Genomic DNA, 57,671 nt, shown 5'->3' on the forward strand with positions numbered 1-57,671 from the left:
ATTTATTATAATTTATTGATTGATAAATCCGAAGATATCAGTGCATGTCAAGAAATAACTTATAGAAAAGCGAAACAACGAACGTTTAGGATCGGATAAAAGAGAAGGGCTATGCTTAATTTGGCGCACTATCGATTATTTTGGCGCTGAATCAATTTTTGGTCTTGCTTTAGGGGCGATATTTTTAGTTTTTGGCACCCTTCGTTGCGGCCACCGGGAAGGAGCCACCTTGTTTGGATTTATATTTTAAAATCAAGCTTGAATAAGCGGCAAGCTCGGTCATTATTAAGACGGATCGGACGTAAGAGTAGGGCAGGTGTCCGTCCAGTCCCAATTGTCGGCCAAACCAGCGCCCGTTAGATTTATTAGGGTAAAAACCCTACTGTATCTCGAATGCTTATTGGATTACCATCTGGATCAACACACTTGATTTTGGTCCCCCAATCATTCTCCAGTAACCTGGCATTTGGATCGTGAGACAAGACGGTTGAAAAAGCACTTTGTGCGTCATTAACGTTAAAACGTAAGATGGTCGGACATTGAGAAACGTCTTTTTCTGAAGGCGAGGTTACACTATCAGTTTCGATCATAAAATAGCCAGTGCCGAATTCAAGACAAGTTAATCTAAAGTCGCCATCGACTTTTGAATACTTTTCCTTTAGTTCAAAAAGTGATTTATAGAAATGTCGCATTCATCAAAGTTGCTGACATTTAAAATCACACGATATTTGTCTATGTCCAAAGCAACCTCCGTGCAAATTAGTGGTGAAGCCTAAGGCCTCTAGAATCGGGCGCAGTTTTCTTGGCCCGCTTGCTTACTAGTTAGACTCTCTATTGACCCGCTGGATTTTATTATCGCCCTGCAGGAGGCTCCCATTGCTCTACCTTATTCCCCTCTGGATCAATGACCCAGCCGAATTTGCCAAATTCTGAATCCTCAGTCTTTTCTATAACCTCACAACCTTCCTGGAGCAAAGCTTCTATAAGACTTTAAAGATTTTCAACCCGATAGTTGATCATAAAAGAGGCATTGCTCGGAGCAAACTGATCACTGTCTGCAGGAGCGATAGACCATATCGTAGAACCACCAACGGGAACGCCCTGGTCATCAGACCATGTAAAAGCGGCACCTCCCCAAACTTGAACATCAACGCCCAAATGCTTTTGATACCAGGTACGAAGAATCTCAGTCTCCTTCGCCTTAAAGAAAATCCCGCCTATACCTGTTGCTCGCTTCATCTTTGTCTCCCTAAAATGTTTCGATGTTGTCTTCTAGCCTTACGTCTGTCTAAGGGCTACTGAAGGAATTCCTATTGCCGCTTTTGGTTAGGCATTCTTTGTCTCCGCTAAAAATGATCCTGTAGACGATCTGTGATGGGGTAGGGCACCGACAAATCTAGCCCGTAGAGTTCGAGATTATTCATGGCCTTGTTGAACCAAGCCGCTGCGCGGCAAAGTCATTAAATCCCAAAAATAAAGATAATTCCTCTACGTGCAAGCCCGCACGACGACTAGAGGAATATCTTTATGAACAAAGCACAGCAGAAACGATACGAGTCACTGTACCGCAAACATCTTAGCGCGCTTAAACGTCAGGGGAAAGCCGAGTCTACCATTGATGTCTACAGCCGCGCGATTCGCCGCCTCAGTGACTATTTCGACTGCCCTCCTGATGTACTCAGCAAAGAGCAACTCGAAGCCTATTTCGAGTCCCTAATCTCTACGCACTCCTGGTCTACCGTCAAGGTCGATCGTAATGGCATTCAGTTTTTCTACAAACATGTCCTAAAACAAGAGTGGGATTGGCTCTCTATTGTTAAGCCCCCGCAACCCAAAACCCTGCCCGATGTGCTGACCTTGAATGAGATTCAACGGCTACTCAATGGCACTCGGGAGCGGCGCTATCAAACGTTTATCTTGGTGTGCTTCAGTATGGGCCTGCGCTTAGCAGAAACCTTATCGATCCAAGTTCGCGACATCGATGCCGAGCAGAATCTGCTGCACGTCCGCCAGGCCAAAGGCCTAAAGGATCGGTACGTGATTTTACCCGAGTTAACGCTGCAAGCCCTGCGCGCCTACTGGATTACCCATCGTAATCCAATTTGGCTATTCCCTCGCGGCAAAACCCGTGATGAGCGCTTTGCTGCCGATACGCACATGGATCGTGGCGGCACACAAAAGTCCTTCAAGACGATTGTCGCCGATGTCGGTATCCACAAAGAGGTCAGTATTCACACGCTACGCCACTGCTACGGCACTTTGCTCACCGATGCAGGGGTTGGGTTACGCTCCATCCAACAACAGATGGGCCACGAATGCCCCAAAACCACAGCTCTGTATACACAATTATCGCGTGTGACCCAAACCGATACCGATCGGCGCATTAATGGCCTGATGGCGAAACTGCGCATTCAGTGGGGCGAGTAACATGACCCTCCAAGAGATTATTCACCGTCACAAAGACCGTTTTCTCGCCCAATATGGACACACTCTTACCACGGATCAGTGGTCGGCACTGAATGCCATCGACGGTTGCCGACAAGGCCCCTATGGCGAGGTGGATTGGCAATGTGGCAGCTGCCATCATCAACAATCGTCACTCAATTCCTGCGGGCACCGCAGTTGCAATCAATGTCAAAACACGAGCACTCAACATTGGCTAGCTCGCCAAGAACAAAAGCTACTCCCCGTGACCTATTTTATGGTTACCTTTACCTTGCCCAGTGAATTGCGTTCCTTGGCCAAAGCCCAAGCCAAGCAGGTTTACTCGTTACTGATGGCAGTCGCTGCCGACACCTTAAAAACCTTCGCCAGTAACGATACCTCGCTGAACGGCGATCCTGGCTTTTGCTCGGTGTTGCACACCCACACCCGCCGCTTGGATTATCATCCCCATGTGCATGTGGTGGTACCGGGCGGAGCAATTAACGCCCGACGGCGTGAATGGCGAAAAACCAAAAGAAAATACTTATTTAACGGCAATGCACTGGCCCAAGTGTTCCGTGCCAAATTCTTAAAAGCACTGACCGCCGTCGGACTACAACCACCACGCACACCCAAGCAATGGGTGGTGCAATGCAAAAATGTTGGTCGCGGCCGCTCGGCCTTGCGATATTTATCCCGCTATTTGTATCGGGGCGTGATCAGTAACAACAACATTTTAGAAGACGATGGCACCAATATCACCTTCCGCTTTCGCGACAGCGAGAGCCATCAATTTAAAACTCGTACCGTGAGTGCAGAACATTTTATTTACCTGGTGCTGCAGCACACCTTACCGAAAGGCTTTCGGCGGGCTCGCGATTACGGCTTTTTACACGGCAACGCCAAACACCAGTTGCGCGTTGTGCAATGGATATTCCGCGTTGCTTTACCCAGCACTGAAACCAGAAAACCACCGGCAAAACCAAGCTGCCCTCAATGCCAATCAGTCATGCGTTTTGTTGTATTTAGGCCGGCCATTTACGCGTCGGGGTAACCGCTTGGGCAGCAATCACAACCCTAAACTCACTCATTGATAGGAGGAGAAAAACGCACCATTAGCCATTTTTTCTAAATCACCCTGACGGGTGAGTCCTGCGCTCGCCTGCAAAAAAATGTCGATGCGAAAAGCATCCTGACAGGTCAATCCTTCGAGTTATTTATTTCCTATTAATAGAAACTTCCGCGCGCGCTTGGGCTGGTTCAACAATGGGATATGTCGCGGCTGCGCGCGACATATCCTTATTTGTTATACATTCTGTATAATCTTATCTATTTTAAAGCCCTCAATTGGCTCGGGTGCCACAAAATATTTTGTAACCGCTTCGAAGACCTCAACTGTATCTGTTGCTGCTCTTTCCGGTTTTTCTTTGCGCCTTTTGGCAATCTGCTCAAGGCAAATATTGTTCGAAACTTCAATATATATCAGCAGGTGAGGCGCTTCGATTTCTGAAAAAATAGCCTTGAACCATTCGCGCTGAGAAACGGTATTGGCGGGAAAGTCCATGACAACATCTGTTCCCGTAAGTAAGATAGACTGTACTAACTTTTTCATTTGAGGCTTAATTAAATTTGAAAATTTAATATAGTCTTTTAATGACCTTACTTGATTTGGGTAAAGTGATTCCAGCCACTCATCCTCGGAAAGTAACACCGCATTCCTTTCATGAGCTATCGCGGCTGACTTGGTTGATTTTCCTGAGCCCATCTTTCCACAGAAAAATATTAACTCTCCTGTTTTCATCCCCGATCTCATTTTATGTTTAACAGTAGTCGATGAAGCGTGCCCGTATTATCTATGGCTTCACTCTTACAATAGCTAGCTTATTCTTGAGCATTATAATAGTCGGTTGCCCTTGAATGACTTGTTTAGGCACTCGCAGAATGCCCTGTGAACGAAAATTTTAACCTTAATGCCGCCAACAGCGAGGCTATCCAAGAGTGAAAAGTCAAAGTGACTGGACCGATTGGCTTTTTAGACTTTTTTCTCTGACCAATAACCAAGCCTGTTATTATTGGCAGATATTAGTAGCCCAGGCTCAATTAACGCAGATATAACGAAATGTGCAAAAATACACGGCGCTAAACTACGCTCACCAACCCAATAGATAATGCCTAATACTATCCCCAATAAAAACGTTGAAAGAACCGCGTTAATGCCTGCTTTTACATTTCTAATTCCCCAGATAGCGTGGGCAACCCCAAAAGCAATACCAGAGGCGAGTATTTGAGCAACTATAGAGAAATCACGATTATTCAAGTAATCCATTACCCATTTTCTGAAAATAATCTCTTCAACGACTCCAGCGCATATAGCTGCAACGATCGTTAGCAGTTTCAATCTGTCGAACATGAACATGTAGTGTTTCACATCCGAAATACTGGCAGCGCTCCAACAATAGAACAATATTGTCAAAGTGGCCAAAGCCCAGCTAACAAATGTTCCTTGATTTTCCCCTGCAAATCCCATGTAGGTAAGAAATCCGGAAAAATCGTTAACTACATTAACTACTATAAAGGAACCCATAAAAATAATGAGCATTCCTAGAATGATGTATATATTTTTATTTTCCATAAGGCCCGTGTGTACGATAGAAAGCGCGCATTGTGGTGCGGGGCAGGCAAAGCGCAGCTTTGTCTGTCCGTTGACTACCTTGTTGGTTGCTTTACAATGAATAAACCATAAACATAACGCTAAATGGTAGGTGGGGGAATTGCTTAGTACCGTTTTCTTTAAAACCCAACGTTAAATACCAATCTTTGAGGGCTGTGTACTCAGCGATAATTCCGATACTAATCGTTGAAATGCTGCGAGATTTTGCATGTTGCAGTACATGGTTTACAAAAGCCTCACCAATGCCTTGCCTTTGATGATCAGGTAAAACTGATAGCCTATTATGGTATCCAACATCCTTGTTAGCGTTTTAAAAGCTACACACCCTAAAGGAGTATCTCCCTTTTTAAAGATAAAATAAATTTCACCACGTTCGAAATCAGTACCTGCCCATTGCTCGGTGTAGAATGATGGATGCTTAGGGTTGTTTTCTTTATTGATATGAAACTGCTGGGCTACAGTCCAATTCGAATCTCTTATGATTTGAGAAAGAGTGAGAGAATCACTTTTTGATGCTTGAATAATAGTCATAGCTTCCTGCTAACATGACAGTTGACGCGGTAGACACTGGCTATAATAGAACGCCAGTATATTTTTGTCCAAAGCCCGCAAAGGAACGGGCAGGGTGGTTAATCCTGATACGTGCTTGTTACAAGCTCGTAGGTCAAAGCCGTATCTTTTTTTACGAAGCCATTTCTCTTAGAGTTCAAACGCACGATTCACCGAATTATTGGTAAAAATAGCGCTCTCTAGATTGCAAAATCATCCATTAAAAAAACCATAACAGTTGTCTATGAGGTATACGCGTTTTGTGCCGAAGCGAAGAATTCTGCTCAAATACCCTGAAAATTATAGTAAATATTGAAAGAGCAGATAGCAGTGCGATTTGATAAGTGCCAACTGGACTCGAGCAAGGATCGGTTGCACTCAGCTTTTGACCATACGAAGTAATACCTGACGTGACCTTGTCTCGATTTGCGATCCTCGACGCCAGGCTAGCCACGGCTCATGAAACTGTAACAAAAATGTAATGTCTATAGACGCAGTACCGGTAGAAAAGTAGTATACGTCTTGTAAGACTCCTGCCCCAAGTCTTCACACTGTAGAGTAGATCGAAGAATCAGAGGTATTTTCGATCTGATAGCTATTAGGCCTACCAGTACCTCCTAGGTATCGACGTGAAAAGGGGATTTTCCAACGGTGCAAGGATTACCGCATACTGTGCGCGCTTCAGGCAACGTGGTTTCTGTGCGCGACGAAGAGCATGGCCGCATCGCTCTAAAGGTTACTCCAGACGTTTTGGAGGCCTTCAACAAGCCACTGTCCATGGATGTAATATCCGCTTTATTGCGTGCAGCGGGATTGCCCTACCTAGATCAAAACATCAAAGCCGATCCATTTTACGACGGATATGCGTCCTTTCAGAAATCGGGTTATTTGGTCATTAATTTCACCGGTCCTGAGTGGGTAGGGATCATTCATCAACTCTTCCATGCACCCGCGATATTGGACGTCTATGGGTATGTCAACGAGGAGCACGGTCTCTCCGGTGAATTACTAGCCCGCAGCTCGATAGGGCACAGATTTGTCGGCTATATCGACGTCTTTGGTTCCGACCGTATCAATAAAGAACTCTCGAATCTGACCGTAGCAGAATGGTCAAATCATGTACCAGAGCCACTTAGAGAGCTCTTTCCGATGATTTCATTCAGAACTCAAAAACAGACTTTGAGCTGCCTGAAGATATCGATAAAGCGCTCAATCCTCTCTCGAAAAATCGTCATTAAGAGCAACCTGGAAACGTTGTCATTTCTAAAAGACTATTTGGATGAGGTATGGCGCTATTATAAATACAGCGGTTTTTGGCTATATTCCAAAAGCCTCTTCTGCTTAGCTGACCTGCCGACGTTACAAAAGTCGATAAATGACGCAGTGCTTTCCAAGAGTTCGTCCGTCGTCATCAGCAAATACGATTTGGTCATTCTACGAACCGCCCTGATGAAAGAGGGGATTCGTCAGCGTCTTTACGATCATCACGATCCGGAATTTTGTTCCCAATGTGACGAAAATACCATCGATAAGATCGCCAGCCTTTTGAAGGCCAACCACTCGAGTCCCAGGAGTAACATAAATACCACCGAGTCGACGTCTATCGATCGGTTGCAGCGGTCGCCAGAACTTAGTGATTATTTCTGGTACCTCATCGAAGCAAAAAATCGAAGTCATGACGCACGGGGCGCCATATCCAGCATAAATACCTTCCTGTGCTTCGATAACACTGCAGAAGAAATCGTCGTTAGAAGAGAACAATTGTGCTTGATTCCAATTCCTCTTGACTCAAAATCTTACATCTATTCCAAATGGAAGCTTGAGCTGAGCGAAAACGCGACTCTATATCAATATGTTCTCCTCATCGCCGTGAAAGCGTTGAAACGCGCCAATATCATGGATAACCAAATCTTTAATGCTGTTCACCAATATGGCTGCGATACCTTAGAGAATGAACTCTATGAACCCGAAGATTTATCTGAGGAGTAGGTTTGAGTCCTTCTCTAACCGTAATCATTGAAAATCGTAATTTCAGTTAGACAGATTAATCGATTCCGTTCGTACAGAGGATACCGATGATCCTGTTCCTCTCGATCACGGGGGTTTATCTTTTCAGTTTCAGCCTTGTTCCATGCCAAGTCCTTTCCTCTACCAACGCGTTTGCTCATTGGTGCTGTTTTTGTCCTGCTGTGATGGCAGGTTTTTTTGTTGTGCTTTTGACAGCGGTGTCTTTAATACTGGCGCCAAATGAGCAAACACGGTCTATTAATCAATCAAATCAAAACGATCAATAAAATTCTAGTAAGTAAGTATAAACCCCTAAGGGAAAGGGCTTATCCATTAGTCTAAAAATTAGACTAATGTCTAAAACTCGACTATCGACAGGTCTCTGTCGTTGCCCTAATTTTGGCGCAATCTAGGTCGCCTCCAAAAAAATAATTGCGTCGTTCAGCTTTAAAGCAGTTCGAAATAATCGAGCGCCTTTCAGAACTTCAATCACAATTATCAGACGAGGCTTACTATGGCACTGATTCAACGCAAGCATGGGGAAGAGCACCCCTATTGGCCCGCCGGGCCATTCAAAATCCGGCTACCTTTCATTCACTACCGCTGGGAAATAGCAGAAACCATTCAGGCGATGATCATGTTTGTCGTCGCTATGGCCATGATTCCGCTGTTGGAAAAATATCTCGGATTACCCTACGACGTGGCGCTGGCCTATGTGGTTGTTTGTGGTGTCGGCTTTATGCTACCGACGCTATTGGGAACGCCTTTCGTGCCAGGATGGATCACCCCGGCGATTCCTGTAGTGCTGTTGTTTATCGGCCAGTTTGAGCCGGGTCCCGATGCCATTCGGGCGCTGGTTGGACTGCAACTGGTGGTGACCTTTATCTTTTTCTTCCTCGGTATCACACGCCTTGGAACCAAGTTGGTAGATTTATTCCCCAGTTCCATGAAGGCGGGCATTCTACTGGGTGCCGGTATCGCCGCAATCACCGGGGAAATCTCCGAAGGTGGTCGTCTGGCGACAACGCCTTACGCGCTGAGCATTGGCTTTGCCGTCACCGCTTATACGCTGTTCTCACTGTCGTTTCGTGACCTGATCGAAAAGCATCGCTGGGCCAAAGTTATTTCCGGCTACGGTATGGTTCCGGGTACCCTGATTGCCATGGGCATTGGCTGGATCATCGGTGAATACCCGTTGCCTGATATACAGTTTGGTCTGACTACTCCTGCTTTTGGTGAAATGATCAATTACCTTCCTTTCACCGTTGGCTTTCCTGATTTTAGTATCTTCTGGATGGCGATTCCGACCGCTGTGATTGCCTATATCATCGCCTTCGGTGACATCATTGTGGGCAAGTCGTTGCTGGACCGTGTTGACCATCTGCGCCCCGACGAGAAGATCGAACTGAACGTTGACCGTGTGCATATCATCACCGGTATTCGTAATCTGATTCACTCCTTCTTTGCGCCTTATCCGGGTCTGGCTGGTCCGCTGTTCACCGGTGCTATGGCGACTATCGCTGAGCGCTATCGTTACGGTCGTTCCGCAATGGACACCATCTACAGTGGTGCCAGCGTTTTCTGGATTGTCGGTTTCATCGCGTTGTTCATGTTGCCGCTGGTGACACTGTTCAAGCCGGTATTGCCCATTGCTCTGTCTATCACTCTGCTGATTACCGGTTACCTGTGTATCAGCGTGGCGGTTGAGCAAGTGGATAACGCCACCTCTATGGGGGTTGCTGGCACCATGGGCGTGGTTCTGGCGGTCTACGGTGCTGCCTGGGGTCTGGCGGCGGGTGTTGTGCTTTATTTGCTGATCGAAAAACGCAGCAAAAAAGCACTACGCGAACATGCCGGAGAAGAACCGGAAGAGCCAATCCATATTGCAGAAAAAGCCGAGGATTACGGCAACGCCTGAGGCGTCTGACTGCTGATCGTTAGAAATGCAAAAGCCGATACTCGAAACGGTATCGGCTTTCTCGCACGAATTTATTCTATTGTTCTACAGGAGGCTCCCATAGCTCTACCTTATTCCCCTCTGGATCAATGACCCAGCCGAATTTGCCAAACTCCGAATCCTCAGTCTTTTCGAGCACGTTACAACCTTCCTGACGTAGAGCCTCTATAAGACCTTCAAGATTTTCAACGCGATAGTTGATCATAAAAGAGGCATTGCCCGGAGCAAACTGATCACTGTCTGCAGGAGCGATGGACCATATAGTAGAGCCGCCAATGGGAACGCCCCGGTCATCAGACCATGTAAAAGCGGCACCTCCCCAAACTTGAACGTCTATTCCCAAGTGCTTTTGATACCAGGCGCGAAGAATCTCAGGCTCCTTAGCTTTAAAGAAAATCCCGCCTATACCCGTTACTCGCTTCATCTTTATGTCCTTATAAAGTTTCGATGTTTTTTTCTAGCTTTACGCCTACCTAAGAGCTGTGGAACGTAAGTCTTATTGCGGATTTTGGTTAGGCATTCTTTGTTCCCGCTAGAAGTGACCCTGCAGCTATATAAAGGGAGCCAACAACGCCATTTTGATACCGATAGATGTTACGGGAAGAGAGCAATGCGCCCAGCTTGCTCGATAAAATTGCGTATGTCGAGTCCAACACGACAGCCATTAATAAGAAAATTGCCGAAAGAAACATGATTTGATAAGAATAAGGGTCGGCCGGTGTAACAAACTGTGGTAAAAACGCACTGAAGAATAGAATTGTCTTAGGGTTGGTCAAGGAAACCCAAAAGCCCCTTTGGAAAGAGCCGACGGCCGAAATGTGATCGGGCTGTCCGCCGCCATGAATGGCGTTTAGGATTTGCCTTATACCAAGAAAGATAAGATAGGCAGCACCGATCCATTTTAACCACAGAAAACCTTTCGTTAAGCTTGAAACAATAACTGTAGTTCCAAGCCCAGCAATTAATAGTTGGATGACCATTGCGGTACTTGTACCTGCGACAGTTTGCAAGCCACGAAGACGGCCATGAACAATACTGGTCGATATTATTACCAGAACATTTGGGCCAGGGACAATGATCACACCCGCAGAGACTAAAATGAAGAGCAGTAATTCCATAAACTGAACTCTCTAGGTTTTTGGAGGCTTAATGCCCCAACTATTGGCAGCCAGACGGAAGCGAAGCGCAATGTAGGATTCATACCATTTAAAGCGCCCGAATTCCTGAGCCAAGGAGTGTACTGACTCATTTTCTACTGCTTAGTTGTGACTCTTTTTTTACCAACAGAAAATTGATATTTCTAGATCTTCTTCTGTGGCTGCAATGAAAGCTAAACATCTGTATTTCTAAAAGATGCTCTCTCTCACCCAAGAAACTGTTTTAGCATATGCTTCGTCCTGGATGCTTGGTTTTGTGCGAAAGATTACATGGTGCTCAAAATTCCTTATTTAGGGTCGCAGTGATCTTCCCTGCCGAACTAGTCGAGCGGTAGCAGGGGGCAACCGATGCACTTTTCGTCCAGGTACTTGTGTCCGGGTTGTTAGATTATTCACTGCCTTTCATTTGCAAGCCTTAAACCTAATCCGATAAATATAAAACCCATGGCGTTTTTTAAATATTTTGAGATCCGACTTGTTTGCCGTAGGCGTTTAGTAACAGAATGAGAAAAAATGACTATAGCCAAGTTGATTGTCAGTGCTATCAGATTGACCGTTATGCCCAGCAACAAAAGTTGGCCAAGTGTATTGCCTTCTTCTGGTTGAATAAATTGTGGCAGTAAGGAAACAAAGAATATTGCAACCTTTGGGTTGAGTGCGTCACTAATAAAGCCCTGCCAAAATATTGTTTTGAGAGTACGGTAGTCTTTGTGATTTTCATTCAGTTTAAGCGTGGATTTTGATAAGATGGCCTGGAGCCCAATATAAATCAAGTAAGTCGCTCCACACCACTTGAGCAGCGTAAATGCAAAGGATGAAGTCGCAATAACTACCGAAATACCCAAGATAGCAGCTGTAAGATGAAAATAACCGCCAACATTCATTCCCACTGTAGCAGCAACACCAGCCTTTTTTCCCTGAGCAATCGTTCGAGATAATAGATAAATCATATCTGGGCCGGGCACAACACACAAAACGATGCATGCCACAATAAATATTAAGTAATTATCGATAGTCATCGACTACTCCGTTTAAAATCTGGCGAATTAGCCTCAGCAAGTATCGCTTGCTGAGATCCAGACCAGCCTTGATGGCAGATGGTGATACCGTTTACTATGTTTTTGAACCTACGCCAAAGCGCTGATAAAGCTAACCCCAGATATACAAAAGTGCAACATGCGAACTAACATAGTGATAGACGACAAGCTTATGTCTGACGCCTTAGCCGCCACTGGCCTTAAAACCAAGAAAGAAGTGGTTGAAGAAGGTTTTAGGGCATTGATTAAGCTGAAGAAGCAAGAGGACATACGCGACTTGAGAGGCAAGCTAACGTGGGATGGCGACCTTGAGGGGATGAGAACGGATTGGTGATCGTCGTTGATACCAGTGTATGGATTGATTTTTTCGATGACAAGCCCACTACCGAAATTGACATCTTATACGCCACTTTGGGTAACCAAGAAGTTGAAATTGGCGATTTGATTGATTTCGACATATTGCGAGGCTTTCGCCTCGGCCCTGATTGGAAGACCGCCAAAAAATACCTCTTGAGTTTACGGCAATACAAAATATTGAGTGCGGAACTTGCGGTGAAGGCAGCAGATAATTTCAGGAAACTACGGGCAATGGGAACAACTATAAGAAAAACGACAGATACATTTATTGCCACATTTTGTATTGCCGAAAACCTTCCTCTTCTCTACACCGATAAAGATTTTATTCCCTTCACTAAATATTTAAAATTACACTCTATTTTGCCGTCAATATCAGGCCTGCCACTAAATGGATTTCGTGTATAAGACTTTGGTTATGCTCATCTCTTCATTTTGCGTAAATTACGTTGCTTTTTAACCAATTCAGATGCGGCAAAATATGCCATGTCTAAATCCCCTGAACTCAAGTAGTCTTGAATAAGAGATATATCTATCGCCCGTTGTGGAAACTCGATTCGACCTAAGTTTACTTCTTCTAATGTCTTTTTGAGCTCCGGATATTCACTCAGTTCATATGAGTCATAATGTACATCGCCATCCCCACTATATATCGAAAGGTAATTCTCTGCGCTGATTGGTTTGGAAAAATTCCTATTTGAAGATTCTGGCGATTCATTCCTAGTCTCGCTAAATTCTTGATTAGTTACCATAGAATTTTTCGAGTGTGATTCCACATAAACCCAAGAAGCCAAACCGGTCGCTGCGAGAAGAACTGTTAACCATAAAATTTGCTGAATAACTCTATATGCCTGGGGATTAGTCAGGCTGGGGAAAATATTTTTGCGTATTACGTCTCTAAACACTAACGCCACCACGCCTAGCGAAACTCCTCCAACACCTGCTATTTTTCCAAGTGCTTCTAATATTGAGATTTCCATGGTGTACGATCCTTGAGCGCCTAACTGTAGTATACGAGGCATACGCGCTTCATTCTGGCGGTTTTCGCTTTAATATCCTGAAAATCATAGTAAATTATTCTAAGGCGCTTTTCATCTGAGACGAACATGAGCATGACTCATTTTTGCCCAATAGCAGAGAGGGGATGCGCGTAATTGGTCGTTTTATCGATGGTTTGGCGCGCAAATAATTATATTGGTTGTTTTGGTTTACTTAAGGGCTTTGCTAGATGCTTAGCGGAAGGGAACGCCATCTCGAGGGAGTATTCCTAGAGATGGCGTTTAGAAGGGCAGAGCTAATAAGTCTTTAAGGAATATTAAATCTCGACAATCACCTTGCCGAAATTGGCACCTTCGAGCAGTCCGATAAAGGCAGCTGGTGCGTTGACCAGACCGGTCACTTTATCTTCTCTAACGCTTAGCTTGCCGGCTTCAACCAGAGGAATACAGTCGTTGATAAATTCGTCGCGCCGGTGTTCAAAGTCAAACACGACCAAGCCGAAGACGGTTGCCCGTGAGCGGATAAACAACGCAACCGGTGGTCCGGCGGGGCGAGTGTCTTCAACGCGGTTGTAGTCTGCTGCCAAACCACACAGGATTACTCTTGCGCCTACGGCGAGGCGTTCGGTGGCGAGTTCCAGAATGTTGCCGCCGACCAAGTCAAAGTAGATGTCGATGCCGTTAGGGCAGAGTTCATCCAAGCGTGCGGCGACGTCTTCGCTGCGGCGATCAATGCAAGCATCGGCTCCTAAGGTTTTTTCGGCAAAGCGGCATTTTTCTGCGCCACCGGCTATACCGATAACACGGCAGCCACGTTGTTTGGCGAGCTGAACAATAACTGAGCCAACGGCGCCGGTTGCGGCAGCCACCAGCAGGGTGTCACCTTCTTTGGGTTCGGCTTTCCAGATCAGACCCGCGTAGGCGGTGAGCCCTGGCATACCCAATACAGATAGGGCGTAAGAGGGCGGCTGTAAGCGATCATCCAGTTTGGCCAGTGTGCTTGGGTCGGCTGCATAGTAGGTTTGCCAGCCGCCTTTGCCACGCACTTGATCGCCAACGGCGAAGTCGGCGGAATTGGACTCAATCACTTCACCGATGGTTTCCCCAATCATCAGGTCTCCTGGCTGTATGCTGCCAGAGATATGACGGCCAGCGATCTGGCTGCGCATATAGGGGTCGAGTGACAGGGTATGACTGCGAACCAGAACTTGGCCTTCGCCCAGTTCTGGCATGGGGCGTTCTACCACTTCAAAGTCGTCGACTTTTGGCAGTCCTACCGGGTTTTTTGCCAGCTGTACGGCGGTATTGCTTGTGCTCATGGATTTTCCTTATGAGTTATTCGAGTCTAGCCCCAGGCCGAGACTGCCGGGGTTTATGATGCTGTCTGGATCCAGGTGCTGCTTGATGGCAGTGACCAATTCCAGAGAGCGGGGTTTCAGGTGTTCGTAGTAGGCGTAGGATTTACCAATCTGCATATGTACCACGCCAAACTCGCTGAACAGGTTCAAGGCTTCTTTGCGCACTTGCATTAAGGCGGCTCTGGCTTCTGGGTTTTCAGGGAAGCCTTTGCCGAGTTTTTGCAGATGTTCGTCTTCGACAGCATGCTTGTGCAGTTCCTGCATGGCATCAGGCCAGAAGAAGACGGGTTCAATCACAGTGGCATTGGGGCCGATGGAGGCAAACAAATAGCCGGTGTTGATGCCGTGTTTGTCTAAGGTTTCCCGATGGGATTCATACAGAGAGGTCAGGGCATTAAACACAGTAGTGGCTTTGCTGTGGGGTACAACGCCGTGGATACACGCCCAGCGCTCGCCCTCGGGGCCAAGCATGGAGTTGACCGGGCCGAACGGTGTGCCGCGCATAATTTTGGGAATGCTGTTTTCAATTTCGCGCAGTCCGTGGTCGGCCGCCAGTTTGCGGATGTCCGCTTCTTTGGCGGTAGCGGTAGCGTCGTAGCGTTCTTCGATTAAAGTGTGGACGGAGAACTTCACGTCTTTCATATAGCCGCGACCGGCGAGGGCCACTTTGGCGCCTTCCTTCAAGGCTTTGCCGAATCCACCGGCAGATTTCATTACGCCGCCGAGGGCTTTGATGTCTTTGGCCAAGCTTTCACGTTTCAGCCTCTGGCTCTGCAGAAAGGGATCGAAACCGCAGACTTCAGAAGCTAACTGATGGCGAGACACATCGCCAACAAAATTCAGCAATGCTTCTGGCGTATCGGAGGCAAAGGATAAGCCGCGACGATAGGGTTGTGCCGGAATCAGTTTTAACGTGACGGTGGCTTTAAAGCCCATTGCGCCGGTATCACCGAGGAAAATACCGGTCAGGTCCGGGCCGTAGTGGCGATACCAGGGGGAGGCGTTTCGGTGTGCGGCACTGCCGGTGTCCAGCAGACTGCCGTCTGCCAGAACAACAGACAAGCTGACGATGGATTCTACCGCGCTGCCGTTCAGGCTGGATCCCCAGAAGATGCTGTTTTGTGAGGCGCCGCCGCCGACGGTGGCGTAGAGGCCCGACAAGGTTCCCCAAAAAGGTGTGCGCCAGCCGGTGCCATCCAAACGTTCGTACAGGGCTTTCCAGGTACAACCGGCTTCAACGGTGACGTACATATCGTCGGTGTTGACTTCCAGGATGCGGTCCATACGACCCATATCGACGATCAAGCTGCCTTGTTTTTTCGGAACATAGCCGGAGGTGTAAGACATGCCGCCGCCGCGAGGCACTGCGGGCACGCCATTGTCATGGGCGGCTTTGACACAGGCAGAGAGTTGTTCAACGGATGTCGGCCGCGCTACCGCGAGGGCGGGGTCGGCTTTGGTAAAAACATCCTGAGCATAAAGGGCACAGTTGTAGGGGTCGGTCAGAAGCCCCTCACTGTCTAGTATGCTGCTGAGTTGAGTGATCAGTTCAGACATGGAAGGTTTCCTATACAGATTTTTCGATGTGACCCATTTTTAGCAGGCTACGCCATGGTGGCCATACAGCCGCCGTCACATCACACGGCTAAAATACTAATGACCTAACAATAATACAAATAAAAAGGCGTGTCGACGGCCATTTTCTGTCTGCGGGGTAGCGACGCATTGCTCTCCCTCATGGGTCAACTTATACGCCGCTGTTGGCTGGCCTGCCGTGATTATTGTCAAAGATCCTCGGCGAGAATTGAGACCGGCATGGGGGAGGCGGTCTGGCAGAGCAATGCCTGACGGCGGAAATAGCGATTGATGGAGGAGCTGCCCATACGGGAAGGTCCGAGCCCCGATAAACCGAACGAGGTTTTTTCCCGATCCCATACCATGGTGGTAAGTCCGGCATCGTTGATGGAGATCGCACCACAGTTGAGGCGGGCGGCGACCTTTTCAGCGGCGGCAAAATCGCCGGCCATCACGCTGGCGGAAAGGCCAAACTGAGAGTCGTTGGCGAGGGCAACGGCGTCATCCACCGAATCGACGATGGTTACCGGCAGCACAGGCCCAAAGGTTTCATCGGTCATCAGGCGCATGGTGGGTGTGACGTTGGTAAGAACCGTGGGCGCCAGGTAGAGACCTCCGCCGAGGTTTTCAACGGTGCCGCCGCAGTGAATGATGGCACCCTGGGCGCGGGCATCGTCCAGCTGACCGGCAACGATGGCCGCTTGGCGCTGATCAATAAACGGCCCCAGTTCCCCTTGGTGAATATCGGGATAGTTAAACCGAATCTTTTGGGCTTTTTCGATCAGTGATTGCAAAAAGTCTTCTGCCAGTGGGCGTTCGACATAAATGCGTTCGATGGATTGGCAGGCTTGGCCATTATTGGCAATGGATGCCCGTAACAGGGTTTCTGCGGCGAGATCGGCATCGGCACTGGCGAGGACGATGGCCGGGTCTTTGCCACCCAATTCCAGGCTGGCGGGAATCATCGCCGCGGCAGTGGCCTGGGCGACTTTTTTGCCGGTCGCGACAGAGCCGGTAAAGGCCAGGTAATCAACCTGCTCAACAATGCTGGCGCCGGTTGCGCCATCGCCGCTCACCACGGCTAAAACGGAATTCAACGGTGAGAGTTGGCCGATGGTCTCGCTGAGTGGCTGGCTAAATCTCGGTGTGATTTCAGAGGGTTTTACGATAACGGCGCTGCCGGCGAGCAGTGCGGGGAAGGCATCCAACAGGGATAGAATTAACGGAAAATTCCACGGTGAAATCACACCCACCAGTGGGTAGGGAATCAGACGCCCCTTGCTGTGGATGCCGGGCACATTACTCGGGCGGGGCGGTTCCTGCAGCTGCTTAACCATGGCGGGGCCTTCTCGCGCCCAGCGCTGGGCGAGCCCAACCATGGCGTCGACTTCAAGCCCAGACAGTGCTGCTCGGCCGGTATCTTCTGTGAGGGCTGCCGCAATCGTGCGACGATTTTTTTGCAGTAAGTCAGCAAACTCACTCAGTATGTTGGCGCGTTCCCGGAACGACAGTGCCTGCCAAGCCTTCTGTGCGGTACGTAAACCCGCACAGGTGTTGGCAATTTCTGCGGGCGTCGGTGGCGTGATGCGATAGTCACAAAGGCCGGTACGGGGGTTTTGAACGTCGATCAAAGGATGCCCTCGCGATCCATGCGCTCCAGAACATCCGCCTGGATCTGAGTGAAATGCTCCCGCTCCGGTTGTTTGCCGAGCAGCGAGTTGGCCGGGTGAACGCTGGTTGCACTGTAGGCGGCGGCAAACAGCTCGGTGCGCTGACGCGACAGATAGTTGCACATACCGGGTTTGTGGCGGGCGCGTCGCAGACCTTCAATATTAATGTCGGCGGTTGCGGTAAAGGTTTCCCCGCTGCCGCTTTCTGAGAGTATCTGCCCCTGCCAGTCGACCACCATGCTGTTACCATCGGCGCAGGCTAAGGGCAGGGCGGTTCCGGCGATACCCGCAGTATTGGCTGAGACCACATAGGCTAAGTTTTCGATGGCGCGGCTGCGCTTGGCCAGGCTTTTGTGGGTGGGGGCAGGGCCGCCTTTTTCCGATGAGGAATGCACGAACACTTCGGCGCCGCGCAGGGCGTGGGCGCGGGCGATCTCCGGGTAAAGAATTTCTTCTGAAGCTATGGCGGCGAGGTTGCCGATTTCGGTACGCGCCACGGGAAAAACACCGTCGAGGCCATAGATGTCGAGGTAGGCCTTCCAAACATCGTGGGGTGTTGGTGCAAACATGGAATTCAGGCGTCGATAGCGCAGCACCAGATTGCCGGACGGGCCAAAGATGACACAGGTTTGAAAATAAAGTCCGGGAAAATGCGGGTCTCTCTCGTAGGCGTTGGCCGCTAAAAAGAGGCTGTGACGCTGGGCAAGTGCGGCAATGGCATCGTATTCTTTGCCTTCCATATCCCAGGCCACCTTGTCGGCAAAATCAGCGACAGAGATACGACCGGGAAAACTGGTAAACAGATATTCCGGTAAGACGATCAGACGTACGGGGCTGCCAGCAAACTGACGGGTAAAGGCGACGGCACCGGCGATTTTGGTGTCGATATCGGCCACCATGGCGAGTACTTGCTGCTGCACACTGTCGCGATCGGGACACTGTTCAACCGATTGTGCGGTGAGTTGTAGGGCCATGGCGGCGTAGGACATTGGCGATTTTCCTTGGAGCGGGGGCGAGTGTTCATCATCAAAGCTGGACGTCACTCTGTCAAATGATATTTAATTATACCAATAGGTCATAAGTGGCCGATTTCCCGTCAAAACAGACTATTGAGAGAGATAAAAGCCATGAAAGGAGGCTATGTTGAGCTGGCGAAAGGCCAGATTCACTATCGCACTATGGGCTCAGGCGCGCCGCTGATTCTGTGCCATCAGGCGCCTATGTCGTCGGAAGAATGGACAGAGATCGCACCGCGACTCGCCGGTCAATTTCAAGTGATTGCGCCGGATATGATTGGCCACGGTAATTCCTACGATCCCGAGGTTGAGCCGACGCTTGAGGATTACGCCGCTGCTACGCTCGATTTTATGGATGCATTGGGCATTGAAAAAGCCATGTTTGCCGGCAATCATTCCGGTGGTGCTCTGGCGACGTGTATGGCGGTGACTTATCCCGAGCGTGTCAGCCAGGTGGTTGTCTCCTGCGAAATGCTGTTGGATCTGGAAAAGATTGAGCAATTCTTAGAAACCCTGCGCAAAACGCCGCTGTCTCGCGATATGCCTTTGGATGCCGAGGGCAATTTTATGCAACAAGCTTGGGTGAAGTATCAGGCGTTGGCTCCGACTGCGTCTTTGCAAGCCCGGTTAAAGCCCTTCTTGATTGCACAGAACGCCCGTTTGCGTCCCTATGACGCCCATGTTCCCGTGTTGGAATGGATGGCAAAGGAGGAATGGTTGCAGAAAATTCGCTGCCCGACGTTGGTGTTTGGTGCCGAGAATGATCTTTTCTTTGATGCGGATTTGTTGGCCGCTGCAGAAACTCGGTATCCGCAATGTTCCACAAAGGTGTTGAAAGATGCGGGTGCCTTCAGCACCTTTGAACAGCCCGCTGCGTTTGCCGACATGTTGCTGTCGTTTTTTCATTGAGAAGTTTGATCCTCGCAGCGGTGCGAGTTTCTTCTAGCCTTTGGCTCAAAGGCTCGCCTGCAAGCAAGTTGCACAGGATACACGGTGTGATAAACACGCCCTAAATACTTCCTGGTAAGTTCGGTTGCTCATCCCTTATGCGTAATGTTTGACACACTGTGTATTCATTTTTTTCAACGGGCAGTACCTATAGCATAAAAAGCCGCGCTTTGTTTTCTCTGTTCATACGTTTTCAGCGTTCTATTTAAAGTTTAACGGCCATACGATTGGCGCCAAACACATCTTTAGGCTATAGCCAGCTCCTTCGAAAAAGCTAACCCATAACAAAATGTTATGGGAATTAGTTAGTTTACTTTAATGCAAATGGTTATCATCACTATTAAAGTGTGCTGCCTTATGGTTTAGGTATCATCTTGGTTTTGTCCTTTAGTTTTTAGAGCGTCGAGCCTGTTGATGAGATGGATATTGTTTTTCTGAGGGATAAGAAAATCTATGAATAAGATGTGTTTTGTTTTTATCGCATTAACGTCGTCCGGTTTGGTTCAAGCGGTTGAAACTTTGGATACGACAGTTATTGAATCTACGGAAGATGCGGAAAGTCGTGTTGAAGACCCCAGAGTGTCCGAAAGTGAGGGCGCTCAGATTACGACCGCTAGGGATATTGAGTCTCGTCAAGCGGCCACACTTTCTGAGGCGTTGAGCGAAAACACCAGTATTCAGGTCGATAACGTCAATGGCTCGCAGGGGAGCCAGATTACTATTCGCGGCATGACCGGCAGTTCTGTCAGTGTGAGAGTTGAGGGGGCGCCTAAGAATATGAGTCAGATCATGCATAAGAGTAGCAATGATCGGGATACAGTCTGGCTAAATATGGATATGTACGAAACAGTCACTGTTGTGCCGGGCGCTGCTTCTAATGTTTATGGCAACGGGTCATTGGGTGGTGTGGTTTTATTAGAAACCAAAGATCCAGAAAGTGTTATCTCGAATGGAAAAAACTGGGGTGCGAATTTACGCAGTACTATCGAAACAAACGGTGAATCCAGGCACCTCAGCGGAGATTTGGCCAGAAAGTTTAGTGATAAATTCTCAGCGAATGCGACCGTATCCTACAAAGATACTGACCCATATGAAGATGCGGATGGCAACAAATCATCCTATGGCGGGACTGGGTCTGAAGACGAGAGCTATTTAGTAAAAGGTGTTTACACTCCGACGGAATCTCAGCGTTTGGAGGTGAGCTATATGGCTAACACCCAGGACTACGTCAAGTACGACAGCGAGGCGATTGAAGATGAAACAAAGGTCACCGCTGATGATAACACCGCTTCACTGCAGTATACGTTTGCTCCTTTGGATAACGACTGGATTTCTACAAAATTGCGTTTGAGTCGGGAGGAGATTGAGCGGGAACAGCTCGCATACGGTGAAACCAGTTGGAATTATACCGGTGGTGTAACTACCGACTATGCGGAGCTTGAAAACGTCAGCCTGTTCCAGTTGGGGTTCACGCAAAATGTATTACGCGTTGGTGCTGATTACACCAAAGATAACATAGATATGTCTTATCAAATGGATGATGGCACACCGTTAAAGAGCTATCGTGAGCTTACTGGCATATTCGCCAGCGACACGATCCATTTTAGCGATCATTTGGAGGTGGGCGCCAGCATTCGTTACGATGAATACACCGCCGGTCGTTGGGATTCTGATTTTGAAGGCGAGTCTGCATTTAGTCAGAAACTTTCGGTATTGTGGCACCCATTTGAGAATACTATCGCCCATGGCTTGGGTATATCCGCGTTAGTGGGAAGTGGTTATCGTGCCCCTAGTATTTATGAAATTTACGGTAAGGGCGGCACAAATGGCGTCTTCACGGGTACCGATGAAGACGGTGATGGCATCTATGAAGCGACAAACACCAACGGGTGTATCGAAGGTCACGGTAGCATGTGTACTATTGCTAATGAAAAACTCAAAGGCGAAACATCCATCGATACAGAAATCGGCTTGGTCTATGCTCGAAGTGGCCTGTTTTCAGACACAGATACATTCTCTGGCAAAGCGACCTACATTCATAATGATATCGAAGATATGATTACTGCATTGACACTGGGTTCTTTGGATACCAGTGTAGGTTCATACGGCGGAGATGCATACGGAGTACAAACGTACACCAATGTAGATGATGCCTATGTGCAGGGCTGGGAATTCTCGCTCAATTATGAGAATGATCGTATGTTTGCGCGGGCGTCACTGCAAAAAATGAGTGGCTATTCGCTGGAAGACGATGGTGCCAAAATACAGCTCACAGACATTATTCCAAAAAGTATTAGTGCAAATACCGGTATGTATTTTCATGAGCATCAAGGCCGCATGGGCGTAGAAATGACCGCGCGTAGTGGACGTCGAGTCTTGGGCGGTAGGGATTATACAACCGCTTATGATTATCCAAGTTATGAGTTATTTAACCTCTATGCCTCATATCAATTCCATAGCGGTTTGGTCGTGCAGGCTCGGGTAGATAATGTGTCAGATAAACTTTATACAACCAGTTATTTCACCTACGATGAAGACTCCGGAGAAGATTTGACGTCATACTATGCTGGTAGAAATTATAAAGTAAGCCTGAGTTATCGGTTTTAGCGCTGCGGGCGTCGGGGAAATAGGTTTGTATTGACCTGTTTCCCCAAGAAAGGCCGCCAGTTACTATGTCACAATAAGATTTCGACAATCACAACATCCAGCCATTTGCCGTTGAGCTGGCCGTGGCGTTCGTACACACCAACTTCCCTAAAACCCAGAGTTTTGCAAAGCGCTAAGCTGGCTTGGTTGAAGGTGAATATGCGCGATAACACTTTGGTAAAACCTGTCTGCTTAGCCTCTGCCAATAACGCGCTCAACAACTGTTTGCCGATGCCTTTGCCTTTGGCGTCTTCCGCAAGATAAATCGAAAACTCTGCGATGTGTTTGTAGCATTCCCGTGGGCGGTATTCAGATAATTTTGCAAACCCAATCACGTCGTTATCGGCCTTGGCGACCAGCAGGGGATACGCGTTTGCGTGACTCACCCATTCTACAATGGCGTCGTCGGTTCGCAGTGAGGTTTCATAGGTTGCCAGACCCGACTGAATGCCTTCGTTGTAAATGGTGCAGATGCGAGGTGCGTCGTCGACGGTAGCGGGGCGAATAACAGGGTTCATACGGATGCGGCGTTAGTGTAATGCGTCAATGTCAGCGGGGTAGCAATAATACATATGAAATATCATATGTGAATGCGTGTGGCTGTCAATGGCTGAGTGGTGTTTCAGACGTTATGTCTGCCGCCGGTAGGATCTGAATCTGACGATGGCGTGAGCTGGATTGGCCCACGCCTCTTTTTTAACGGAGATCGACAGTTTAACGGAGATCGACAACGACTTTGCCCATGGATTGCCCGCTGATCAGTCGTTCAACTGCGTCGTAAACACCGTCCAATCCGTGAAACTGCGGTTGATCCATGGTGACTTTTAAATGCCCACGCTGGAAGCGGTCGAACAGCCAGTGCCGTGCTTCTGGCCAGTGGTCGGTCAAAAGTCCATTCATAAAGCCGCGTACTGAGGCGCTCTTGTAATAGAGCTTATTGGCGATGCGAGGGCGGGTTACCATTTCCGGCTCACCTTCCAAATCTTGAGCGGCGCCACCGACAATCAGACGGCCGTGGGGGGCTAGATTATCGAGAAAGGCATCGTGAATGGGACCGCTGACGGTATCGAAGGCGATGTCGAGGCGATCCCGATATTCCTCGTTCAGCACGTCCGTGACGGATTCTTTGCGGTAGTCGATAACCCGCTGGGCACCGAGTGAGGTGACAAAACGGGATTTGGCTTCGCCTCCGCAGATGGCAACCACGTGGCAGTCTTTCAGGAGTGCAATCTGTACCAGCAGATGGCCGAGTCCACCAGCCGCGGCGGAGATGGCAACGGTCTCACCGCGTTTCATTTCACCGATTGCGTGCAAGGCAACATACGCAGAGACACCGGTAGACGCCAACACCAACCATTCCGGACGGTCGTCGGCGACGCGAATAAAATCACTGGCTTTGGCGATATTCCAACGGCGATAGCCACAGGGGAAACGCGTGCTGACGACGGTATCGCCGGGTTTTAAATCCGTCACCTTATCGCCACAGGCTTCAACCACGCCGAGCGCTTCAACGCCGGTGAGGGTGGGCAGTTTGAGGGTGACATAGTCGACGGCATTGCGGGCGATTTGGGTATCAAAGATACCGTTAACACCGCAGTAGAGGTTGCGCACAGCGACTTCGTCGGGTGCTGGGTCGGTCAGGGGCAGTTCAACGATACGGGTGGCCTCACGAAACGATTGTGCAAACTGTTCCAGTCGAATGGCTTGGTAGTGTGAGGGCACCATAGTGTGAATCCTGTGCAGAGTGGCGATTTGGTAAGCGGTCGGGTGTCGGCAATGGGTTGTTACCCTTTACGACGAGTGACGGGCGCTTTCCATCTATATGACTTAAAGATATGCTAGCATAACATATAACTGTGATTGCACCAGAGCCAGCTGTGACTGGCGAATTCGCTTTTTAAGGGGGAATAGGTTTGGCAGCCGTCGACATTCAGAAGACACAATCAAAAATTTCTAAACGCTTTATCGAGGTAAACGGTCGACTCACGCACTACCGGGTGGCGGGGCGAGGTCCTGCGGTGGTGTTGCTGCACGATTCGCCGCGCTCTTCGCGTTTGCATTTGCAAACCCTGGCTGCATTAGCGGAAGAATTTACGGTTTTTGCGTTGGATACCCCAGGCTATGGGTTGTCTGAGCCTTTGTTAAAAGAATCCCTGACGATCGGGGATTTCGCCGAGGCGTTAGCTAGCTCTCTGTCGGCTTTGGGGTTAGAGCAGGCGCCCTTGTACGCGACCCACACCAGCGCAAAGATTGCTGTGGAGTACGCCCATCGTTACCCGCGCATGCCACTGCTGGTATTGGATGGCTTGTCGTTGCCTGAAACCCTCGCTCCTGAGGCGTTTATTGAACGCTATATGCGCCCGTTTGCAGCCGAGGCTTCGGGCGGTTTTCTGGCCAGTGAATGGTCGCGCACGCGGGATATGCTGCGGTGGTTCCCTTGGTTTGATACGCGTGCGGCAAACCGTTTTTCTCTGGAAGTCTCTGACCATTGGATTCACGACTATGCCATCGACCTTTTCGATGCGGGCAGTCACTATTCGGATGCCTATGCTGCTGCCATGCGCTATCTCGCTTTGCCGGTGTTAAGTGCGTTGCAAGTGCCAACCGTTGTCGCCGCCAAGGCCGACGATGTGTTGTTTGGGTTTCTCGATAAGGTTCCTGTTGCTGACAACCCCAATTTACAGGTGCAGCGTCTCGGCAAGGATCGAGACGAGTGGCTCACGTGGATGAGCAAAACCCTGGCTGCAGGGGTTACGCAAACAGAACCCGTGGTGACTAAGCTGGCTGCACCCATGAGTCAGCGCCGGTGTTATATCGACCTGGACGATGGCGGACAACTACTGGTTGACCGCATCTTTGGTGAAGGCGAGCGGCCACTGTTAATTTTGGGGGGCCCGACGCGGCTGCGAGCGGCGGCCTGGCGGGATCTGCTGTCCGGTAAGCGGCATCTGTTGCTGCCGCAGTTGCCCGGTTTTGGGGAATCCGATGCGTTAGTCGAGCCGTCGCTGGATCAATACCTCAACATGCTTGAAACCCTGTTGAATCGCTGTGAGTTGCGTCAAGTGGATATCTTGGCGACGGAGATGAGTTGTGGCCTGGCATTAGCCCTGGCGGCGCGGCTGCCAGACCGGATAGATCGCTTGGTCCTGGATGGCGTAGCGTCAGTGGATGCGCTTGACGGTATCGATCAACTGGCAGACCTAACACCAACCTTTACCTTTGATGGGGCCGGCGCGCACCTGCATCAAATTTGGCACATGCTGCGCGACAGCGAATGCCATTGGCCTTGGTTTGATCGCGGTGATCAGGCCATGAGAACCCACGAACCTCTGCTCGATGCCGAGCATCTGTTTGAAGCCCTGCGTGGCATTCACAAGCAACCTGCCAAGTACGGAGATATGGCAAAGGCTTCGGTTGCGGCATTCTCGGCAACAACGTTGGAGAACATTGTTCAAAAGGTATTGGTTCTGAATAACTCGCAGGATCCGCTCTACGCGGGCGCAGAAAAACTTGCAGAAGCCATAGTGGCTGGGGAGTTGGAAAAGCCTGTGCCGGATGTGGCAGCCAGAGTCGATGGGGTAATCGGTTTTTTGAGTAAGGCCGAGTGAGGCAGGAAAAAGTGGCGCGAGTACGGGTGTACTCGCGCCTAAAGCTTAACCTTGATTCTGTTGCTGTAACCAACTCTTGCGAATCTCGCCAGCAGATGCGTTCCAGATCTCCGCTTTTTGGGCTAGATGCTGGAGCACTTGTTCAAACGCAGCGATGCGGTGGGGTTGGCCTAACAGCCAGGGATGAACATTGAGCGCAAGCATGCGCCCACCCTGGTCAATGGATTCGGCGACGAGAAAGTCACTGGCATCGATGATTTGTTCTGCGTAGCTGTCTTCGCTGTGAAGGTTGTTGCACAGAATGAAAAAGTCATCCAATTCATTGGACAAGCTCATTGAGATGATGTTCCCGGCGCCAGTTGTAAAATTGTACGGCAGGTCATCGTTCACCCAGTCACACATATACTCGTAACCCTGGCGTACCAGTAATTCTGCGGTAGTTGCTGTTTGCAGACGGCCCGGACTCGACCAGCCGCGCATATCTTGACCAAAGGCGCTGGTGAGGGTATCGGTGGTGCGAGTGATCCATTCCGCTTCGGTTTCTGCATCCAGTTCACCCACGTGGAGGTGATCCATTTGCCAGCCGTGGGCAATGATGTCGTACTGGCGTTCTTTCAGAAAACCCACCAGATAGGGCGCCCGTTCTACCATGGCGCCGTTGACCGATATCGTTGGCGTAAAACCGGCTTTATCGAGCGCATTCAGCACGCGGAACAAACCCACACGATTGCCATAATCTCGCAGACTGAAGTGGCGTAAATCCGGATAGGGCATGGTCATGCCACCGGGAACTGCCACGGCGGATTTCATTTGATTCAGCGGGAAAAACTCGACGTTAACGTTGACCCAAAGGGCCAGGCTTTTGCCGTCTGGCCAGTGTACCGGTTTGCGTTCCGTCAGCAGTGACCAGTCGTACCAGTCGTGGTCCATACCGTATTGGCGACGGGGATACTCCAGATAGCTTTTGTCCAAACTCATGCTGTCGCTCCTCCGCTTTTAGCGGCGATGTCGGCTTTGACGGTGTCGTAATAGTGCTCCAGAAAATAGGATGCTATTTCGCGACCGGTGGTCACCCAGACATCGTCATGGCCAGTGATGTATTCCAAGGCTTCTTCGAAGGCTTTCATTCGATGGGGACAGCTGACCTGGTAGTTGTGGGTGGGGATGCACATGATGGTGCCGCTTTCTGCTCCTTCTTGATAAAGACGATCAAAGTTCGCCTTTAACATTTTGCCGTAGTGTCTTGGCTCAACTTTGTTGGTGACGTAAGCGATGGTGTCATTCATTTCCAGAGAGTAGGGAATGGAGACGAAGCGCTTGTCGGAACGCAGTTGGATCGGCGTGGGCTGATCGTCGTGAAACAGATCGCAGGTGTAAAAACCGGCGTCGTCACCAAACAGCTCGGTACCCACTTCCGCAAATAAGTCGAGGGTGTAATCGCTGTGGGAGAGCGCCGGCGCAAGATAACCGGCACAATGCTGACCGGTGTGACGATAGATGGTTTCCATCGAGTCGCGGATCATCTCGCGCTCTTGTTCTTCGCTCAGGCCATAGGTGTAGCGGGTGTTATAAATGCCGTGGCTGAAGAATTCCCAGTTGCGCTCTTTGCAGAGTTCGATGATTTCCGGGTGGTGTTCACACAGGGCCGTGGACAGGGAAATCGAACCGCGAATGCCGTATTTGTCCAGCAGCTGCATTTGACGCATATGCCCAACGCGGTTGCCGTAGTCACGAATACCGTAGCCCGCCAACGGGGGGAAAGGCTGAGGCCAGGGTTTGCGATGGGGATTGGCCGGAGGATCCAGCTCATAGAATTCAATATTGGGAGCGACCCAAAAGGCGATTTTCGCCCCGTTGGGCCATTCGATTTTGGGGCGCTGGTGGTAGGGCCAGTAGCCGTAATATTCGGGATCTGCTTTCATCGCTCGTTACCTATTGCCTAATTATTGGCCGCGTGTTGCCAGCCAGTCAGTTACCTCGGCAACAGACAGGACATCGGCGTATTTTAAGGACAAATCGGTGAGGTTGGCGAAATGGTAGCTCTCGTGTTTATCGGCAACACATTCTTCCGGCACGATGGTGCGATAGCCTCGGGACAAACTGTCAACCGCCGCCGCGCGAATACAACCAGACGTCGAGCCACCGGTTAGGATGACGGTATCCACCTGATGCCAAACGCAGAGGCTCTGTAACTGGGTTTCGAAAAACGGAGAGGGCATTTTTTTACAGTAGATGACGTCTTTTTTGCGATCGATGATCAAGCGATCGTCAAACTCAGACCGTTCGCTATCAAACTTGATGTTTTGCAAGCTGTCGGGGGTGTCTGTGCGTGTGCCCCAAACCCCGGCATCTTCGCCAGAGTCCATATAGGCGACGTGAGTCCAGACTACCGGCCAGTTGAGTTGGCGAAACGCGGTGGCGAGGTCGTTGACGTATTCCAGCTGACGTGGATCGGTTTCGTAGGCGGTTTTGAATAAGTCGGTGCGGGTGTAGGCTTTCTGCAAATCGATGTTGACGAGAATGGCCTTGTTGCCAAATCCAAAACGTTTGCGGGCGGGATTGGCTTTGACTTCTTCGTAAAGCTGGCGGGCGGTTTTGTCGGATAATTCCATAGCGACTCCGTGGTGCGGTGGCTGGACATTACCCCATACTATAATACTTTTATAATGGTATAAAGATATAACAAATAGGGAATTGCAAAGGGCGCTTACACACGCCGCTGAAAGGCGCGGAGATCAGAAAATTCTTGCTGGAAACCTTATCCGTATTGGGCTGCTTGCTCCGCTGTCGAGGTGATCGAACGATGATTGCAAGCAGGGATATTTGGATTTATTCGGTGGGCTTGCTGGCCTCATGTTGGACTTGCGGGGGCTGGGTGTAAAGCAAGTACCCAATGTAAATGGGCGGGAAAAACATCATAGAAATCAGCCAGCCAAATTTATAGATACCGCGGGATCGACGCGAGACAAGCACATGGCCGAACATAAAAAAGATTGGGGTCAGGATGGTTAGTTGAATATAGCTAATACCGCCGATTCCCATGGCTGGACTCCCTGTCGTGAAAAAACTGCATACAGGACAAAACTCTACAGGGAAATTGCCGCGAATTGAAGCCTGAGTTGGGATGGTCTTCAAGAGCGGGCTATCGTCGCTCTACAGAGTAGCCGTCGTCCGTTAAGGTCGATACCCGAGCCGTGTTTAAACAAGTTTTAGCTTTCGCGTCCTGTTTGACGTAGGTATCCAGAAATTGGCGAGCAACTGTCACGCTGGCTTTTAGTTTGGGCAATTGTGAGGCATCGATCTGGGAATCCGTTGTTGGTGGTTCCAAGCGGCAAATATGATAACCAAAGTAATGATCTACACCGTCGCCGATAAAAGCCCAGTTGTCGCCTGCCGGTGCGCTATACCAGGCATCCAGGTGCCGCTGCCAATTGTCGATAAACCCTGGCAGGACATCTTTGGAGCCGGTGATAACCAAGCTGGGGGTGTCCATGGTTTGCCAACTGTCTTTAGGAATCGTGGGTGACATAGCGCCAGGTGGCGACCAGGTGAGGACGGCTTTAATGCGCACATCGTCTGCCAGTTTATGGCTGAGCGCATCGGTGCGAGCGCCCGCAAAGACCTGCGCGACTATGCCACCATAGGAATGACCGGCAAGGGCAATCGCCTGTTCATCGATAAGAACGTCATCGGGCAGATTTTGTTGTAACAGATGATTCTTGTCTGACAGCAGTGCCTGTATATCTCTCAGGCGTAGCTCCCAGGTATCTGCGCGGCTCAAGGTGGGATTGTTGAGTAATTCTGAATCCTGGTGCAAGGGGGCGGCGACGATATAGCCGGCGGCGACCAGTGGTTGCAGTATTGCCAGATAACGCTCCGGTGCGGAAAACGCACCGTGTGAAAAAAGAATCAACGGGTAGTGACCTGGTGTTTGAGGCCAGCCCAGCCAAACGCGAGTTTGTTTTTTGTTCTCGTGGGGAAAAATCACCTCAGTGTGAGCACTCGGCAGTGCATCTGACGTGCAGGTGACCTGCGCGTCTGCCAACGCTAGGCGCGAGGCGCTTAGGAGGCAGATGTTCAGGGCACACAAGAGGGCGATGATGCCGTGGTTGTGGACTCTCATGGTGTTGTTGACTGTACCTGAGTGGCGGCAGTGCGCCCGGCCAGCTTGCCGAGACTGGTTGCAGTCAGTAGGCCATTGCCGGCGATATAGCCACTGGCGCCGGAACCTGAAACGCCTCGTGCGGCGCCGCCACCTGCGAACAGATTGGGAAAGGGAGTGCCGTCGTTGCGCAGTACACGCGCTTCACCGTCGACCTCGAGACCGCCCTGGGTATGGAATAGGGCTCCGGTGACCCGTGCAGCGTAAAATGGCCCTTGCATTTGATGTGCGGGCAAAAACCGACGCTGAAATTGATCCGGAGTACCGGTCTGTGCCGCCTCACTGACATCTGCCAGTGTACTGGCAAGACTCGCCGATGGTATTTTCATGCGCTCGGCAAGGGCATCAACGTCGAGAGGGCCAATCACCGCGCCTGCAGAGACCGCTTCCTGAAAGTCATCAAAGCCCATCATCAAATCATAGAGACGCTGATCGAACACGCTCCAGGCGCAGGCATCCGATTGTTGCAAAATATTGCGCGCCTGTTCGGAATAGCCCTGGCTTTCATCGGAAAAGCGTTCGCCCAATTTATTGACCTGAATACCACCTTCCATAATGAGGGGCCAAAGAATTGGAATGCCGTGGCCATAGGCGAGGCCGCCGTGGCCTTGGTAGCCGCTCATATCGCCCAGGGCTGCGCCGAGCAATTCCCCCCAGTGCACCGCATGGCCCTTATTGCCGGGATGACCGTGAAAGGTGGCGTCGGTCATTTCGGGAATATACTGTTTCACCATCTCCGCGTTGCCCGCAAAACCACAGCAGGCAAGAATCAGACTTTCACAACCAACTTCTTCCATGGTGCCATCGGGGCGTTGCAAACGAATACCGACGATTTTGTCATTGGCATCGACCAGCAGGTCTTCGACCTTGGCTTCTGTTAGCAGATCAACCTGGCTGTTTTCGATGGCCTGACAGAGTGCTGCCATCAGTTCACTGCCACTGCGATTGGGACTGCCATACATGCGGCGGACACTGTGACCGGGATAGGTAAAGCCGTCTACTAACGACAGGGGAATTTGATGCTTGTTGCGCAGCCAGTCAATGGTATCTGCGGAGGTCTCCGCGAGAGCCTGAACCACTGCGGCATTGGGTTCCTGCTTCGCCTTTTTCATGATGTCTGAAGCAAACAGCATTGCTGAGTCTTCAATGCCCTCAGCCCGCTGCTCTGGCGTTGCGGCGGCGGGAATCAGGCCGGTTGACATGGCCGTAGTGCCCAGTGGCGTTTTATCCTGTTCGAGCAGTAAAACGTCCAGACCGGCATCGCTGGCCGCGAGAGCAGCACACAGACCACAGGCGCCAGCGCCGACCACAACGACAGGATAGGTATAGTCGAAGCTTGGCGGGGTGAAAAAGGTTTCAAGATTCATAGTCTGTCGTCTCTTATCGTGCTTTTTTTGGTCCGGAGTTAAAGTTGCTGTCGGTCGTTTTGGTGAATTACTGGAGGTTGAGTTCATCGACGACACTATTTGGCAGGGCGCTGTCGTCCCAATCGAAACGGGCATCTCCCAGTCGTACTATCACCAGGTCCATTGATGGGCTGATATAGACGCGCTGCCCTCCAAAGCCATCGAAGTACACCATATCCTCTGCTGGAAACGGTGCTTTGGCAGTAAAGGAAGGACCGACTTTGTGATAGTTGTAGAAACGTTCTGGCTCATGGGGAGAAGCTCGCCAGATTTGCCAGCCGTAGTTGGGGTTGGCCGCTGATGGCGCCAGCATTTTGGCGATGGTTTCGGGGTGGATCAACGACTGTCCATTCCAGCTTCCCTGTTGTTTGATCAGCAGGCCCACTCGGAGCCAGTCTCTGGCTCTAGCAAGAAATGCGGTGTAGGTTCTTGGTAGGCCCTCAGGTTCGTTGAGCCAGACGTAGGCATCGTCTGCACCCAGAGGCTGCCAGAGTCGCGTTGACAGATAAGACGAATAATCTTTGCCCGTAGCCGAAACCAACACTCGTCCCAACAGTTGACTGTTGGTGTTGGCGTAGACAAATTTATGACCATCGTTGGCGGACAAATGCATGTCCAGCAAGAGTTCTTTGGCCTCTGGGCCTCCGAGGTAAAAGCGGCGGCTGGGTGACTTGTCTCCACCTGCAAAGCTCAACGGCTCCAATCCACTGGTCATGGTTAACAACTGCCGCAAGGTAATTTGTCCTTCCGGGCGGTCTTTCCACTCCGGGAGATATTTGCTGACGGGGTCGTCAACACTGTCGATAAAACCATCGTCTAGAGCCGCGGCAAAGGCCAGGGCCATTACCGATTTGTGCATTGACGCGGATTCCGATCGAAGACTGGCATCATAGGGCGGAAAGTAATGTTCCAGTTGGATTTTTCCGCCCTGCCACACGAGCAGCGAATAGCTGCCTTTGGATTTCGCGAGGGCGATGCTCTGGGAAAAATCTTTTTGATCGGCGGGCGCAACACTGGGTAAAGGATTTTCGAGTTGGCCTGCTATCGTCGCGAGCGGAGTTAATCGCTGTTGTGCTGTGGCGAAGCTGTCGTCTTGCGATACTGTGACGGCGGAAAAACTGAGAAGACTCGACAGCAAAAAGCTGCGGCAAAGTTTGGCTGTGATGGTACGGTACAATGATTGTCTGGGGGTAACGCGAGTGTGACCTGTCATGGGCGATTCGACTTCTTGAGAAAAACTGCCGCACATTAGCGGCGTTGGAGTGATTCTGCGATGGCTTCGAGCAGCCGCGTCGCCTCTGCGTCGAGTTTTTTCTGCAATTCTGGTGACGGTTGGTAGCGGTCCACCAGACCGGAAACATCGATGCCTTTTTCATCGAGAACGGTTTCCAGAATTTGCAGGCGATCTTTGACAACCCACAGTTCTTTGGTCAACGTCATTAAGGTTAACGCCAGCGTATCGACTTCCGGGTTGCTGAAAATCGGTCGCTGGGGGTTGTTGTAGCTGGAGGGGGCATCACTCATTGGGTTTGGTTCCTCGAATCACATAGGGGTAGCCAGCGTCGACATTCACGTTGATAAAGCCAATGTCTTCTGCCGCTTGCGCAACGTTTAACAGGGCGGATGAACGCCAGTGAGGTTCGCCACCAACCCGAGCGTTGCGATCGGCCTGCCATTCTTGCAGTGGCTCCATATCGTAAAAACGCGGCACATCACTGAACACAAAATCGGCTCCGGGCGTCATAACACGCCAGGCTTCCTGAAAGACCTGCACAATGATGTCTGCAGGAATTTCGTGGAGCAAAATGTAGGAGGCGACCAGATCAAAACTGCCCGCTGGCAGTTGCGTGTCTTCTGCTTTGCGGCGCAGAAGCTGCCAGCTCCAGCCGTTGGCATTGGCGACACGTCGGGCCTGTTGTAAGGCGCGCAGTGAAATATCAACGCCGGTAATCTGGGCGTCTGGATAGGTCTCTGCCAGCGCTTCGGTGAAGTGACCGGTGGAGCAGCCCATATCCAAAATCTGGCGGTAGTGTTCTTTGGTGGCAGAGGCTGCGACCTTGCGTCTTTGTACGAAAATGCCGCCGGGGTAGATGGCTTCGACGATACGCCGGTGTACGATTTCGCCGTGAACGCAGCCCTGATAGGGGTGACCATCCCAGCCGCCAGCGGTGCGGTGAAATTCCACGTCCTGCCAGTATGCAGGGATAACCAGGTCTGGATTTTCATCCAGCGACGCAGGCCCTTCATCATAGCTGTCCAGTTCGTCGGTCAGTGCGCTGCCGATTTCATCAAAGGCGTTCATGGCTGCCACGCCGTGGTATCGGGAATGCCACTCGGTGAACACTTCAGTGGCTTTAAACGCTTTGGCATCGCTCAGCAGGCTATCCATCAATTCGCCACGTTCGTCGAGATCTTCCGGCAGGGAGCGATCGGCAACCCGTTCGTTAATCTCTGCGGCTGCAGCGGCTTTAACCGATTTGGATCCACGGGCCAGACCGATAATAAAATCCACTTCGGCTCGGCCCCGTTGGCGCAATTGCAAATGCTTGAGTTGCATAGGTCTTCTCCTGGAAAACGTTTAGGCTTTTTCGCCGAGGGGTGATTGGTCGTCAGCCAGTTGTGTTTCGTTCAAGGTTTTTTCGTCCAACCGATAGCCCGAGAGGATGAGTACGGCTGCGATCCCCATCAGTGCGGGTAAATAGGAGACACCTAACAGCAGAGCATCTTGTACGGCTGGGGTCTGCATCTGTTCTGGTGGCAAAGTGCGGTCAAAGCCTGCCATGGACATGGCAATACCAATCACCAGCGGACCGAAGGCGAAGGTTGTTTTTTCCGTCAGGCTGTAGATGGCGGTATACACGCCCGCGCGTTTAACGCCGGTGCGTCGTGCGTCGTATTCAATGGTGTCGGTCAGCATTGACATGGCCAGAAGAATATTGCCGGTCATGGAAATGCCCAAAGCGACCGCTCTTAGTAGCATCAGCAGTAAGCTTTCGTTCGGTTGTGCCAGAGTCCAGCTGAGGGCATAGAGTATGTAACAGACGCCGATAACAATGTAGGTGGTCCGTTTGCCAATGACTTTCGACAAACGCACGATCAGCGGTGCGGCCACCAGGGAAACCAGAGTGACCACCATATAAAATTTAGAGAGATCTTTGAGGTTCAGCTGCAGGCTGTTGACGATAAAAAACATCATCGCGGCGCTGGAGGCCGCGACGCCCAACAGCTGACAGGCTTTAACCATAGCGAGTCGAACGAAGAATTTATTTTTTAAAATGGCTTTCACGTCAGCCCGCAGATCTGGAATGGCGGCGCCGGATTTTTGATGACGGGCGCTGGCAGTTCCAAAGAAGGTCAACATCATGGTTACGAATACAATAATGCCACCAGCGATGCCGATAACGACGTAAGAACTCCACTCGGATTTACCCAGTGATTCCAACACCCAAGGCGCTACGGCACTGGCGAGAAATGACCCCATGGTGACAAACACCACTCGAAAAGCATGGATGGATGAGCGCTCGTGGTAGCTGTCGGTCATCTCCGCTGGCATCGCCATATAGGGTACATTAAACAAGGTGTAACCAATGGTGTAGAACAGCAGCGCGGTAAAAATATACGCGGCGATGACTACCTGACTGGAGAATTGAGGCGTGGTGAAGATGATGATTAACGCCAGTGATGACACCACTGCACCTGGAATTAAAAACGGGCGCCGTCGGCCAATACGGGTATTGATACGATCACTCCATACGCCCACCACGGGATCACTGACGACGTCGAGTATCTTTGTGGCAAACATCAGTGTTCCGGCGAGTGCCGGTTCGATATGCAGCACCCCGACCATATAAAACATGATCAGAAAGGATACGGAGTTCATCAGCACGCTGACGCCCAGAGCGCCGACGCCCCAGGAAAGTTTAAGCGTTTTAGGCACTTCAGTGATGTAGTTAAAGCTGTCTTTCATGGGCGCGATTTCATCATTATTGGGTGATCCATTGCTGCCGTCTCTATGCAACCGGCAGCAATGATTTTTTTAGAAGTTGTAGGTTGCTGTCAAGCCAAAACTTGCCGTGTTGGCAGGAAACGCCGTGCTGTAGGTGGAGGAGGTGGCTGTGGTGCCCGTTGCAACGAAACCACCGAATGTTGGTTCGTTAACGGTCGAGCGAATGTATTCTTCATCGAGTAAATTCTTGCCCCAGAAGGCGACTTCGAGATGATCCCGCGACCAGCCAGCGCGCATATTTAACAGGGTGTATTCGCCGTAGGTTTGTACGTTGAGAGGGCGTGCATATTTCTCGGATTCATAGGAGAGATCTGCGCGCAGATAGAATTCTTCGTCGAGAATGTTGAAGAACCAAGTGGCACCAGTGCTGATCTGCATTTCAGACATACGCGGTACCAGATTGCCGCTAATGTCGGTACTACAGCCTGTTACGGACAGTGTTGAATCCGGGCAGTTACGGGCACTTCCGTAATCCGTGGTATCGTCGACGAACTCTGGCTGGGTATAAGAAATACCGAAGCGGTATTGCAGGTTATCGGTGGCAAAGCCGCTCAGTTCTATCTCTGCCCCATAGCCTTCTGCTTCACCAATATTCTGCGTGGTGTTGGTGGTACCGTCGGGGTTGTTGGTGGGGGCGGTAAACTGAATGTCGTCCCAGTTAAACATGTAAACGGCTGCATTCAAAGACATTTGACCATCGAACAGCTCACCTTTATAGCCCAGTTCGTACATGTCCATGGTTTCTTCGTCATAGCTCATTTCCGGCGCGTAGGTGGTGGCATTAAAGCCTCCGGATTTCACGCCTTTGGCATAGCTGACATAGAGGTTGGCGGTATCGGAAAAATCCCACGTCAGGCTAAATCTTGGCGTGACGAAGTAGTAGTTGTTGGAGCTGCTGGTCTCTGCGAGATAGTTGTGCTGTGTTTTATCTTCTTCCGTGTATCTGAGTTCGAGAGACGCAGACCAGGCATCGTTGAAACGGTAGTCGAGTGAGCCAAAGAGGGCTTGCACATCGCTGATGTCTTCTTGATTGCGCAGCGGGCTGCCCACTCCTTCGGAGAGTGGAAAGGTGGAGAGATAGCTCTCGGCAACTTGAGAGAATTCCCCGTGAAAACTGTAGATACCCGCCAGCCATTGCAGAGGATCATCGGTGGTCGATTGCAGTCGCAGTTCGAAACTTTGATCCGAAGCCGGGCCAGTAAACGGCTGAGAAAAGGTACGGGTGACATTGCTGTCTTCACTGTCATCCAGTTGCGAATCTGACAGGGCGTCAAAGGAATAATCCCCGAACGACGTCATAAATGTCAGCGACATAGTGTCGAAATCGTAGCTGGCTTCCAATGTGGTTTTTTCGGTGCGATAGAAGCTGTTTTGTGCATAGTGAGAGACATAGTAATCGTCTCGAAAATCAACATCCCCACAGTAGTAGGTACCGCCATCACCACCGGGTCTGGGGAAGGACGTTTGCACACTGCCACCACAGTTATTATCCAAAATATAGCCGGCCGTGGTATCGAGTGAGGATTCGCCGTAATAGTAGAAGAGGTAAGTGCTAAAACGGTCGGTTGGAGTAAAGTACAAGCTGCCAGCGGACGCCTGCTTGCGATCCCAGCCGCCGAGTTTTTCTCCGCCGAAACCATTGTCGAGGGTGCCGTCAAAATGGCTGTTGCTGAGTGAGAGGCTGCCGGCGAGCACGCCTTCAATCAACGGGCCGCTGATCGAGGCTTTCATTTCCTGAAGGTCATCGGAACCCAAGGTGCCGGTCACTTTCCCCTCAAATTCGTCACCGGGTTTTTTCAACACATAATTGATGGCGCCAGCAAACGAGTTGCGACCAAACATCGCACTCTGTGGGCCTTTGACCACTTCGACCCGCTCGATATCGAGTAGGGCAATATCGATGTTACTTTTGCCATTGATAAACGCGCCATCCAGAAAGACACCCACGTTGTTATCGGAGCTGGCGATATCTGTCTGTGCCAGGCCGCGGATCACAGGAGAGCTTAAGCCGCCGCCTTTGAAAGACTGGAAGGTTAAGCCCACGGTATTGGCGGCGATATCTTCCATTCCGGTGATATTGGCTTTTTCGATAAAGTCACTGCTGAGCGCACTAATGGCTAAGGGAACATCCTGAATGCTCTCGCTGCGTTTGCGAGCGGTAACAACCATTTCCTCCATAACAGCATTGTGATTTCCTGTTTGTCCGTAGGCTGTGGGGATGGCGGTCATCACCGCGCCGGCCATGAGTCCATATGAAAAAACCTGGTTGCGAGTTGTTGCCATCTGTCCTTGCCTCTTTAAGCGGGTCAATCTGAATGCCTGCGAATGGTGCGAATTATCGATGTTCATCTTTGATATGTATCAATGGCATATCAATAGGATTATGTATACCAGCAAGATTGATTGTCCTGCAAGGCTTAACCACTGAAAAAAATTGAATAAATTGTTATTCAATAGAATTATTTAAAGGCCGCTTCAAAGTAGGGCTATTTTGACGGAGCGAGGACAATTTGAGCGCACGGTGTGTGGGGTTTTTCGAAAAAATACTGGGTGTTTGGAGGGCGCACACCAGTATGCTTGCGCTAAAAAGATGCAGTGATTTTGCCACTTATGGCGTGTTTATCCTCATACTTTGGAAGGTTATAAAGTCTTGGCGACGTAAAAGATGGAGCGCTCCCAATGTCAAAAACAGGCAATGCTGTTGCGATTGCGAGAGGGAGGCGGGCGTCAAAAATTGACGAATAGCCCTGAATCGGTCAAAAAAACCTGAAATTATTCGAATTTTTAAGGGGTTAGGGCAGAACTTAATAGATGGCGATAAGAGTATAATATATTATTAATAGGTCATTAGATCCTAGCTGAGAAGAGGTTATTTCAAAGTTCGGAATTGAAAAAACGGAATCCCTACATGGCAAAATCTTCAGTTATTTCATTGCTCAAGAAACACAGTAAGCAGTCGGGTATTATTTCCGATGCGCCAACACCGCTTTATTACCAGCTCTATTCTTTGCTAAAAGACCAAATCGTTGATGGAACGATCAGCTACGGTTCACAGCTTCCGACAGAGCAAGAGTTGGGTGAAGCCTTTGGGTTGTCGAGGATCACCGTTAAGCGAGCTATGGATGAGCTTGCGGCGGAAAATCTGGTTGAACGTCGGCGCGGACGCGGCACCAGCGTCACGTATAAATATCAGCCGAAGCCGGTTAAGGCGCCCCTGGTCGGTATGCTTGAAAGTATTGAGTCCATGGGGCGGCATACGCAAATCAAAACACTGGACAATACCTTTTTGGTGCCGCCAGCAGAGATTCGTGAAGAGTTAGGCTTAAAAGAAGACGAGGGCGCACTGAGATTGCTGCGGGTTCGTTATACCGAAGATGAAAAAGTGCCTTTTGCCTATTACATCAGCTGGACGCTCGCGCCGAAGGGATGCTTTACCAATGCGGCGTTGAAAAAACAGACACGTGTCGAATTGTTGCGCAAAGCGGGAATTCACTTGTCCCGCATCGATCAGCTGTTGAGTGCCGATGCGGCCAAGCCGGAAGTCGCCAGCGAGCTGGAGTTAAAAGAGGGTGCGCCGCTGCTTATTCTGACGCGCAAATCTTACGATACTGATGGTAAGCTGGTTGATATTCTCTTGGGCAGTTATAACCCCGCCATATTCCAATATCAGATGAGTATGTCGTTGACTGAGCCAGGAGCGTCTTGACGTCGCTATCAGCGCTTCGAAATCATCAAAAAATCGATAAAAAAATGGGGCCAGCCGGCCCCACGAAAAGCTCATCCATGGATGGCTAAGAGGAATCGTTAACGACTGGTATTGATGACCTTGTCTGCCAGCAGTTGTTCAATGTCTGTTTCAGAAAACCCCGCGTCTTTCAAAATACTTACACTGTCTTCACCCGGTTGCGGCATATCGTGGTAAAGGTTTGCCCGTTGACCATCAATTTCTACCGGTAGGGTGGGCAATAAGGTTTTCCCTTCGCCGGCGGTTACTTCCAGTAGGCCATTGGATGCCAGCAAATGAGGATCGTCGAATAGATCAGCAGGTTTATTAATTGGAGCAAAAGGAATACCGGCTTTTTCCAGCCTCGCCATCAGCTCGTTTTTTTCTATGTCGGCGAAGGCATCGCTGACGGTTCCGATAATTCGATCCCGTTGCAGCAGTCGGTCGTTGTTTTTTCTAAGGTCTAAATCGCTGCCCAGTTCATCGAAACCAAATTCTTCACAAAAACGCAGCCACAGGCCGTCACTGACAACACCGATAAACACACGCTCGTCATCGCGGCATTTAAAAATATCGTACACGGACCAAGCGCTGCGGCGAATCGACATTGGCGGTGGTTCCTGCCCGGATACCGCCTGTTGTGCCATGTGCTGGCCAACCATAAACGCCGTTGTTTCAAACAGTGAGCTGGTTACCTGACGTCCGCGTCCGGTTTGATTGCGTTCATGCAGGGCGGAAAGAATGCCGATGACACCGAACATGGCGCCAGTGATATCGATGACCGAGGAGCCTGCACGCATTGGGCGATCGGGCAGGCCGGTCATATAGGCGAGGCCACCCATCATTTGAGCAACTTCATCAAGTGCAGTGCGATTTTCGTAGGGACCTTTTAGAAAGCCTTTGAGTGAGCAGTAAATTAACCCCGGATTGATTTTCCGCATTTCCGCCTCACCGAAACCGAGCTTTTCCATAGCACCGGAGCGAAAGTTTTCAATCAGAACGTCAGCGTCTTTGATGAGCGCCAGAGCAACTTTTTTTCCCGCTTCGGACTTTAAGTCGAGGCACAGGCTTTTTTTGTTGCGGTTATACATGGGAAAATAGCCGGCGCCAGAACCTTTCAGGTTACGGGTTTTGTCGCCATCGATCGGCTCAATTTTAACGACATCCGCGCCCAGGTCGGCGAGAATGACCCCAGTGGCAGGACCCATGACCATGTGAGTGAATTCAACAACCTTAATATCTTTTAATGAGCTTAGATTTTTGGGGGTCATAGAGCCGTGGTTCCCTGCCTGACTGTCTTCATGAGCTGCTTTGATGTGCATCATAATACAGTTAAAAAGACATAACAATATAACAATATATTTATAGGTTATTCGGGTGGGTGCACTGGCGACTATTTTTGATGGAGTCAGCCTCTGAGACACGCGTCGCTGAATGAAACTCAGTTGGGTGTATTCGTAACTTCTTGTTCCCATGTGTAACGCTCGGACGGTCATTCGGCGGCTCGCCAAGATATAGCGCCGAGACGAGTCTAATAATTGGCCGATTTAGCGCCTTTAGTCCTAAAGCTATAGTAATAGGACATATCGCATCAACTCCGGTGCATTTTTAACCGGTTTCATTGCTGGCTTGCACGATAATGGTGCAAGTATGGCGCTTGTGATTTCCTTATTGGTAGAGAAATCGCGACCTCAGCGAGTTGGTTTAATTATTGCTGCGTTTATTTTGCCTGCTTCGGAGACGGTGCCCTAAAACGGCGCTCTCAGCTTGCCCCTCAAGTATTACGCTGCCGAGATTTAACGCTATGAATATGATCGTCCCTACACCTCAGACCGGTCGTTACCATTCGCGCCTGGGTTTTGATGATTGCGCTCTGTTTAAAGCAATGAGTGAAGTCGAATACAGGCAGACGATTACCAACTCCCGGCAGATTCGCGTTGAAAGTGGCAGTTATCTGTTTCATCAGAACGCCGAAGCTACCAAGGTATACAACGTTATCAGCGGAGTGGTTTCTGTTGAACGCTTTTTGTCCAATGGACGCCGTCAAATCGTCGCTTTGTTATTCCCTGGAGATTTCCTGGGGCTGACCAACAGTGATCACTATGATCTGGCTGCTCGCTGCCTTACCGATGCCAGCTTTTATGAGTTTAAGCGTAAGCGGCTCTATGATTTGGCGGAGCAAATGCCGAGCCTCAAAACGAACATTAAAGACATTAACGTTCGCGTGCTGAATCGCATTCTGGATCAGGTGTATATTCTCGGTCAGAAAAAAGCCCATGAACGCCTGTGTTTTCTGTTTCAACAACTGTTGGAGCGTCAGCCTGGTGCTCGGGCTGATCGCACTGAGTTGCATCTTACCCGGCAGGACATGGCTGATTATCTGGGGCTTACCATTGAAACGGTCAGTCGCTCTTTGGCAAAGCTTAAATCCGATGGTGTTATCCGCTTTCCGTCATTAACGGTTCTTGAAGTGATCGATATGGATCAAATGATCGAACTCGCTGATACTTGATCGTCACCGTTAATCGTCTTCTGAAATGCCAGTCCTGAAAAGGGCTGGCATTTTTATTTGTCCGCAATACGCCATTCTGCGATGCCGCGATTTTGATATTTATCATACACAAGCGCAAAGTGCCTCTCTAAAGTCTGGCAATGTCAGTTCGTCATATTCATTATTATCCTGATTCATAATTGTTGAGGCCTCCATGCTGCAAAAACCCATTGCCCGTCGGGCATTTCTTCGTTCATCTGTGGGAGTTGCCGCCAGTTTGGGGTTGCCGCCGGTGGCGTGGAGCCAAGAAAAGACTGACGTCATCGTGATTGGTGCCGGCTTAGCGGGTCTATACGCGGCCACTTTGATGGAAGATGCTGGTTTATCCGTGCGGGTCTTGGAGGCGACACCTCGAATTGGTGGGAGACTCTTCACTCTGACCGACGTACCGGGAAGTCCGGAAGCCGGTGGGCAGACCATTGGTCCTACTTACGGTCGAACCCTGTTTTTGGCCATGAAATACGGCGTTGAGCTGGGCACTTTTGACTTCACCATGGGCTCGGAGCCGGAGCGCCAGGTTTTACAGGTTCAAGAGCAGCGGATTTTGCCCTCGAATTGGGCATCTTCTCCGTTAAATCCATTCCCTAAGGATGCCAAGGCGGCCATGCCGGATATGTTACTGAGTCGGGCTATGGGGCCTGCACCTTTTAGTGACATCAGCGATTGGTTGGATCCCGCCTATGCAAAGTACGATATTCCGGCTGCGGATTATCTTAAGCAGCAAGGTTACGACGACGCGGCTATTCATATGATGGGGGTCAGCAACAATTATGGCCCAACGCTGGATAAGTCGTCGCTGCTGTTTTTGCATCGAAACAATTATCTGGTGGGGCAATCCATGACCACGCCAGGCGGTGTACGAACGGTTAAGGGGGGTAACCAAAAGCTGCCGCAAGCCATGGCGGCAGGGTTAAAAGGGCAGGTGCATACGGATAAGCCGGTGGCACGTATTCGTCAAACCGATTCCGGGGTACAAGTTAGCTGCGCGGATGGCGAAACCTTTACTGCGAGTTATGTCGTTTCTGCGGTGCCATTTACCGCGCTACGTGATGTGGTGGTCGAGCCAGGTTTGCCCGCGATTCAAGCGGAAGCTGTTGCTGAGTTGGCGTACGGTAAGGTGTTTCAGGCACATTTCTCTGTTGAGTCGCCATTTTGGGAGGGTAAGGGGTTTCTACCAAACGTTTGGTCAGACTCCATCATCGAACGGGTCTTTGCGAGTGACCCCAGCTATACCGGTAATTTCACCAACCTAACTCTCTGGGTCAATGGTGATCCTGTTGATACGCTAGAGGCCATGTCTAACGCTGATGCGGCCGCGCTTTTGCAAAAGGAGTTCTACAAGGCTCTGCCTGAAGCCAAGGGCGCGGTGAAATTTATTAAGCTGCATTCCTGGCAGCAGCAACCCTATGCGAAAGGTTCTTTTGCGGTGTGGCGTCCCGGCCAGATAGCGCGCTACGGGCAAGAGATTGCCAAGCCTTCCGGGCGTCTGCATTTCGCTGGTGAGCACACGGCAAGATGGAGTTCGGGGATGGAGGGCAGTCTGGAATCCGGGGAGAGAGTTGCTCAGGAAGTGATCGCTCGCGTCACTGTCTGATATTCATTTGTTGTTCAGTGTTCATCATAAAAACTATCTGTAAACCGTGTTCAGAGAGATGTCTGTTATGGCTAAATTGCGTTCTAAAATCCTGGGGGCTGTATTTGGGCGCCTGAAATCTTTTGCTGTGGGTACGGCAGTGCCGGTATTCGCTTTAAACCTACTGGCGGCTGGTAATGTCACGGCGGCAGGCGATGTCGAGGCGGGTAAAACCCGCTCCGTGCTCTGTGCCAGCTGTCATGGTGCGGCGGGTATCAGCAACGGTCCCATGTGGCCGAATCTAGCGGGGCAAAAGTCCGATTACCTGGTGAAACAGTTGAAAGCCTTTCGCTCTGGTGAGCGCAAAGATCCGATGATGGAGCCGATGGCAAAGCCGCTGTCCGATGATGATATTGCAAATCTGGCGGCTTATTATGCCAGCCTAAAATAGATCAATGAGTGGTCGTTATTCGACGGAAAAGGCGCATTTTATGCGCCTTTTTTATTTTGAGGGTGCCGCTTCGCTCGTTTGGCCGCCAATGAGTGGGCGGTTGATTAATGCTTGAGCAAATCCCCGGTGGTGGCCGAGGCTTGATTTGTCATCGCGCTTTCATATTTTGATAATTGTTAAAGCAGGGGGGCACGAAAACATCTAACGTTCGCGTTATTAAAACAGATGAAAACACATTAAGGTCTGCGAATGTTTATAACTGAATTAGCCGTGCTCAGATGGTTACATATTATTGCCGTGGTTTATTGGCTTGGAGGCGAGTGGGGCGTTTTTCAAACCGGAAAAAATATCGTCAACCGTAAGTTACCGATGGACGAGCGGCGTCGACATATGGAAACGGCGTACCGCATCGACATTTTAGCCCGTACCGGCATTATCCTGTTGTTGCCACTCGGCATGCACATGGGGCACCTCTGGGGTGTACAACCGTTTGGCGGCTGGGCACTGACCGCGATGTGGATTTTTTACGCCGCGTGGCTGCTCCTGTGTTGGTCTGCGTTCTATTTCCGTGAAACCGATCGCGGTATTCGATTGACCAAGATCGATGAAAAAATTCGTTTTGTTGTCATTCCATTGTTGTTGATTATCAGTATCGCATCCCTACTTGGTTATGGTCCTTTTCCCGCGGAAACCGGTCAGAAGTGGTTCTCCTGCAAAATTCTTATCTTCTCTTTCCTGTTAATGATCGGTTTGAAGTTGCGTTTCATCATGCGTGAGTGGACGGATATTTTCCGCAAGCTTGCTGTGAAGGAAGATCCTGAATTGGAAAAAGTTTTGGAGCGTTCCATGAAAGTTGGTGAGCGACTGGCTTATATGTACTGGGTAGGAATCGGCACTGTCGCCTTTCTGGGGGCAACCAAACCGTTTTAACCAATACGTCAAACTTCAAAATATAGAGAAGATTTTTAAAACAAAGACAGCGCGGCGAGCTCTTTGGAAATAGGGTAAACCGCGTACTAATACGAAAAAAAAGATCCGTATAGAGATCGAGAAATTTCACTTGCTAGAGAGATAAGCCATTGCACAAAGACAATGGCGATGAAAATACATAAAAGCCAAGACCATTGGCGATTCGCTGGCAAATGACCAGCATTTTATATTTTTCCCCTCGTGGGTTGGTCACATGGAGATCACAATGACCTGTCGCAAGTATAGAAATCAGTTGTATGTCGCGAGTGCCATCTTCGCGTTAAGTCCATTGTCCGTGGCGATTGCTCAGGATTCATCTTCTGGGCAGGGTGCTGTTTTAGAGGAGTTGGTTGTTACGGCTCGTAAACGGGATGAAAGCATCGTCGATGTGCCTTTATCCATCCAAGCCTTCTCCGCGCAGGATCTGGAAAATGCCGGACTGACGGAATTGGAATCCGTCGCCAATTTTACACCGAATATGGATTTTCAGAACGTGGGCAACTCTCAGCCCGGACGTTTTAACTCCGCGATTCGCTTTCGTGGAATGGATATGTCGATCACCACTCCGACCAACCAAACCGGCGGATTTTTTGTCGATGGTGTGAATGTTATGGGCGGTGCGAGTTCCGTGTCATTTACGGATATCGGTCAGGTTGAAGTCATTCGTGGTCCTCAACCCGTGTACTTCGGTCGCGGGACATTCGGCGGCGCGATCAACTACACGACGGTTACACCTGGTGAAGAGTTTTCTGGCAAGGTCTCGGTCTCTTACAGCCCAACCTTTGGCAGTACGGATATCAACGGATATCTGGAAGGGCAAATTACCGACGGGCTAAATGGCCGTTTAACGATGTTTTCCCGCGAGCAGGGCGCGACCTTTACCGCTAATGATGGCGGCGACTTGGGGGAGGAAACTACCCAGGGCATGTCGGCGATTTTTTCTTTCACTCCGACCGATAGATTGGATATCAAAACCCGCATCGCTTACTCAGAAGACGATGACGGTGCGCCTTCATCGACCTTTGTTCCGTTTAGCAGCTATGGCAACGTTGCGGCAGGTGCCGGTATCACCATCCCAACGTCGAGCGGTAGTCTCGATACTTCTTTCAGTCAGCCCTGGCTTATCGGTGACGTTCCTTATACCGACGTCAGCAGTAATACCAGCTTTTACGATGTCGTCGTGAATGGTCAAACCATGTATGGCGATGCTCTGGCTGATGGCACCTATTCCGTAAAAGACCTGCTAGATCAGCGTTATGGTAACGGCGATACGCCATCGCTCGACAAAGTGGGTTTGCGATCCGACCTTATTGTCTTTTCAACCGCGGCATCTTATGAACTCAGTGATGAGCTCACCTTGTCCGCGCTGGTTGGCTACAACAAGAAAGATACTACACAGATTCGTGACGCCGACCAAACCGATGCTGAAGCTTGGTTACTGTCCACCTATCTTGAGCTGGAATCCTGGTCGGTTGAAGGGCGCGTTGCCTGGGATAATGGCGGGCCGTTACGTTTGATTGGTGGTGTTAACTATTCTGAAATTGATCAGATGGGTGACGTCGATGGTGGCTGGAACGTTTATAACGGATATTACAGTGGCCTCTTGTACGGTTATGGTTCCAGTGTGTTGGATGCAACCACCATCGAAACCTTCGGCGTTTTTGGTTCGTTTGAATACGACATACTCGACTGGGTAACCTTGGTTGCCGAAGCTCGTTATCAGGAAGATACCACGCGCAGTTCATCCGGCTTTACCGAAGACACCTTGGCCGGAGAAACCGAGCTGACCTTTGACGATATTTTGCCCCGCGTCAGTCTTACTACCGAACCGGTTGAAGGTGCCAATCTTTACGTGAGCTATGCCGAAGGCCAGTTGCCTGGTGCCTTTAACAGCATGTTTGATTCCATGGATCCCACCGATGCGGCGGCGTTTCTGGCTGCGAATCCAGAAATTCAGAAAGAGACCGAAGAAGAAACTCTGGAAACCTATGAGTTGGGCTGGAAACAGACTCTGCAAGATCAAGGTATCTGGTATTCACTCGTGGCCTTTCACCAGAAATGGGAGGGGATGAAGTCATCGGGTCTTTATAACTTCATTGGTCCAGCCACGGGAACCCCTTACTTCCTGACACCCACCTTTACTGGTTCCAGTACACAAGAAGGTATCGAGGCGGAAGTTCGCTGGCAGGCTACAGAAAGACTGTCTCTGCAAGCCTCTTACGGTTATACCAAAGCAGAATACGACGATTACGACAGTAACTCCTTCCGCAGTTTGTTCGGTCTGGAATACGGCTCTTACTATGTTGCAGACGGCAACACGCTGCCACGATCACCCGAACACAGTGGAGCGATTGGTATCAGCTGGGAAGACACGTTGATCGACGGCTGGGATTATTCTCTGCGCGCCGATGCGACTTACCGCAGTGAAACCTACACAGATGAGCTTAATCTCACCACCATCGCAGGGTATACCTTGGTCAATCTGCGCGCCGGTGTGAGTAACTACGACGGCATTGAATTGGAACTCTTCTGTTCAAACTGTTTCGACGAGGAAGGCTGGGCAACAGGACGTCGTTTGACGGACTTTTCTACCATGCCGAATTTCTTTGCGACACAGGGTGTGGTCGTCGATCCAATAACGCCGAGGGAAGTGGGTGTTAAAGTGGGTTATAGCTTTTAGGTGACATCACAGCAATGATGAAAAAGATAGCGTACATCGTCGGTGGATTGACAGTTGCGATGATGATTGGTGTTGCTGCTCTGTTGTGGTACTACCGGGGTTATGATCCCGATGTGCTGGAAGCTGAGTACGCGACCTCGCCATCGCGCTTTGTCGACATTGGTGATGTTCGCTATCACGTTCGTCAGGAAGGGCAGGGGCCAGATGTTGTGCTATTGCACGGCACCTTCGCCAGCCTGTTTATGTGGGATGAGTGGGTCGCGGATTTATCTGACCGTTATCGTTTTACGCGAGTTGATCTGATTGGCGCGGGTCTGACCGGGCCGGGTGGGCATGATTATGTTGCAGGTGAGTCGGTAGATTCTCTGGTTGCGCTATTCGATGCTCTCGGTCTCGATGACTTCGATTTGGTGGGGACTTCTTTTGCTGGTGTGTTGTCGTTTCGGATGGCGGGAGATTTTCCTGAAAGAGTAAAATCGTTAGCGCTGATAAACAGTGCCGGACTTCTGCATCAGAAAACCAATCCCAATGTGTCTCAGACCATTCCTATTCGCTCCAATGTGTTGTCTCATATTACCCCGAAATCCATGGTGGACGATTTCATTACGGGTTTGATTCGAGTAAAAGAAAAAGCAACTCCAGAAGTCTTGCAGCAATATTATGACCTGATCATGAGGCGCGGTAATCGCCAGTCCTTGCTGCAAGGGTTTTACAATTATACTGCGACGGATCCAAACCCCTGGCTTAATAAAATTACCGAGCCAGTACTGATTATTTGGTCGGACGGTTCCGTGCTGCCGGTAGAGGAATCTAAAGAATTTATGCAGCAACTGCACAATGCAGCCTTTGTTGACAAAGAGGTTATTGTTGGTGGTGGCCATGCGCTCCCTATTTCTCACTCTCAGGAAACGGGGCTTTTAGCCAGTAACTTCTGGCAGAAGGTGGAAAGGCTTGGTCAAGACGTTAATGTCTTAGACGCTGTGGAGGCCGAATGAAAAACACATACAGAAAGTGGGCGGGATCCATCAGTTCCTGGAAAACGGCCAGTTTGATGGCGGCGGTCATGTGCCTGTTGGCTGCAAATGTAAGTTCACAGGCTTTGCAAGCCAACGACTATTGGAAGCAATCCGAAGGCCTGTGGTCGCAGCATCACACGTATTTGGATGGGCAATTTGAGTACCGGATAAAATCTTACCACTCATTGCTTGATATTCGTCTCGATGGTGACAGTGTTCAGCTTCACGAAATCAAATATTATCCACCCGGTACTTTTAAAGGGGCGAGTGTTGGAATCAATACGGATGATTCGCTTGGGGTGGAATTTATTCAGGAAAACATCGGGCATCTGAAAAACGCTGAAGGCTTGGTGATTTTCGATGCGCCGGAAAATGCTAAGACACAGATGCGTATTTTACCGATCTCGAAGGACAGTGCGCTGATGACGGTGACTCATCTGGAAACCAATGCTGACAGTTATCGCATGCTTATTACCCAGCCAACTGACAAGCATCGCTATCTGGTCAGTTTGGGAATTGGCTTACCCGGAGATGCGGGGGCCTTGAGAGGCGTTTCAATGAACGACGGTGAGCGTCTGCCGAAAGATCAGTTGGCAACGCAACAATCGACGTTTCGACAGCAATACCATGTCGGGCAGCAGGTAACTGCTGAGGCCGACGGCACATTTACCCTTCACAGGGTCAATCCATAATTCACAAGCAAACATCACATAAGTGAGGATTAGAATGGCAAAATCAGATAAAGATCGCGCTGGTGTCGATCGTCGCGGTTTTATCCGCGGCTCCGGCAAAGCGATTGTTGGCGGCGGGCTTGCCGCGGCTGGCGTACATTCAACGCTCGCCCTGGCAAAAGCGGGTGAGCAGGGAACCACCGCGATCGACGAGAGCAATTTGCGCTATTCCGATCCCGAGTGGAATCGCGATGCGTTTGCTCGCATCATGGGCGATTTGGATTTTGGTAAGGAGAAATTCGGTTGGTTCGGCGGCACTGTGTGTGGTGTGGTCCCCAACGAAAAAGTAAAACCGCTGGTTGGGTTTGAAGGCTTTTCCTACGCTCGGATCATCGATGAAGGCAATGGCGTTTATGCGAAGGTACTGCGTGAATTAGGCTTCTATACGGATCTCAAAACTGGCGAAGTCCTGGAAGAGTGGACCAACCCCTACACAGACGAAACGGTTAAAGTCGTACACATCGCTAACGATCCGTTTAATTTTAAAATTACTTCCAGCATTCCTGCGCCTCCAGAATACGGTGGCCTTAACTCTGCCGATAAGCCCAAGGACATTCCGCTGATTTTGCCGTGGAAAGAAACACCTGATGGCAAGGTTATGCTGCAGTCCAACATTCACTTGTTTTACCCATCCGCACTGCAGCCGGAAAAGTGGCCGCGGGAATCCAGCGGTAAAATGAACCAGGTATCAGAGATGTTTACCTACGTCTTCGATAAAGCGGATCTGGCCGACCCCAGTGTTACCAGCCTTTCATTTTCCGGCAGCTGGGGACGCATCACGCCATGGCTTCCGTGGATGTTGATGGGGCAGGCAGATGGACACATCTATTACGATTGCTTGCAGGGCGGCTATAAGTCGATGGATGTCGTTTCCAAGCCAGTTCTTGAGTACGCCAAGAAGCACTATCCCAAGTACTTTTCCGCACCGGAAAAATGGGAGGAGCCCAGCTTGTCCAGTCTTGAACACTACGCACTGGAGCAAAAGCCCGCGCCGGTTAAGAAGTAGGTCTTACGTGTTTCCTCAGGTGGTCCAGTGGGGCCACCTCTTTTTTATTGTGGGCGTTTAACCCTAAAAAAGCGGATCATAAGATCCGCTTTTTTTTGGATTATTGCTGAGGCGTGGCCATTGTGAAGCCCTTGGGCAGGCCTGCATCGGGGGTATATCCGTAGAGTTCAACGTCTTCAGGTAGGCTGTTCCGCAGTATCTGTCGAGCTTCCATCAGTCTTTCGTAGTGAATGCCCGTTCGCAACCCCATGCCTTCCAGAAGGAACACCAGATCCTCAGTGACAATGTTGCCTGAGGCGCCCGGAGCGAATGGGCAGCCGCCGATACCGGACATGCTTGCATCGATCGTTGTTAAGCCCACTTCGAGTGCGGCCATAACGTTGGCCAACCCCTGGCCGCGGGTATTGTGAAGATGAATTCCGGTGAGGTGTTTTTTACCAATTTCTCCCCAGATTCCCAGCGTGAGAACTTTGACTTGAAAAGGGGTGCCATAACCGGTGGTGTCGGATAAGCCCACTTCATCACATCCGGCCTCCATCAATTGGCTCGCTAATGAAAACACCGTATCCGGTGCAATATGGCCTTCGAGGGTGCAGCCGAACGCGGTGGACAAGCCGCCTTCAAATTTCGGACGTTTGTCGGCGGGTAGGGTATTAAGCAATTCGCGGATACCGCGCACTTCATCCATCATCTGAGCGTGGGTACGTCGCACGTTCTTAAGGCTGTGGGTTTCGGATACCGAAAGGGGGATGGTGATTTTGTGTGCGCCGGCTTCTACTGCAGCTTGGGCACCGCGCAAGTTGGGCACCAGCACGGCAACCTGCAGCCCGGGAATGAAACGCACGTAGCGGACGATCTCGGCGGTGTCTGCCAGTTGTGGTAGAACTTTGGCAGGGACGAAAGACCCCACTTCAATTTCGGGTATTCCGGCTGCCGCGAGGGCACTGATCCAGCGCTTTTTGTCTTCCGTGGCCATAATGGGGGTAATGCTCTGCAGGCCATCACGGGGCCCAACTTCGCTGATCTCTATGTCAAATGCACTCATGGCTTCGGTACCGCTCTGCTCAAATGTATTAAACATATAATAATAGTATTAATCGATGAAATGAAGGGATGTGCTGGAACCTTTGGCACCTGTGGGATTGAACCTCTTTTGTGCCAAAATTCACGGGAGGTTTCATGTCGAGCCGGAACCCGACAGGCATGACTGTCGTAAATTTCCGCAAATTCATTTTGTTTTCAGCTTCATTTTCTGGTAATTTCCCGGGGTGTTGCTGCAGGTCAAAGACTTAGGCAACGTTTTGGGTCATCCGAATACGATGGCTTTTTGTAGTAGTGTCAATAGTTGTAACTCTGTTGTACATCAACTGGATCGGTTCTTGAAAGCGTTATTCATCAAACTACCGACCGGTGATCGTCAGTCCATGCAGCTCGCTGCATTGGTCCTGCAGTCCCCCGGTGCCTCGCTATGCGTTCTTGCAGCTTCCTTGTGCTTGCTGCACGTATGCCTGGTGTATTTGGGTATTGTGTTCGATACAGGTGATTTTTTTCAGGTGATTCACCATCCTGCAGTATTTGATGTGCTGCTGGGCTGTTGTTTCACTGTCCTGTTGGTTGCCGATTTGCTCTATTGGAAAAAGCATCTCCTTTTGTTTGACTTCATTAAATCTCTCCTAACGGCGTTTATTCACTACATCAGTGTGCGTCGCCCGGTACTGCCGACCATTACGGCACCTGTACGAGCAGCCCACGGCTGTCGTGCTCCTCCCTTTACGGCCTGAAAATCTAGCCGTTTGACATTTCTGTCGTAACTTTCGGTTTTATCTGTCGCTGCGTCTGATGGATCTTCGCAGATAGTTTTGCTATCAGCGCCGTCACGATAATTGCTTCGGATAAGTCTCAATGTCGCAACCAGGTTGTGCTGTGTTTTGGTATGGCCAATGGTTTCTGCAAGGATGAAAATTGTGTTGATACGTTGCCTTAAAGCCATCGCGCTGGGCCTGATGGGATTGGCGTTAGCCAGTTGCCGAGGAGGAATTCTCGATCCCAAAGGGCAAGTTGGTGCCGATGAAAAAACGTTAATTATTGTCGCCACGGTTCTAATGCTGTTGGTGGTGATTCCGGTTATTTTTATGACCCTTTATTTCGCTTGGCGTTACAGAGCCTCGCGGAGCCACGAAATCTACGAACCCAAATGGTCGCATTCCAATGCGATTGAAGTCACGATTTGGCTGATACCCTGTGTGATTATTGCTATTTTGGGCACGATCACCTGGCGTACCACCCACGCACTTGACCCCTACAAAAAGCTCGATCACCACAAAGAGCCGCTGACCGTAGAGGTCGTTTCTCTGAACTGGAAGTGGTTATTTATTTACCCAGAGCAGGGCATAGCGACGGTCAATCAACTGGTCTTTCCCGTTGACCAGCCTGTGCATTTCAAAATTACGTCTGAATCGACCATGAACTCCTTTTTCATTCCACAGCTGGGTAGTCAGATTTACTCAATGGCGGGCATGGAAACTCACTTGAATCTCATCGCTGATGAAGCTGGCACCTACGACGGTTTTTCGGCGAACTACAGCGGCGCAGGTTTCTCTGGCATGAAGTTCGATGCGACTGCGACCAGCGATGCGGAGTTTTCCGAGTGGGTTAGCTCTGTGAAAGCCAGCAGTGATGTATTGGATGCTGCAGCTTACAGCGAGCTGGCGAAGCCCAGTGAGTATCATCCGGTTGAGCATTTTGCGAGCGTCAGTGATGGCCTGTTTCATCAAATCATGCACCGTTATATGAAAAACTATAACGACTGGAAACAAAATTCCGTCGACCACGAAGGGGAAGGCAGTGAACATGCCGATCATCATTCGCGGACTGGGCAGGCAACTGCTGATTCCGCCGCGGCCACTGCAGAAGATGCATAGGAGTAACCATGTCATTACTCGGTAAATTATCGCTCGAAGCGATTCCATATCATGAGCCCATTGTTATGGGGACTCTGGCTGTGGTCGGTCTGGCGGGTATCGCCATCGCCATCGCCATCACACGCTATCGCAAATGGGGTGTTCTCTGGTTTGATTGGCTGACCTCAGTCGATCACAAGCGTCTGGGGATCATGTACATCATCCTGGCGTTTATCATGTTGGTGCGTGGCTTTTCTGACGCGATCATGATGCGTACTCAGCTGGCGCTAGCGACCAATGGGGCAGAAGGGTATCTGCCGCCTGAGCATTACGACCAGATCTTCTCCGCTCACGGCGTGATCATGATCATCTTTATGGCGATGCCATTTATGATTGGTTTGATGAACATCGTGTTGCCGTTGCAGATTGGTGCTCGGGATGTTGCGTTTCCATTCCTGAACAACCTGAGCTTTTGGCTCGCGGCTGGAGGTGCGATTCTGATCAACATCTCACTGGGTGTCGGCGAATTCGCGAAAACCGGTTGGATGGCTTATCCGCCTTTGTCTGAGTTGTCTTTCAGTCCGGGTGTCGGGGTCGATTACTACATATGGGCCCTGCAGATATCGGGGATAGGGACTTTGTTGACCGGGGTGAACTTCCTGGTAACGGTTCTTAAAATGAGAACGCCTGGCATGAAGCTGATGCAAATGCCGATTTTCACCTGGGCCTGTACTTGGGGCAATATTCTGATTGTTGCTTCATTCCCGATTTTAACCGGCGTGCTCGGCCTGTTGACCCTGGATCGTTATCTCGACTTCCACTTCTTCACCAACGATGCTGGCGGTAACGCCATGATGTACATCAACCTGTTTTGGGCGTGGGGACATCCGGAAGTTTACATTCTGATCCTGCCAGCGTTTGGTATTTTCTCCGAAGTCATTTCTACGTTCACCGGCAAGCGTTTGTTTGGTTACAAATCCATGGTTTGGGCCAGCGGTGCCATTGCGGTACTGGGCTTTATGGTGTGGTTGCACCACTTTTTCACCATGGGCTCTGGGGCCAACGTCAACGCCTTCTTTGGTGTGATGACCATGGTGATCGCGGTACCGACGGGTGTGAAGCTGTTTAACTGGTTGTTCACTATGTACCGTGGTCGCTTGCAGATTACCGTTCCGGTTCTCTGGACCCTGGGCTTTATGGTGACCTTTTCCATCGGTGGTATGACCGGTGTTCTGCTGGCTGTTCCCGGAGCAGACTTCGTACTCCACAACAGTCTCTTTTTGATCGCTCACTTCCACAACACCATCATTGGTGGTGCGGTATTTGGTTACCTGGCTGGCTTTTCGTTTTGGTTTCCGAAAGCGATGGGCTTCCACCTTAATGAGCGTCTTGGTAAGGCATCTTTCTGGTGCTGGCAAATTGGTTTCTACGTAGCCTTTATGCCTCTGTATGTGCTTGGCTTCCTCGGTATGACGCGGCGGTTAAACCATACAAATAATCCAGATTGGAACCTGTGGCTGTACATCGCTTGCGCTGGTGCCTTCATTATCCTGGTGGGAATTGTGATTCAGTTCGTCCAGCTATATGTCGCCTTCCGCGATCGCGAGCAAAATCGTGATTTGACCGGCGATCCTTGGAATGGTCACACGCTGGAATGGTCAACGGCGTCTCCACCGCAGTTCTATAACTTTGCGCGTTTGCCTGAGGTTCACGATATTGATGCGTTTACCGATGCAAAAGAGAAAAATCTCGCCTATCAGGAAGTCGCGGAATACAAGCCAATCCATATGCCCAAGAATACGCCTGCCGGTGTATTGATTGCTGGTGCTATTACTGTATTTGGTTTTGCCGCCGTTTGGCACATTACCTGGCTGGCAGTCGTCAGTCTGCTGGCAGCTGTTGGATTCTTTTTACAGCGCGCTTACGACGACGATGTGGATTATTACGTTCAGCCCGATGAGATTGCTGCGATTGAAGGCAAGCATTTGGCGGCCGTTAAGGAGGTTTCCCTATGACAACCATTAACCCATCTGTAATGTCGCCTCCGCCGGTACACGGCGGAGGGGAGCATGATCACGATCATCATGATACCGGACCCATGACCCTTTTCGGTTTTTGGATTTATCTGATGACCGACTGTTTGCTGTTTGCGTCTGTCTTCGCCACCTATGCCGTGTTGTATATGAACACGGCTGGCGGAGTGTCGGGTCCCGATATTTTTGAACTTCCCTATGTGGCGGTTGAGACCGGTGCGCTGCTGTTAAGTAGTATCACTTATGGTTTCGCGATGATTGCCGCTCACCGTCAACAGTCGTCGCTTACTCTGCGCTGGCTGGCCATTACCTTCACTCTTGGCGCTGTGTTTATTGGCATGGAAGTTTACGAATTTCATCACCTGATTGAGCATGGTAATGGGCCGTCTCGCAGCGCCTTTCTCTCATCCTTTTTCGCCTTGGTGGGTATGCACGGGTTGCACGTTACCGCCGGCTTGATCTGGATGGCGCTCATGATGCTTGAAGTGTCCAAAAAAGGTCTGGGTAATCGCACGGTTACCCGTCTAAGTTGCTTGAGCTTGTTTTGGCACTTTCTGGATATCGTCTGGATCTGTGTCTTTTCTGTCGTCTATCTTTTGGGGGTATTGTAATGAGCCAACCTGCACATCATGAGGCCCATGACAACCACGGAAGCGTCACGTCGTATTTGATTGGATTTGGACTGTCAGTGGTTCTGACAGCCATTCCTTTCTGGGCGGCGGGCACCCATGCGTTTGACAAGGGGTTTACGGTTGGTTTGATCGTCGTTATGGCGGTGATTCAAATCATTGTTCACTTGAAGTTTTTCTTGCACCTGGATTTTTCAGAAAGCAGCAAGGAAAACACCTACACCTTTTTGTTTTCTGCGTTGATTATTCTGCTGGTGGTCGGCTTGTCCGTTTGGATCATCTACAGTGCTAACAACATGATGATGGGGTGAGGTTTATGCTCACACAATACCTGCAAGTCATTAAGCCTGGAATTATTGGCGGTAACTTGATCGCGGCAGCCGGCGGCTTTTTGCTGGCAGCTAGGGGTGACGTTGACTGGGCTCTGTTTGCCTTGACAATGATCGGGCTTTCTTTGGTGGTGGCGTCGGGTTGCGCCATCAACAACTGTATTGACCGAGACATCGATGCATTTATGCAGAGAACCTGTCAGCGAGTTACCGTCACCGGGGAAATGTCGCCAATGGCGGCGGTGGTTTACGGAGTGTTGTTGGGCTGCGCCGGCTTTTTATTGCTGGCGCTGACTACCAACATGATCAGTGTTGGCCTGGCTGCCATGGGTATTTTGGTATACGTGGGTCTTTACAGCCTTTGGTTTAAGCGGCGCTCTGTGTACGGGACGCTCGTTGGCAGTTTATCGGGTGCCGTCCCTCCGGTGGTAGGGTACACAGCGGTCACCGGGCAGTGGGATACTGGCGCCATGATACTGCTGCTTATGTTTTGCCTCTGGCAGATGCCGCACTCCTATGCCATCGCAATTTATCGTTATCGCGATTATGCCGCGGCTAAGATTCCTGTCTTACCGGTTGCCGAAGGTATTGGTAAGGCGCGTCAGCACATTGTCGCTTATATTGTGGTATTCAGTCTGGTCACAGCGTTATTATCTTTCAGTGGCTATACCGGTGGTGCCTTTCTGGCGGTTGCCTGCGCGACCAGCATTTGGTGGTTGGCGATGGCGTTGCGTGGCTACCGCGCAGATGTTGATATCAACGGCTGGGCACGCCAGGTGTTTGGCATTTCCATCGTTACCATAACCGCACTCAGTGTCACCATGGCGCTGGATTTCGCCGCAGTAGCGCCCGCATTGGGCGTATTCTGAAAATGGTGGTCTGCCTCGACGTTACGCCGAGGCAGGACATTTTTTTAGTAGAATATTCTGGCGTTAATGGGACTGAGGTCTGGAAGAGGGGCAATCACTCGGATCTCAGTCCCGCCATTTCATCCCTAAACATTTTCTGTAGTCGTTCCGCAGGCCAATCACCCGGCACCTGTAAAGCCAGGCAAGCCAATCCATTAATAAAAATCTGAACACGTGTCGCCTGGCGGTTTAAATCGACCTCCGTTCGAATCTCACCTTGCCGCTGGGCTTCGGCCAATACTTTAGTAAACAGATCGTGAGAAGCCGCAACCCCTAACTGTCGCTCTTTGTCGAGCTCAGGATTTTCTTCCGCCATCCCCCAATAACCGAACCAGACTTTCCATTCCGTCTGACGAGTCTCGTCAACAGGCAAACACTCGGCGAGACAGTCAATATAGTGACCTCCTTGCTGCAGGCTGGCTTCAACACGCGCGATAGCCCGCAGACGTGCCTCTACATAGGTAAAGGTCATCAACTCCAGCTTGCTGTCGAAGTAGTGGGTCACCACGGTCGGGCTGTAGCCAGTCTGTTTGGCGACCTCCCGAATCGTGACATTCTGAATACCACTGCGAGCGACGATCGTCTCAACCGCGGCGGCAATATCTCGGCGACGCTGATTGTG

53 protein-coding genes (1 of these 53 running past the window's edge) are annotated in these 57,671 nt (G+C 50.2%); 24 read left to right on the forward strand and 29 right to left on the reverse strand.

Annotation, left to right across the window (positions count from 1 at the left end; all coding sequences use genetic code 11):
• Positions 1-990 precede the first annotated feature (990 nt).
• Positions 991-1,239 carry a hypothetical protein gene (locus ACXAFR_RS21155; RefSeq protein WP_475180651.1) on the reverse strand — a complete coding sequence of 83 codons (249 nt, stop codon included), beginning with the start codon at positions 1,237-1,239 and terminating at the stop codon, positions 991-993.
• Between the two features lie 288 nt (positions 1,240-1,527).
• Here ACXAFR_RS21155 and ACXAFR_RS21160 point away from each other — a divergent pair, with 288 nt between their 5' ends.
• Both ACXAFR_RS21160 and ACXAFR_RS21165 read left to right on the forward strand, forming a co-directional pair.
• Complete coding sequence (locus ACXAFR_RS21160; RefSeq protein ID WP_475180654.1) at positions 1,528-2,427, forward strand: site-specific integrase; 900 nt, start codon at positions 1,528-1,530, stop codon at positions 2,425-2,427.
• A 1-nt stretch (position 2,428) separates the two neighbouring features.
• A complete protein-coding gene (locus ACXAFR_RS21165) occupies positions 2,429-3,478 on the forward strand; it encodes an IS91 family transposase (RefSeq protein WP_475180655.1) in 1,050 nt (349 codons plus the stop codon).
• Positions 3,479-3,730: 252 nt separating this feature from the next.
• Here ACXAFR_RS21165 and ACXAFR_RS21170 read toward each other — a convergent pair whose 3' ends face one another.
• From ACXAFR_RS21170 to ACXAFR_RS21185, 4 genes are all read right to left on the reverse strand, one after another.
• On the reverse strand, positions 3,731-4,225 hold the full coding sequence (locus ACXAFR_RS21170) for a P-loop nucleotide/nucleoside kinase family protein (protein WP_475180657.1): 495 nt from the start codon (positions 4,223-4,225) through the stop codon (positions 3,731-3,733).
• 231 nt (positions 4,226-4,456) lie between these two features.
• Positions 4,457-5,056, reverse strand: a complete 600-nt coding sequence (locus tag ACXAFR_RS21175; protein WP_475180659.1) for a CPBP family intramembrane glutamic endopeptidase — start codon at positions 5,054-5,056, stop codon at positions 4,457-4,459.
• A 91-nt stretch (positions 5,057-5,147) separates the two neighbouring features.
• A complete protein-coding gene (locus ACXAFR_RS21180) occupies positions 5,148-5,339 on the reverse strand; it encodes a hypothetical protein (protein ID WP_475180883.1) in 192 nt (63 codons plus the stop codon).
• Positions 5,321-5,626, reverse strand: a complete 306-nt coding sequence (locus tag ACXAFR_RS21185) for a hypothetical protein (RefSeq protein WP_475180661.1) — start codon at positions 5,624-5,626, stop codon at positions 5,321-5,323. Before ACXAFR_RS21185 ends, ACXAFR_RS21180 begins: the two co-directional genes overlap by 19 nt.
• A gap of 690 nt (positions 5,627-6,316) precedes the next feature.
• Here ACXAFR_RS21185 and ACXAFR_RS21190 point away from each other — a divergent pair.
• Entirely contained in the window at positions 6,317-7,633 is a 1,317-nt protein-coding gene (locus ACXAFR_RS21190) for a hypothetical protein (protein WP_475180662.1), read from the forward strand.
• Positions 7,634-8,165: 532 nt separating this feature from the next.
• The gene (locus ACXAFR_RS21195) at positions 8,166-9,569 is read left to right on the forward strand and encodes a solute carrier family 23 protein (RefSeq protein ID WP_475180664.1); all 1,404 of its coding nucleotides are present in this window, start codon (positions 8,166-8,168) and stop codon (positions 9,567-9,569) included.
• Positions 9,570-9,645: 76 nt separating this feature from the next.
• Here ACXAFR_RS21195 and ACXAFR_RS21200 read toward each other — a convergent pair whose 3' ends face one another.
• From ACXAFR_RS21200 to ACXAFR_RS21210, 3 genes are all read right to left on the reverse strand, one after another.
• Entirely contained in the window at positions 9,646-10,032 is a 387-nt protein-coding gene (locus ACXAFR_RS21200) for a VOC family protein (RefSeq protein ID WP_475180665.1), read from the reverse strand.
• A gap of 88 nt (positions 10,033-10,120) precedes the next feature.
• On the reverse strand, positions 10,121-10,726 hold the full coding sequence (locus tag ACXAFR_RS21205; RefSeq protein WP_475180667.1) for a LysE family translocator: 606 nt from the start codon (positions 10,724-10,726) through the stop codon (positions 10,121-10,123).
• A gap of 431 nt (positions 10,727-11,157) precedes the next feature.
• A complete protein-coding gene (locus ACXAFR_RS21210; RefSeq protein WP_475180669.1) occupies positions 11,158-11,784 on the reverse strand; it encodes a LysE family translocator in 627 nt (208 codons plus the stop codon).
• Positions 11,785-11,941: 157 nt separating this feature from the next.
• Here ACXAFR_RS21210 and ACXAFR_RS21215 point away from each other — a divergent pair, with 157 nt between their 5' ends.
• Positions 11,942-12,136 carry a type II toxin-antitoxin system VapB family antitoxin gene (locus tag ACXAFR_RS21215; RefSeq protein WP_475180670.1) on the forward strand — a complete coding sequence of 65 codons (195 nt, stop codon included), beginning with the start codon at positions 11,942-11,944 and terminating at the stop codon, positions 12,134-12,136.
• A complete protein-coding gene (vapC, locus tag ACXAFR_RS21220; RefSeq protein ID WP_475180885.1) occupies positions 12,133-12,564 on the forward strand; it encodes a type II toxin-antitoxin system VapC family toxin in 432 nt (143 codons plus the stop codon). The genes ACXAFR_RS21215 and vapC overlap by 4 nt, the downstream gene beginning before the upstream one ends.
• A gap of 14 nt (positions 12,565-12,578) precedes the next feature.
• On the opposite strand, the gene ACXAFR_RS21225 is transcribed toward vapC, so the two are convergent.
• From ACXAFR_RS21225 to ACXAFR_RS21245, 5 genes are all read right to left on the reverse strand, one after another.
• A complete protein-coding gene (locus tag ACXAFR_RS21225) occupies positions 12,579-13,136 on the reverse strand; it encodes a hypothetical protein (RefSeq protein WP_475180674.1) in 558 nt (185 codons plus the stop codon).
• A gap of 335 nt (positions 13,137-13,471) precedes the next feature.
• Entirely contained in the window at positions 13,472-14,473 is a 1,002-nt protein-coding gene (locus ACXAFR_RS21230; protein WP_475180676.1) for an NADP-dependent oxidoreductase, read from the reverse strand.
• Between the two features lie 9 nt (positions 14,474-14,482).
• Positions 14,483-16,069 (reverse strand): FAD-binding oxidoreductase, encoded by a 1,587-nt coding sequence (locus ACXAFR_RS21235; RefSeq protein ID WP_475180679.1) that lies wholly within the window; start codon positions 16,067-16,069, stop codon positions 14,483-14,485.
• A gap of 227 nt (positions 16,070-16,296) precedes the next feature.
• Positions 16,297-17,718: an aldehyde dehydrogenase family protein gene (locus ACXAFR_RS21240; RefSeq protein WP_475180680.1), complete on the reverse strand. Its 1,422-nt coding sequence runs from the start codon at positions 17,716-17,718 to the stop codon at positions 16,297-16,299.
• Positions 17,715-18,746 carry a nitrilase-related carbon-nitrogen hydrolase gene (locus tag ACXAFR_RS21245; RefSeq protein ID WP_475180682.1) on the reverse strand — a complete coding sequence of 344 codons (1,032 nt, stop codon included), beginning with the start codon at positions 18,744-18,746 and terminating at the stop codon, positions 17,715-17,717. The genes ACXAFR_RS21240 and ACXAFR_RS21245 overlap by 4 nt, the downstream gene beginning before the upstream one ends.
• A 138-nt stretch (positions 18,747-18,884) precedes the next feature.
• Between ACXAFR_RS21245 and ACXAFR_RS21250 the strand changes: the two genes are divergently transcribed.
• The gene (locus tag ACXAFR_RS21250; RefSeq protein ID WP_475180684.1) at positions 18,885-19,682 is read left to right on the forward strand and encodes an alpha/beta fold hydrolase; all 798 of its coding nucleotides are present in this window, start codon (positions 18,885-18,887) and stop codon (positions 19,680-19,682) included.
• A gap of 492 nt (positions 19,683-20,174) precedes the next feature.
• Positions 20,175-22,328 (forward strand): TonB-dependent receptor domain-containing protein, encoded by a 2,154-nt coding sequence (locus ACXAFR_RS21255; protein WP_475180686.1) that lies wholly within the window; start codon positions 20,175-20,177, stop codon positions 22,326-22,328.
• A 68-nt stretch (positions 22,329-22,396) separates the two neighbouring features.
• Here the strand turns inward: ACXAFR_RS21255 and ACXAFR_RS21260 are convergent, their stop codons facing one another.
• Positions 22,397-22,885, reverse strand: coding sequence for an arsinothricin resistance N-acetyltransferase ArsN1 family A (locus ACXAFR_RS21260; RefSeq protein WP_475180691.1), 489 nt, complete (start codon positions 22,883-22,885; stop codon positions 22,397-22,399).
• A 196-nt stretch (positions 22,886-23,081) separates the two neighbouring features.
• Positions 23,082-24,092, reverse strand: coding sequence for a zinc-binding dehydrogenase (locus ACXAFR_RS21265; RefSeq protein WP_475180693.1), 1,011 nt, complete (start codon positions 24,090-24,092; stop codon positions 23,082-23,084).
• Positions 24,093-24,280: 188 nt separating this feature from the next.
• On the opposite strand from ACXAFR_RS21265, the gene ACXAFR_RS21270 reads away from it, so the two are divergent.
• Positions 24,281-25,975: an alpha/beta fold hydrolase gene (locus ACXAFR_RS21270; protein WP_475180696.1), complete on the forward strand. Its 1,695-nt coding sequence runs from the start codon at positions 24,281-24,283 to the stop codon at positions 25,973-25,975.
• 45 nt (positions 25,976-26,020) lie between these two features.
• On the opposite strand, the gene ACXAFR_RS21275 is transcribed toward ACXAFR_RS21270, so the two are convergent.
• The 11 genes from ACXAFR_RS21275 to ACXAFR_RS21325 form a co-directional block, all read right to left on the reverse strand.
• A complete protein-coding gene (locus tag ACXAFR_RS21275; protein ID WP_475180697.1) occupies positions 26,021-26,953 on the reverse strand; it encodes a polysaccharide deacetylase family protein in 933 nt (310 codons plus the stop codon).
• A complete protein-coding gene (locus tag ACXAFR_RS21280) occupies positions 26,950-27,897 on the reverse strand; it encodes a polysaccharide deacetylase family protein (protein WP_475180700.1) in 948 nt (315 codons plus the stop codon). Before ACXAFR_RS21280 ends, ACXAFR_RS21275 begins: the two co-directional genes overlap by 4 nt.
• 21 nt (positions 27,898-27,918) lie before the next feature.
• Positions 27,919-28,587 carry an isochorismatase family protein gene (locus ACXAFR_RS21285; protein ID WP_475180701.1) on the reverse strand — a complete coding sequence of 223 codons (669 nt, stop codon included), beginning with the start codon at positions 28,585-28,587 and terminating at the stop codon, positions 27,919-27,921.
• 217 nt (positions 28,588-28,804) lie between these two features.
• The gene (locus ACXAFR_RS21290; protein ID WP_475180704.1) at positions 28,805-29,017 is read right to left on the reverse strand and encodes a hypothetical protein; all 213 of its coding nucleotides are present in this window, start codon (positions 29,015-29,017) and stop codon (positions 28,805-28,807) included.
• 100 nt (positions 29,018-29,117) lie between these two features.
• On the reverse strand, positions 29,118-30,098 hold the full coding sequence (locus tag ACXAFR_RS21295) for an alpha/beta hydrolase family protein (RefSeq protein WP_475180708.1): 981 nt from the start codon (positions 30,096-30,098) through the stop codon (positions 29,118-29,120).
• Complete coding sequence (locus ACXAFR_RS21300; RefSeq protein ID WP_475180711.1) at positions 30,095-31,504, reverse strand: FAD-dependent oxidoreductase; 1,410 nt, start codon at positions 31,502-31,504, stop codon at positions 30,095-30,097. Before ACXAFR_RS21300 ends, ACXAFR_RS21295 begins: the two co-directional genes overlap by 4 nt.
• A 67-nt stretch (positions 31,505-31,571) precedes the next feature.
• On the reverse strand, positions 31,572-32,756 hold the full coding sequence (locus tag ACXAFR_RS21305; protein WP_475180714.1) for a serine hydrolase domain-containing protein: 1,185 nt from the start codon (positions 32,754-32,756) through the stop codon (positions 31,572-31,574).
• 35 nt (positions 32,757-32,791) lie between these two features.
• On the reverse strand, positions 32,792-33,067 hold the full coding sequence (locus tag ACXAFR_RS21310) for a hypothetical protein (RefSeq protein WP_475180717.1): 276 nt from the start codon (positions 33,065-33,067) through the stop codon (positions 32,792-32,794).
• The gene (locus tag ACXAFR_RS21315; RefSeq protein WP_475180718.1) at positions 33,060-34,100 is read right to left on the reverse strand and encodes a class I SAM-dependent methyltransferase; all 1,041 of its coding nucleotides are present in this window, start codon (positions 34,098-34,100) and stop codon (positions 33,060-33,062) included. Before ACXAFR_RS21315 ends, ACXAFR_RS21310 begins: the two co-directional genes overlap by 8 nt.
• Before the next feature lie 21 nt (positions 34,101-34,121).
• Positions 34,122-35,510, reverse strand: a complete 1,389-nt coding sequence (locus tag ACXAFR_RS21320; protein ID WP_475180720.1) for an MFS transporter — start codon at positions 35,508-35,510, stop codon at positions 34,122-34,124.
• 69 nt (positions 35,511-35,579) lie between these two features.
• The gene (locus tag ACXAFR_RS21325; protein ID WP_475180722.1) at positions 35,580-37,832 is read right to left on the reverse strand and encodes a TonB-dependent receptor; all 2,253 of its coding nucleotides are present in this window, start codon (positions 37,830-37,832) and stop codon (positions 35,580-35,582) included.
• A gap of 625 nt (positions 37,833-38,457) precedes the next feature.
• Here ACXAFR_RS21325 and ACXAFR_RS21330 point away from each other — a divergent pair.
• On the forward strand, positions 38,458-39,255 hold the full coding sequence (locus ACXAFR_RS21330; protein WP_475180724.1) for a GntR family transcriptional regulator: 798 nt from the start codon (positions 38,458-38,460) through the stop codon (positions 39,253-39,255).
• A gap of 98 nt (positions 39,256-39,353) precedes the next feature.
• Here ACXAFR_RS21330 and ACXAFR_RS21335 read toward each other — a convergent pair whose 3' ends face one another.
• The gene (locus tag ACXAFR_RS21335; protein ID WP_475180725.1) at positions 39,354-40,544 is read right to left on the reverse strand and encodes a CaiB/BaiF CoA transferase family protein; all 1,191 of its coding nucleotides are present in this window, start codon (positions 40,542-40,544) and stop codon (positions 39,354-39,356) included.
• 533 nt (positions 40,545-41,077) lie between these two features.
• Here ACXAFR_RS21335 and ACXAFR_RS21340 point away from each other — a divergent pair.
• The 8 genes from ACXAFR_RS21340 (at position 41,078) to ACXAFR_RS21375 (ending at position 50,250) form a co-directional block, all read left to right on the forward strand.
• Positions 41,078-41,785 (forward strand): Crp/Fnr family transcriptional regulator, encoded by a 708-nt coding sequence (locus tag ACXAFR_RS21340; protein ID WP_475180728.1) that lies wholly within the window; start codon positions 41,078-41,080, stop codon positions 41,783-41,785.
• Positions 41,786-41,978: 193 nt separating this feature from the next.
• Positions 41,979-43,418: a flavin monoamine oxidase family protein gene (locus ACXAFR_RS21345; protein ID WP_475180730.1), complete on the forward strand. Its 1,440-nt coding sequence runs from the start codon at positions 41,979-41,981 to the stop codon at positions 43,416-43,418.
• Positions 43,419-43,485: 67 nt separating this feature from the next.
• Positions 43,486-43,848, forward strand: a complete 363-nt coding sequence (locus tag ACXAFR_RS21350) for a c-type cytochrome (protein WP_475180733.1) — start codon at positions 43,486-43,488, stop codon at positions 43,846-43,848.
• Between the two features lie 249 nt (positions 43,849-44,097).
• The gene (locus ACXAFR_RS21355; protein WP_475180736.1) at positions 44,098-44,778 is read left to right on the forward strand and encodes a hypothetical protein; all 681 of its coding nucleotides are present in this window, start codon (positions 44,098-44,100) and stop codon (positions 44,776-44,778) included.
• Between the two features lie 265 nt (positions 44,779-45,043).
• The gene (locus tag ACXAFR_RS21360) at positions 45,044-47,497 is read left to right on the forward strand and encodes a TonB-dependent receptor (protein WP_475180738.1); all 2,454 of its coding nucleotides are present in this window, start codon (positions 45,044-45,046) and stop codon (positions 47,495-47,497) included.
• Between the two features lie 14 nt (positions 47,498-47,511).
• Complete coding sequence (locus tag ACXAFR_RS21365) at positions 47,512-48,492, forward strand: alpha/beta fold hydrolase (protein WP_475180741.1); 981 nt, start codon at positions 47,512-47,514, stop codon at positions 48,490-48,492.
• Complete coding sequence (locus ACXAFR_RS21370) at positions 48,489-49,205, forward strand: hypothetical protein (RefSeq protein ID WP_475180744.1); 717 nt, start codon at positions 48,489-48,491, stop codon at positions 49,203-49,205. Before ACXAFR_RS21365 ends, ACXAFR_RS21370 begins: the two co-directional genes overlap by 4 nt.
• Positions 49,206-49,239: 34 nt before the next feature.
• Entirely contained in the window at positions 49,240-50,250 is a 1,011-nt protein-coding gene (locus tag ACXAFR_RS21375) for a DUF1838 family protein (protein WP_475180745.1), read from the forward strand.
• Positions 50,251-50,350: 100 nt separating this feature from the next.
• Here the strand turns inward: ACXAFR_RS21375 and ACXAFR_RS21380 are convergent, their stop codons facing one another.
• Positions 50,351-51,295 (reverse strand): hydroxymethylglutaryl-CoA lyase, encoded by a 945-nt coding sequence (locus tag ACXAFR_RS21380; protein ID WP_475180748.1) that lies wholly within the window; start codon positions 51,293-51,295, stop codon positions 50,351-50,353.
• 334 nt (positions 51,296-51,629) lie between these two features.
• Here ACXAFR_RS21380 and ACXAFR_RS21385 point away from each other — a divergent pair, with 334 nt between their 5' ends.
• The 6 genes from ACXAFR_RS21385 (at position 51,630) to cyoE (ending at position 57,010) form a co-directional block, all read left to right on the forward strand.
• Positions 51,630-52,031, forward strand: coding sequence for a hypothetical protein (locus tag ACXAFR_RS21385; protein ID WP_475180750.1), 402 nt, complete (start codon positions 51,630-51,632; stop codon positions 52,029-52,031).
• Between the two features lie 183 nt (positions 52,032-52,214).
• Positions 52,215-53,171, forward strand: coding sequence for a ubiquinol oxidase subunit II (cyoA, locus tag ACXAFR_RS21390; protein WP_475180753.1), 957 nt, complete (start codon positions 52,215-52,217; stop codon positions 53,169-53,171).
• 8 nt (positions 53,172-53,179) lie between these two features.
• Positions 53,180-55,165, forward strand: coding sequence for a cytochrome o ubiquinol oxidase subunit I (gene cyoB, locus ACXAFR_RS21395; RefSeq protein ID WP_475180755.1), 1,986 nt, complete (start codon positions 53,180-53,182; stop codon positions 55,163-55,165).
• Positions 55,162-55,794: a cytochrome o ubiquinol oxidase subunit III gene (gene cyoC / locus ACXAFR_RS21400; RefSeq protein WP_475180758.1), complete on the forward strand. Its 633-nt coding sequence runs from the start codon at positions 55,162-55,164 to the stop codon at positions 55,792-55,794. The genes cyoB and cyoC overlap by 4 nt, the downstream gene beginning before the upstream one ends.
• Positions 55,794-56,123: a cytochrome o ubiquinol oxidase subunit IV gene (gene cyoD / locus ACXAFR_RS21405; protein ID WP_475180760.1), complete on the forward strand. Its 330-nt coding sequence runs from the start codon at positions 55,794-55,796 to the stop codon at positions 56,121-56,123. The genes cyoC and cyoD overlap by 1 nt, the downstream gene beginning before the upstream one ends.
• A 5-nt stretch (positions 56,124-56,128) precedes the next feature.
• Positions 56,129-57,010, forward strand: coding sequence for a heme o synthase (cyoE, locus tag ACXAFR_RS21410; RefSeq protein ID WP_475180762.1), 882 nt, complete (start codon positions 56,129-56,131; stop codon positions 57,008-57,010).
• Positions 57,011-57,104: 94 nt separating this feature from the next.
• Here cyoE and ACXAFR_RS21415 read toward each other — a convergent pair whose 3' ends face one another.
• On the reverse strand, positions 57,105-57,671 hold the 3' portion of the coding sequence (locus tag ACXAFR_RS21415) for a TetR/AcrR family transcriptional regulator (RefSeq protein ID WP_475180765.1). It continues 18 nt past the right edge of the window; 567 of the gene's 585 nt are visible here — the last part of the coding sequence; the start codon falls outside the window, past its right edge — the gene reads right to left on this strand; its stop codon occupies positions 57,105-57,107.

It is taken from the genome of Pseudomaricurvus sp. ABR4_320, assembly GCF_056159445.1.

Excerpts from the sequence above, each read along its gene's own strand:
- ACXAFR_RS21155 (WP_475180651.1), bottom strand. The coding sequence starts at position 1,239 with ATGAAGCGAGCAACAGGTATAGGCGGGATTTTCTTTAAGGCGAAGGAG.
- ACXAFR_RS21160 (WP_475180654.1), top strand. The coding sequence starts at position 1,528 with ATGAACAAAGCACAGCAGAAACGATACGAGTCACTGTACCGCAAACAT.
- ACXAFR_RS21165 (WP_475180655.1), top strand. The coding sequence starts at position 2,429 with ATGACCCTCCAAGAGATTATTCACCGTCACAAAGACCGTTTTCTCGCC.
- ACXAFR_RS21170 (WP_475180657.1), bottom strand. The coding sequence starts at position 4,225 with ATGAAAACAGGAGAGTTAATATTTTTCTGTGGAAAGATGGGCTCAGGA.
- ACXAFR_RS21175 (WP_475180659.1), bottom strand. The coding sequence starts at position 5,056 with ATGGAAAATAAAAATATATACATCATTCTAGGAATGCTCATTATTTTT.
- ACXAFR_RS21185 (WP_475180661.1), bottom strand. The coding sequence starts at position 5,626 with ATGACTATTATTCAAGCATCAAAAAGTGATTCTCTCACTCTTTCTCAA.
- ACXAFR_RS21195 (WP_475180664.1), top strand. The coding sequence starts at position 8,166 with ATGGCACTGATTCAACGCAAGCATGGGGAAGAGCACCCCTATTGGCCC.
- ACXAFR_RS21200 (WP_475180665.1), bottom strand. The coding sequence starts at position 10,032 with ATGAAGCGAGTAACGGGTATAGGCGGGATTTTCTTTAAAGCTAAGGAG.
- ACXAFR_RS21205 (WP_475180667.1), bottom strand. The coding sequence starts at position 10,726 with ATGGAATTACTGCTCTTCATTTTAGTCTCTGCGGGTGTGATCATTGTC.
- ACXAFR_RS21210 (WP_475180669.1), bottom strand. The coding sequence starts at position 11,784 with ATGACTATCGATAATTACTTAATATTTATTGTGGCATGCATCGTTTTG.
- ACXAFR_RS21215 (WP_475180670.1), top strand. The coding sequence starts at position 11,942 with ATGCGAACTAACATAGTGATAGACGACAAGCTTATGTCTGACGCCTTA.
- ACXAFR_RS21225 (WP_475180674.1), bottom strand. The coding sequence starts at position 13,136 with ATGGAAATCTCAATATTAGAAGCACTTGGAAAAATAGCAGGTGTTGGA.
- ACXAFR_RS21230 (WP_475180676.1), bottom strand. The coding sequence starts at position 14,473 with ATGAGCACAAGCAATACCGCCGTACAGCTGGCAAAAAACCCGGTAGGA.
- ACXAFR_RS21235 (WP_475180679.1), bottom strand. The coding sequence starts at position 16,069 with ATGTCTGAACTGATCACTCAACTCAGCAGCATACTAGACAGTGAGGGG.
- ACXAFR_RS21245 (WP_475180682.1), bottom strand. The coding sequence starts at position 18,746 with ATGTCCTACGCCGCCATGGCCCTACAACTCACCGCACAATCGGTTGAA.
- ACXAFR_RS21250 (WP_475180684.1), top strand. The coding sequence starts at position 18,885 with ATGAAAGGAGGCTATGTTGAGCTGGCGAAAGGCCAGATTCACTATCGC.
- ACXAFR_RS21255 (WP_475180686.1), top strand. The coding sequence starts at position 20,175 with ATGAATAAGATGTGTTTTGTTTTTATCGCATTAACGTCGTCCGGTTTG.
- ACXAFR_RS21260 (WP_475180691.1), bottom strand. The coding sequence starts at position 22,885 with ATGAACCCTGTTATTCGCCCCGCTACCGTCGACGACGCACCTCGCATC.
- ACXAFR_RS21265 (WP_475180693.1), bottom strand. The coding sequence starts at position 24,092 with ATGGTGCCCTCACACTACCAAGCCATTCGACTGGAACAGTTTGCACAA.
- ACXAFR_RS21275 (WP_475180697.1), bottom strand. The coding sequence starts at position 26,953 with ATGAGTTTGGACAAAAGCTATCTGGAGTATCCCCGTCGCCAATACGGT.
- ACXAFR_RS21280 (WP_475180700.1), bottom strand. The coding sequence starts at position 27,897 with ATGAAAGCAGATCCCGAATATTACGGCTACTGGCCCTACCACCAGCGC.
- ACXAFR_RS21285 (WP_475180701.1), bottom strand. The coding sequence starts at position 28,587 with ATGGAATTATCCGACAAAACCGCCCGCCAGCTTTACGAAGAAGTCAAA.
- ACXAFR_RS21290 (WP_475180704.1), bottom strand. The coding sequence starts at position 29,017 with ATGGGAATCGGCGGTATTAGCTATATTCAACTAACCATCCTGACCCCA.
- ACXAFR_RS21295 (WP_475180708.1), bottom strand. The coding sequence starts at position 30,098 with ATGAGAGTCCACAACCACGGCATCATCGCCCTCTTGTGTGCCCTGAAC.
- ACXAFR_RS21300 (WP_475180711.1), bottom strand. The coding sequence starts at position 31,504 with ATGAATCTTGAAACCTTTTTCACCCCGCCAAGCTTCGACTATACCTAT.
- ACXAFR_RS21305 (WP_475180714.1), bottom strand. The coding sequence starts at position 32,756 with ATGACAGGTCACACTCGCGTTACCCCCAGACAATCATTGTACCGTACC.
- ACXAFR_RS21310 (WP_475180717.1), bottom strand. The coding sequence starts at position 33,067 with ATGAGTGATGCCCCCTCCAGCTACAACAACCCCCAGCGACCGATTTTC.
- ACXAFR_RS21315 (WP_475180718.1), bottom strand. The coding sequence starts at position 34,100 with ATGCAACTCAAGCATTTGCAATTGCGCCAACGGGGCCGAGCCGAAGTG.
- ACXAFR_RS21320 (WP_475180720.1), bottom strand. The coding sequence starts at position 35,510 with ATGAAAGACAGCTTTAACTACATCACTGAAGTGCCTAAAACGCTTAAA.
- ACXAFR_RS21325 (WP_475180722.1), bottom strand. The coding sequence starts at position 37,832 with ATGGCAACAACTCGCAACCAGGTTTTTTCATATGGACTCATGGCCGGC.
- ACXAFR_RS21330 (WP_475180724.1), top strand. The coding sequence starts at position 38,458 with ATGGCAAAATCTTCAGTTATTTCATTGCTCAAGAAACACAGTAAGCAG.
- ACXAFR_RS21335 (WP_475180725.1), bottom strand. The coding sequence starts at position 40,544 with ATGACCCCCAAAAATCTAAGCTCATTAAAAGATATTAAGGTTGTTGAA.
- ACXAFR_RS21340 (WP_475180728.1), top strand. The coding sequence starts at position 41,078 with ATGAATATGATCGTCCCTACACCTCAGACCGGTCGTTACCATTCGCGC.
- ACXAFR_RS21345 (WP_475180730.1), top strand. The coding sequence starts at position 41,979 with ATGCTGCAAAAACCCATTGCCCGTCGGGCATTTCTTCGTTCATCTGTG.
- ACXAFR_RS21350 (WP_475180733.1), top strand. The coding sequence starts at position 43,486 with ATGGCTAAATTGCGTTCTAAAATCCTGGGGGCTGTATTTGGGCGCCTG.
- ACXAFR_RS21355 (WP_475180736.1), top strand. The coding sequence starts at position 44,098 with ATGTTTATAACTGAATTAGCCGTGCTCAGATGGTTACATATTATTGCC.
- ACXAFR_RS21360 (WP_475180738.1), top strand. The coding sequence starts at position 45,044 with ATGACCTGTCGCAAGTATAGAAATCAGTTGTATGTCGCGAGTGCCATC.
- ACXAFR_RS21365 (WP_475180741.1), top strand. The coding sequence starts at position 47,512 with ATGATGAAAAAGATAGCGTACATCGTCGGTGGATTGACAGTTGCGATG.
- ACXAFR_RS21370 (WP_475180744.1), top strand. The coding sequence starts at position 48,489 with ATGAAAAACACATACAGAAAGTGGGCGGGATCCATCAGTTCCTGGAAA.
- ACXAFR_RS21375 (WP_475180745.1), top strand. The coding sequence starts at position 49,240 with ATGGCAAAATCAGATAAAGATCGCGCTGGTGTCGATCGTCGCGGTTTT.
- ACXAFR_RS21380 (WP_475180748.1), bottom strand. The coding sequence starts at position 51,295 with ATGAGTGCATTTGACATAGAGATCAGCGAAGTTGGGCCCCGTGATGGC.
- cyoB (WP_475180755.1), top strand. The coding sequence starts at position 53,180 with ATGTCATTACTCGGTAAATTATCGCTCGAAGCGATTCCATATCATGAG.
- cyoC (WP_475180758.1), top strand. The coding sequence starts at position 55,162 with ATGACAACCATTAACCCATCTGTAATGTCGCCTCCGCCGGTACACGGC.
- cyoD (WP_475180760.1), top strand. The coding sequence starts at position 55,794 with ATGAGCCAACCTGCACATCATGAGGCCCATGACAACCACGGAAGCGTC.
- cyoE (WP_475180762.1), top strand. The coding sequence starts at position 56,129 with ATGCTCACACAATACCTGCAAGTCATTAAGCCTGGAATTATTGGCGGT.